The organism is Leptospira congkakensis, from assembly GCF_004770265.1.
Taxonomy (GTDB): domain Bacteria; phylum Spirochaetota; class Leptospiria; order Leptospirales; family Leptospiraceae; genus Leptospira_A; species Leptospira_A congkakensis.
In genome coordinates this window covers 1-57671 of the sequence record NZ_RQGQ01000013.1, presented here as the reverse complement: position 1 = coordinate 57671, position 57671 = coordinate 1, and the positions used below count along the sequence as shown (strand labels likewise).

The 57671-nt window shown below is 38.4% G+C and carries 57 protein-coding genes and 1 riboswitch (1 of these 58 running past the window's edge); of the genes, 26 read left to right on the top strand and 31 right to left on the bottom strand.

Going from position 1 to position 57671, the window contains the following annotated elements; genetic code table 11:
* The 3 genes from EHQ70_RS09060 to EHQ70_RS09050 form a co-directional block, all read right to left on the bottom strand.
* A protein-coding gene (locus EHQ70_RS09060; protein WP_135585627.1) for a cation:proton antiporter crosses the window boundary here: on the bottom strand, nucleotides 1–300 show its 5' end (the start). Its footprint begins 1743 nt before the window's first position; only the first 300 of its 2043 coding nucleotides appear in the window; it begins with the start codon at nucleotides 298–300; the stop codon falls past the left edge of the window.
* A gap of 39 nt (nucleotides 301–339) precedes the next feature.
* A riboswitch (cyclic di-AMP (ydaO/yuaA leader) is annotated at nucleotides 340–463 on the bottom strand.
* A gap of 117 nt (nucleotides 464–580) precedes the next feature.
* A complete protein-coding gene (gene fumC, locus EHQ70_RS09055; protein ID WP_135585655.1) occupies nucleotides 581–1972 on the bottom strand; it encodes a class II fumarate hydratase in 1392 nt (463 codons plus the stop codon).
* A gap of 144 nt (nucleotides 1973–2116) precedes the next feature.
* Nucleotides 2117–2449 carry a hypothetical protein gene (locus tag EHQ70_RS09050; protein WP_208729526.1) on the bottom strand — a complete coding sequence of 111 codons (333 nt, stop codon included), beginning with the start codon at nucleotides 2447–2449 and terminating at the stop codon, nucleotides 2117–2119.
* A 136-nt stretch (nucleotides 2450–2585) separates the two neighbouring features.
* Here EHQ70_RS09050 and EHQ70_RS09045 point away from each other — a divergent pair, with 136 nt between their 5' ends.
* The gene (locus EHQ70_RS09045; protein WP_135585623.1) at nucleotides 2586–3038 is read left to right on the top strand and encodes an ATP-binding protein; all 453 of its coding nucleotides are present in this window, start codon (nucleotides 2586–2588) and stop codon (nucleotides 3036–3038) included.
* A gap of 141 nt (nucleotides 3039–3179) precedes the next feature.
* Here EHQ70_RS09045 and EHQ70_RS09040 read toward each other — a convergent pair whose 3' ends face one another.
* Both EHQ70_RS09040 and EHQ70_RS09035 read right to left on the bottom strand, forming a co-directional pair.
* Nucleotides 3180–3443 carry an RNA recognition motif domain-containing protein gene (locus tag EHQ70_RS09040; RefSeq protein WP_035983131.1) on the bottom strand — a complete coding sequence of 88 codons (264 nt, stop codon included), beginning with the start codon at nucleotides 3441–3443 and terminating at the stop codon, nucleotides 3180–3182.
* 257 nt (nucleotides 3444–3700) lie between these two features.
* A complete protein-coding gene (locus tag EHQ70_RS09035) occupies nucleotides 3701–4186 on the bottom strand; it encodes an FKBP-type peptidyl-prolyl cis-trans isomerase (protein ID WP_135579545.1) in 486 nt (161 codons plus the stop codon).
* A gap of 99 nt (nucleotides 4187–4285) precedes the next feature.
* On the opposite strand from EHQ70_RS09035, the gene EHQ70_RS09030 reads away from it, so the two are divergent.
* Nucleotides 4286–5962, top strand: coding sequence for a Na/Pi cotransporter family protein (locus EHQ70_RS09030; RefSeq protein WP_135585621.1), 1677 nt, complete (start codon nucleotides 4286–4288; stop codon nucleotides 5960–5962).
* Nucleotides 5963–5975: 13 nt separating this feature from the next.
* Here the strand turns inward: EHQ70_RS09030 and EHQ70_RS09025 are convergent, their stop codons facing one another.
* Together EHQ70_RS09025 and EHQ70_RS09020 are read right to left on the bottom strand one after the other, a co-directional pair.
* Nucleotides 5976–7952 (bottom strand): 7TM diverse intracellular signaling domain-containing protein, encoded by a 1977-nt coding sequence (locus EHQ70_RS09025; RefSeq protein WP_135585619.1) that lies wholly within the window; start codon nucleotides 7950–7952, stop codon nucleotides 5976–5978.
* A gap of 68 nt (nucleotides 7953–8020) precedes the next feature.
* The gene (locus tag EHQ70_RS09020; RefSeq protein ID WP_135585617.1) at nucleotides 8021–8347 is read right to left on the bottom strand and encodes an LB_289 family protein; all 327 of its coding nucleotides are present in this window, start codon (nucleotides 8345–8347) and stop codon (nucleotides 8021–8023) included.
* A gap of 113 nt (nucleotides 8348–8460) precedes the next feature.
* Between EHQ70_RS09020 and EHQ70_RS09015 the strand changes: the two genes are divergently transcribed.
* From EHQ70_RS09015 to EHQ70_RS08975, 9 genes are all read left to right on the top strand, one after another.
* Nucleotides 8461–8937 (top strand): LIC_11090 family protein, encoded by a 477-nt coding sequence (locus tag EHQ70_RS09015; protein WP_425270028.1) that lies wholly within the window; start codon nucleotides 8461–8463, stop codon nucleotides 8935–8937.
* Nucleotides 8938–9004: 67 nt separating this feature from the next.
* On the top strand, nucleotides 9005–9922 hold the full coding sequence (locus tag EHQ70_RS09010; RefSeq protein ID WP_135585613.1) for an MbnP family copper-binding protein: 918 nt from the start codon (nucleotides 9005–9007) through the stop codon (nucleotides 9920–9922).
* A 42-nt stretch (nucleotides 9923–9964) separates the two neighbouring features.
* Nucleotides 9965–11164 (top strand): MbnH family di-heme enzyme, encoded by a 1200-nt coding sequence (locus EHQ70_RS09005; RefSeq protein WP_135585611.1) that lies wholly within the window; start codon nucleotides 9965–9967, stop codon nucleotides 11162–11164.
* A complete protein-coding gene (locus EHQ70_RS09000) occupies nucleotides 11164–12057 on the top strand; it encodes a hypothetical protein (protein WP_135585609.1) in 894 nt (297 codons plus the stop codon). Before EHQ70_RS09005 ends, EHQ70_RS09000 begins: the two co-directional genes overlap by 1 nt.
* The gene (locus EHQ70_RS08995; RefSeq protein WP_135585607.1) at nucleotides 12054–12965 is read left to right on the top strand and encodes an LIC11086 family outer membrane transporter; all 912 of its coding nucleotides are present in this window, start codon (nucleotides 12054–12056) and stop codon (nucleotides 12963–12965) included. The genes EHQ70_RS09000 and EHQ70_RS08995 overlap by 4 nt, the downstream gene beginning before the upstream one ends.
* 65 nt (nucleotides 12966–13030) lie before the next feature.
* On the top strand, nucleotides 13031–14278 hold the full coding sequence (ccrA, locus tag EHQ70_RS08990) for a crotonyl-CoA carboxylase/reductase (RefSeq protein WP_135585605.1): 1248 nt from the start codon (nucleotides 13031–13033) through the stop codon (nucleotides 14276–14278).
* Nucleotides 14279–14454: 176 nt separating this feature from the next.
* Nucleotides 14455–14886, top strand: coding sequence for a VOC family protein (locus tag EHQ70_RS08985; RefSeq protein WP_135585603.1), 432 nt, complete (start codon nucleotides 14455–14457; stop codon nucleotides 14884–14886).
* Between the two features lie 52 nt (nucleotides 14887–14938).
* Nucleotides 14939–15949, top strand: a complete 1011-nt coding sequence (locus tag EHQ70_RS08980; RefSeq protein ID WP_135585601.1) for a zinc-dependent alcohol dehydrogenase family protein — start codon at nucleotides 14939–14941, stop codon at nucleotides 15947–15949.
* 204 nt (nucleotides 15950–16153) lie between these two features.
* Nucleotides 16154–17077 (top strand): hypothetical protein, encoded by a 924-nt coding sequence (locus EHQ70_RS08975; protein WP_135585599.1) that lies wholly within the window; start codon nucleotides 16154–16156, stop codon nucleotides 17075–17077.
* Between the two features lie 147 nt (nucleotides 17078–17224).
* Here the strand turns inward: EHQ70_RS08975 and EHQ70_RS08970 are convergent, their stop codons facing one another.
* From EHQ70_RS08970 to EHQ70_RS08960, 3 genes are all read right to left on the bottom strand, one after another.
* Nucleotides 17225–17626 carry a DUF2721 domain-containing protein gene (locus tag EHQ70_RS08970; RefSeq protein WP_135585597.1) on the bottom strand — a complete coding sequence of 134 codons (402 nt, stop codon included), beginning with the start codon at nucleotides 17624–17626 and terminating at the stop codon, nucleotides 17225–17227.
* Between the two features lie 5 nt (nucleotides 17627–17631).
* The gene (locus EHQ70_RS08965; RefSeq protein WP_135585595.1) at nucleotides 17632–18588 is read right to left on the bottom strand and encodes a fumarylacetoacetate hydrolase family protein; all 957 of its coding nucleotides are present in this window, start codon (nucleotides 18586–18588) and stop codon (nucleotides 17632–17634) included.
* Between the two features lie 82 nt (nucleotides 18589–18670).
* Nucleotides 18671–18892, bottom strand: coding sequence for a DUF1858 domain-containing protein (locus EHQ70_RS08960; protein ID WP_100789227.1), 222 nt, complete (start codon nucleotides 18890–18892; stop codon nucleotides 18671–18673).
* Between the two features lie 64 nt (nucleotides 18893–18956).
* Here EHQ70_RS08960 and EHQ70_RS08955 point away from each other — a divergent pair, with 64 nt between their 5' ends.
* Entirely contained in the window at nucleotides 18957–19355 is a 399-nt protein-coding gene (locus EHQ70_RS08955; RefSeq protein WP_135585653.1) for a 6-carboxytetrahydropterin synthase, read from the top strand.
* 382 nt (nucleotides 19356–19737) lie between these two features.
* Nucleotides 19738–21546, top strand: a complete 1809-nt coding sequence (locus EHQ70_RS08950) for a histidine kinase dimerization/phosphoacceptor domain -containing protein (RefSeq protein WP_135585593.1) — start codon at nucleotides 19738–19740, stop codon at nucleotides 21544–21546.
* 60 nt (nucleotides 21547–21606) lie between these two features.
* Here the strand turns inward: EHQ70_RS08950 and EHQ70_RS08945 are convergent, their stop codons facing one another.
* Nucleotides 21607–22224: a TetR family transcriptional regulator gene (locus EHQ70_RS08945; RefSeq protein ID WP_135585651.1), complete on the bottom strand. Its 618-nt coding sequence runs from the start codon at nucleotides 22222–22224 to the stop codon at nucleotides 21607–21609.
* Nucleotides 22225–22373: 149 nt separating this feature from the next.
* On the opposite strand from EHQ70_RS08945, the gene EHQ70_RS08940 reads away from it, so the two are divergent.
* Both EHQ70_RS08940 and EHQ70_RS08935 read left to right on the top strand, forming a co-directional pair.
* Nucleotides 22374–23459, top strand: coding sequence for a ferredoxin reductase (locus EHQ70_RS08940; RefSeq protein ID WP_135585591.1), 1086 nt, complete (start codon nucleotides 22374–22376; stop codon nucleotides 23457–23459).
* Nucleotides 23460–23526: 67 nt separating this feature from the next.
* Entirely contained in the window at nucleotides 23527–24708 is a 1182-nt protein-coding gene (locus tag EHQ70_RS08935; protein WP_135585589.1) for a fatty acid desaturase family protein, read from the top strand.
* An 87-nt stretch (nucleotides 24709–24795) separates the two neighbouring features.
* Here EHQ70_RS08935 and EHQ70_RS08930 read toward each other — a convergent pair whose 3' ends face one another.
* A complete protein-coding gene (locus tag EHQ70_RS08930) occupies nucleotides 24796–26514 on the bottom strand; it encodes an acyl-CoA dehydrogenase family protein (protein ID WP_135585587.1) in 1719 nt (572 codons plus the stop codon).
* Nucleotides 26515–26805: 291 nt separating this feature from the next.
* Between EHQ70_RS08930 and EHQ70_RS08925 the strand changes: the two genes are divergently transcribed.
* Nucleotides 26806–27612, top strand: coding sequence for a dienelactone hydrolase family protein (locus tag EHQ70_RS08925; protein ID WP_135585585.1), 807 nt, complete (start codon nucleotides 26806–26808; stop codon nucleotides 27610–27612).
* On the opposite strand, the gene EHQ70_RS08920 is transcribed toward EHQ70_RS08925, so the two are convergent.
* From EHQ70_RS08920 to EHQ70_RS08895, 6 genes are read right to left on the bottom strand one after another with little or no spacing between them, the layout of a single operon-like run.
* Entirely contained in the window at nucleotides 27561–30671 is a 3111-nt protein-coding gene (locus EHQ70_RS08920) for an efflux RND transporter permease subunit (protein WP_135585583.1), read from the bottom strand. The two genes, EHQ70_RS08925 and EHQ70_RS08920, sit on opposite strands and share 52 nt — an antisense overlap.
* A gap of 2 nt (nucleotides 30672–30673) precedes the next feature.
* Nucleotides 30674–31813 (bottom strand): efflux RND transporter periplasmic adaptor subunit, encoded by a 1140-nt coding sequence (locus EHQ70_RS08915; RefSeq protein ID WP_135585581.1) that lies wholly within the window; start codon nucleotides 31811–31813, stop codon nucleotides 30674–30676.
* Nucleotides 31810–33141 (bottom strand): TolC family protein, encoded by a 1332-nt coding sequence (locus tag EHQ70_RS08910; RefSeq protein WP_135585579.1) that lies wholly within the window; start codon nucleotides 33139–33141, stop codon nucleotides 31810–31812. The genes EHQ70_RS08915 and EHQ70_RS08910 overlap by 4 nt, the downstream gene beginning before the upstream one ends.
* 40 nt (nucleotides 33142–33181) lie before the next feature.
* Nucleotides 33182–33565, bottom strand: a complete 384-nt coding sequence (locus EHQ70_RS08905; RefSeq protein WP_244288276.1) for a hypothetical protein — start codon at nucleotides 33563–33565, stop codon at nucleotides 33182–33184.
* Nucleotides 33566–33581: 16 nt separating this feature from the next.
* Nucleotides 33582–34670, bottom strand: coding sequence for a DUF1574 family protein (locus EHQ70_RS08900; protein ID WP_135585575.1), 1089 nt, complete (start codon nucleotides 34668–34670; stop codon nucleotides 33582–33584).
* Nucleotides 34671–34679: 9 nt separating this feature from the next.
* Nucleotides 34680–36050: an MBOAT family O-acyltransferase gene (locus EHQ70_RS08895; protein WP_135585573.1), complete on the bottom strand. Its 1371-nt coding sequence runs from the start codon at nucleotides 36048–36050 to the stop codon at nucleotides 34680–34682.
* Between the two features lie 91 nt (nucleotides 36051–36141).
* Here EHQ70_RS08895 and EHQ70_RS08890 point away from each other — a divergent pair, with 91 nt between their 5' ends.
* On the top strand, nucleotides 36142–38106 hold the full coding sequence (locus tag EHQ70_RS08890; RefSeq protein WP_135585571.1) for an acetoacetate--CoA ligase: 1965 nt from the start codon (nucleotides 36142–36144) through the stop codon (nucleotides 38104–38106).
* Nucleotides 38103–38864: a hypothetical protein gene (locus tag EHQ70_RS08885; RefSeq protein WP_135585569.1), complete on the top strand. Its 762-nt coding sequence runs from the start codon at nucleotides 38103–38105 to the stop codon at nucleotides 38862–38864. The genes EHQ70_RS08890 and EHQ70_RS08885 overlap by 4 nt, the downstream gene beginning before the upstream one ends.
* A 68-nt stretch (nucleotides 38865–38932) precedes the next feature.
* Here EHQ70_RS08885 and EHQ70_RS08880 read toward each other — a convergent pair whose 3' ends face one another.
* Nucleotides 38933–39907, bottom strand: a complete 975-nt coding sequence (locus tag EHQ70_RS08880) for a cysteine synthase A (protein WP_135585567.1) — start codon at nucleotides 39905–39907, stop codon at nucleotides 38933–38935.
* A gap of 47 nt (nucleotides 39908–39954) precedes the next feature.
* Between EHQ70_RS08880 and EHQ70_RS08875 the strand changes: the two genes are divergently transcribed.
* From EHQ70_RS08875 to EHQ70_RS08860, 4 genes are read left to right on the top strand one after another with little or no spacing between them, the layout of a single operon-like run.
* The gene (locus EHQ70_RS08875; RefSeq protein ID WP_135585565.1) at nucleotides 39955–41274 is read left to right on the top strand and encodes an MFS transporter; all 1320 of its coding nucleotides are present in this window, start codon (nucleotides 39955–39957) and stop codon (nucleotides 41272–41274) included.
* 43 nt (nucleotides 41275–41317) lie between these two features.
* Nucleotides 41318–41860 (top strand): SRPBCC family protein, encoded by a 543-nt coding sequence (locus EHQ70_RS08870; protein WP_135585563.1) that lies wholly within the window; start codon nucleotides 41318–41320, stop codon nucleotides 41858–41860.
* A gap of 15 nt (nucleotides 41861–41875) precedes the next feature.
* Nucleotides 41876–42940: a glycoside hydrolase family protein gene (locus EHQ70_RS08865; protein WP_135585561.1), complete on the top strand. Its 1065-nt coding sequence runs from the start codon at nucleotides 41876–41878 to the stop codon at nucleotides 42938–42940.
* A complete protein-coding gene (locus EHQ70_RS08860; protein WP_135585559.1) occupies nucleotides 42937–43797 on the top strand; it encodes a pirin family protein in 861 nt (286 codons plus the stop codon). The genes EHQ70_RS08865 and EHQ70_RS08860 overlap by 4 nt, the downstream gene beginning before the upstream one ends.
* Before the next feature lie 17 nt (nucleotides 43798–43814).
* On the opposite strand, the gene EHQ70_RS08855 is transcribed toward EHQ70_RS08860, so the two are convergent.
* From EHQ70_RS08855 to EHQ70_RS08840, 4 genes are read right to left on the bottom strand one after another with little or no spacing between them, the layout of a single operon-like run.
* On the bottom strand, nucleotides 43815–44117 hold the full coding sequence (locus tag EHQ70_RS08855; RefSeq protein ID WP_244288275.1) for an LIC_10421 family protein: 303 nt from the start codon (nucleotides 44115–44117) through the stop codon (nucleotides 43815–43817).
* Between the two features lie 55 nt (nucleotides 44118–44172).
* A complete protein-coding gene (locus tag EHQ70_RS08850; protein ID WP_135585557.1) occupies nucleotides 44173–45189 on the bottom strand; it encodes a type I phosphomannose isomerase catalytic subunit in 1017 nt (338 codons plus the stop codon).
* A gap of 11 nt (nucleotides 45190–45200) precedes the next feature.
* Nucleotides 45201–45908, bottom strand: coding sequence for a DnaJ domain-containing protein (locus EHQ70_RS08845; protein ID WP_135585554.1), 708 nt, complete (start codon nucleotides 45906–45908; stop codon nucleotides 45201–45203).
* 16 nt (nucleotides 45909–45924) lie between these two features.
* Nucleotides 45925–46644, bottom strand: a complete 720-nt coding sequence (locus EHQ70_RS08840; RefSeq protein WP_135585552.1) for an LIC_12936 family protein — start codon at nucleotides 46642–46644, stop codon at nucleotides 45925–45927.
* 118 nt (nucleotides 46645–46762) lie between these two features.
* On the opposite strand from EHQ70_RS08840, the gene EHQ70_RS08835 reads away from it, so the two are divergent.
* Nucleotides 46763–47107: an STAS domain-containing protein gene (locus EHQ70_RS08835; protein ID WP_135585550.1), complete on the top strand. Its 345-nt coding sequence runs from the start codon at nucleotides 46763–46765 to the stop codon at nucleotides 47105–47107.
* On the opposite strand, the gene EHQ70_RS08830 is transcribed toward EHQ70_RS08835, so the two are convergent.
* Complete coding sequence (locus EHQ70_RS08830; RefSeq protein WP_244288274.1) at nucleotides 47108–47677, bottom strand: LIC10729 family protein; 570 nt, start codon at nucleotides 47675–47677, stop codon at nucleotides 47108–47110.
* 36 nt (nucleotides 47678–47713) lie between these two features.
* Between EHQ70_RS08830 and EHQ70_RS08825 the strand changes: the two genes are divergently transcribed.
* The gene (locus tag EHQ70_RS08825) at nucleotides 47714–48646 is read left to right on the top strand and encodes a bifunctional riboflavin kinase/FAD synthetase (RefSeq protein ID WP_135585545.1); all 933 of its coding nucleotides are present in this window, start codon (nucleotides 47714–47716) and stop codon (nucleotides 48644–48646) included.
* Here EHQ70_RS08825 and EHQ70_RS08820 read toward each other — a convergent pair.
* Genes EHQ70_RS08820 through EHQ70_RS08795 form a run of 6 tightly spaced genes read right to left on the bottom strand, consistent with a single transcriptional unit; the run spans nucleotide 48632 to nucleotide 55240 of the window.
* Complete coding sequence (locus EHQ70_RS08820; protein ID WP_135585543.1) at nucleotides 48632–49396, bottom strand: hypothetical protein; 765 nt, start codon at nucleotides 49394–49396, stop codon at nucleotides 48632–48634. The genes EHQ70_RS08825 and EHQ70_RS08820 overlap by 15 nt on opposite strands.
* A gap of 8 nt (nucleotides 49397–49404) precedes the next feature.
* Complete coding sequence (rodA, locus tag EHQ70_RS08815; protein ID WP_135585541.1) at nucleotides 49405–50919, bottom strand: rod shape-determining protein RodA; 1515 nt, start codon at nucleotides 50917–50919, stop codon at nucleotides 49405–49407.
* Nucleotides 50919–52856, bottom strand: a complete 1938-nt coding sequence (mrdA, locus tag EHQ70_RS08810; protein ID WP_135585539.1) for a penicillin-binding protein 2 — start codon at nucleotides 52854–52856, stop codon at nucleotides 50919–50921. The genes rodA and mrdA overlap by 1 nt, the downstream gene beginning before the upstream one ends.
* Nucleotides 52853–53368: a rod shape-determining protein MreD gene (mreD, locus tag EHQ70_RS08805; protein ID WP_135585537.1), complete on the bottom strand. Its 516-nt coding sequence runs from the start codon at nucleotides 53366–53368 to the stop codon at nucleotides 52853–52855. The genes mrdA and mreD overlap by 4 nt, the downstream gene beginning before the upstream one ends.
* A complete protein-coding gene (gene mreC, locus EHQ70_RS08800) occupies nucleotides 53365–54546 on the bottom strand; it encodes a rod shape-determining protein MreC (RefSeq protein ID WP_135585535.1) in 1182 nt (393 codons plus the stop codon). The genes mreD and mreC overlap by 4 nt, the downstream gene beginning before the upstream one ends.
* Nucleotides 54547–54604: 58 nt before the next feature.
* A complete protein-coding gene (locus EHQ70_RS08795; RefSeq protein WP_135585533.1) occupies nucleotides 54605–55240 on the bottom strand; it encodes a hypothetical protein in 636 nt (211 codons plus the stop codon).
* 120 nt (nucleotides 55241–55360) lie between these two features.
* Here EHQ70_RS08795 and EHQ70_RS08790 point away from each other — a divergent pair, with 120 nt between their 5' ends.
* Complete coding sequence (locus EHQ70_RS08790) at nucleotides 55361–55759, top strand: hypothetical protein (RefSeq protein ID WP_244288273.1); 399 nt, start codon at nucleotides 55361–55363, stop codon at nucleotides 55757–55759.
* 26 nt (nucleotides 55760–55785) lie between these two features.
* Nucleotides 55786–56475 (top strand): VOC family protein, encoded by a 690-nt coding sequence (locus tag EHQ70_RS08785; protein ID WP_135585530.1) that lies wholly within the window; start codon nucleotides 55786–55788, stop codon nucleotides 56473–56475.
* A gap of 142 nt (nucleotides 56476–56617) precedes the next feature.
* Here EHQ70_RS08785 and EHQ70_RS08780 read toward each other — a convergent pair whose 3' ends face one another.
* Nucleotides 56618–57355: an MORN repeat-containing protein gene (locus EHQ70_RS08780; RefSeq protein ID WP_135585528.1), complete on the bottom strand. Its 738-nt coding sequence runs from the start codon at nucleotides 57353–57355 to the stop codon at nucleotides 56618–56620.
* Nucleotides 57356–57671 lie beyond the last annotated feature (316 nt).

Sequence of the window (57671 nt, the reverse complement as noted above, 5' to 3'; positions counted from 1 at the left end):
AGGGCCGAGTACCAAACCTCCCGTGATTTCTCCGATTACGCTCGGAATCCTGATTAACGAAAACAAAAACGAAAAGATTTTGCATGTAACAAGGATTAGTAGGATTTGCAGAAGCAATCGCCCGAAGGGAGATTTTAAATGAGCCACAAAGCCAACTAAGAAGTGAGAAAAATTGATTTCTAGGCTCAAAGGATTCAAACCGTGATTGAGTGGGAAATACAACTTACCGAGGTAAAAAACGAAAGCGAGTGCGCCGAAAAAAATGGCTACCGCTAGGGTATAAAATAGTGAGGACTTCATAAACTTCCTTCCTTACAAAAAATAGTTTGTGGAAGGTTGTTTACCTTCCCTCAAAGTCTCCGAGGTTAGCTGTCGGGCTAGGATTGAGAGATATCCTCTGCAATAGCAGTACGCCCCAAAATTTGGTTCCCCCGTCTCTATAAGAGCTAGACAAGGCCAAATAAAAAGAATTGGTTAAAAAAGTCAATCACTTTATTATGGAAGATATGTATCATTTATTGTAAGTCATTATATTATGATATACTAATTTATTGTTTTATTTGATCTTTAAGGGCAAAAACTACTCTTGAGGAGAGATCATCTCTTCCGGTTTCACCCATTCGTCAAATTCTTCTCCAGTGAGGATTCCTAGTTTGATTCCTGCTTCTTTCAAAGTAGAATTTTCTTTATGAGCTGTTTTCGCAATCTTTGCTGCCTTGTCATAACCAATATATGGATTGAGTGCGGTCACAAGCATCAGCGAACGATTCAAATTTTGGTTTATGGTTTCGAGGTTCGGTTCAATTCCTCTTACGCAATGTTCTTCAAAAGAGACGCTTGCATCCGCTAACAGTCGTATGGAATTTAAGACATTAAAAATAATCAGTGGTTTGAACACATTCAGTTCAAAATTGCCGGAAGATCCTCCTAGATTCACGGCCACATCATTTCCAATGACCTGAGCGGCAACCATAGTCATGGCTTCCGATTGTGTGGGATTGACCTTTCCTGGCATAATGGAAGAGCCTGGTTCATTTTCGGGAATGGAGATTTCTCCAATCCCAGAGCGTGGGCCAGAGGCCAACCAACGAATGTCGTTTGCAATTTTCATCAGAGAACAGGCAATAGTTTTTAAAACTCCACTGACTTCGACTAACGAATCATGGGCAGCAAGTGCTTCAAACTTGTTCTCTGCAGTGATAAAAGAAAGTCCTGTTTCTTTAGCAATTGCCGCCGCTGCTCCCGCTGCAAAATCAGGATGGGTATTGAGTCCTGTTCCCACAGCCGTTCCGCCAAGTGCCAATCGGTAAACAGATGGTAACACCCGTTTGATTCTATCTATGGAATAGGAGAGTTGTTGTACATAACCTGAAAATTCCTGACCGAGAGTGAGTGGTGTGGCATCTTGTAAATGGGTTCGGCCAATTTTAATGATCTTGCCAAACTCTTTTGATTTTTTTTCGAAGGTATCGTGAAGTGTTTGTAAGGCGGGAATGAGTTTGTGAACCAATTGTTCGGCACAGGCAATGTGCATGGCTGTCGGAAAGGTATCGTTGGAACTTTGGGCTTTGTTAACATCATCATTGGGATGGATGGGTTTTTTGGAACCCATAACTCCATCTGCCATTTCGATGGCACGATTGGAAATGACTTCATTCACATTCATATTGGTTTGTGTTCCCGATCCGGTTTGCCATATGGCAAGAGGAAAGTGATCATCTAAAGTTCCGACAATGACTTCTTCTGCCGCTTTGACGATGAGTTCCGTTTTTTCTAGAGATAAGATACCTAACTCTTTGTTTGTTAATGCTGCGCACTTTTTTAAAATTCCAAGAGCTCGAATCATTTCTCTTGGAAATCTATCATTGCCGATATGGAAGTGGTGGAGGGAACGTTCTGTTTGTGCACCCCAATAACGAGAGCTTTCTACTTCAATTTCACCCATAGAGTCGGTTTCGATTCGTTTCTCCATCATATTCCGTCCTAGATCCAATTTACATCAATTGTCTTCTTTATGTAGACAGAGTTAGATTTGAGAATAGAAAAAGAAAAAGGTAAGAATGAAAAATTGAGACCCTCCCGTGTTAGAATCTACGGGAGGGTGTGGTTTAGAAAATTAAAACGGTTGGTAGAAAGCGAGGTAAGCCGCAGCTAAACCTAAAAGAGGAAATACAAACCAAAGGATTTTGGCAAATTTTTCTTTTTTGGAAGCCATTGCTAAAAGTCCACCAAACGCAAGCCAGATGACGATTTTTAAAATCACCCAAACTGGAAGTGCGGAATGAGAAATTCCTCGAAACTTCATAAGGCCAAATCCGGCAACGATGATGAGTAGGAGGGCTACTCCATGAGTGATGGCCGCCACAGTTTTGAATTTGTTCTCCGATTTTTTTCCCCCATTGACTGTGTAGAGAGTGATTCCCCCGAGAGATAAAAATAAAAGATACATTCCGAAAATATGGATGAGTTTATAAGCTTCGTATGACACAAAAGTCTCCTTGTTTCTGTTCTATTCTTTCAGATAGAATCATTCCAGGCGAGATTTTTCTCTTTCCCTAAGGTGAAAAAGAACTAGGATTTAGAAAATGGAATCTAAGAAATCAGAAGATTTGAGAACCGATCTCAGTAACATCGATACAAACAAAACATTACTTGCTTTAAGAGGAATTCCTGGTTCCGGAAAAACCAGTTTGGCAAAAGCCCTTTCTCTTACGAATGGAGCCCCTATCTTTTCGATTGATTCTTATTTTGAAAATGAAGTTGGTGATTATCATTTTGATTATCAAAAAAATCATTTAGCGTACAAAGACTGCGAATCCAAAACAAAACAAGCTCTCGAACATGGTGTTCCTTTTGTGATTGTAGACAATACATTTACTTTAGATTGGGAACTTTCACCTTACACTCAATTGGCGAAAGAATTTGGATATAGACTTCATGTTGTGACTGTGGAGAATCGGCATGGCGGAAAAAATATACATCAAATTCCAGAAGAACAAATCGAGAAGATGAAAGCGAAATACCAGTTGGTTTTGTAGAGGGTAAGTGAAAGAGTGAAAGGAAAAGGGATTTATTTAAAAAAGGATTTGTATTAGTTCTTTTTATTTTTCAAAAACGAATTGGGCAAAAAAACCGCCGCATAACCTTTAGTTAAGCGACGGCCTTTCAGCAAACTTGGATTATCTCCAGTTGTTTGTTTTAGGTTTTGCGATGTTTACTTTCATCTCACGGTTAAGAATGTTCTTTCCGTTAAGTTCTTTAATTGCGTTATCAGCTTCTTTTCCATCTTTCATTTCGATGAATCCGAAACCTTTAGAACGGCCAGAATACTGGTCAGTGATGATTTTTGCAGAAGTTACTGCTCCGTGTGCTCCGAAAAGCTCACTGAGTTTACCTTCAGTCATATCGTAAGAGAGGTTGCCAACGTAAATGTTTACTGACATAGTTTTTGTCCTGTTTGTTAAAGTTGACTCGGGAATTCTAGATTTACAATCGTCGGAACCCTAAATAGGGATTTTGGGTAAGAACTCCAGAAAAATGCAGGGAAAAACTTAGGAAAGCTACCAGCGTGCAAGCTTGAAAGGACTACTTCGGCGGTGAAAATCAACAATACTCTGAATCTTCTGTCAGTGTAATTACCCTTTCTAAAAAAAGCAATCTGAAAGAAGACCCAGAGAGAAAATTACGAAAAAAGAGAATTCTAGTGGTGGTGGTGTCCGCCTGGACCGTGCACGTGACCGTGTTGCAATTCTTCTTCCGTTGCTTCGCGAATGGACTTAATTGTAACCGCAAAGTGGAGTGTTTCTCCAGCTAACGGGTGATTGCCGTTCAAAATGACATCTGCATCACGAACTTCTTGTAAGTATAGAACCATTCTACCTTCGGGAGTGTCCGTTTGGAATTCCATTCCCACTTCTAACTCTGCTTCCGCAGGAAGTTCCGTTTTGGGAACTTGAAAGATCAGAGCTTCGTTATATGTCCCATAACCATCTTCAGGTGGTACAGTTACATTTTTAGAATCTCCGTTCACTAATCCTTCTAGTTCTTTTTCCAAACCGGGAATGATATTTTGCCAGCCGTGGAGGTATAATAGTGGTTCGTCTGATTGGTCCAGAGTTTCTCCCTGGGCGTTCTTTAGGTGATAGGAAAATCCTACAACCATTCCTTTGCTGATGGTTTTTGACATATTGGTTACAAAGTACCAACGGAAAAAAATACTGCAACCGAATAAAAGGTTGGTACCAAATTGTAATCAAAGAAATTAAACCTTGGAAATATTACATCTATGAATTGGTCACTACTTATTCAAGTTTTAGGTGGGCTCGGGATTTTCATCTACGGGATGAAATTACTAAGTGAGTCCTTACAACGCGTGGCGGGAGATCGGCTTCGTTCCTTTCTTTCGTCTATGACGAGAAACAGAGTCTCTGCTGTTTTCAGCGGACTATTTATTACATCTACAATACAATCCAGTTCGGCAACCACCGTTCTAGTGGTTGGATTTGTCAATGCTGGTTTAATTTCACTCGCACAAGCCATCGGTGTCATCATGGGGGCCAATATTGGAACCACCATCACTGCATGGATTGTATCTTTTTTAGGATTTAAGTTCAACATTGCATCGTTTGCTTTACCGGCAGTTGCTCTTGGAGTGATCTTAAATTTTTCTAGAAAGGAAAGTAGATCCGGTTGGGGAAGTTTCCTCATTGGGTTTGGATTTTTGTTTTTAGGATTGGATTATTTAAAAAGTTCCGTTCCCGATAGTGCAAAAGATCCGGATAGTTTTTTCTTTTTGCAACAGTATACAAATATGGGATTCAACACCATATTGTTGTTTGTTCTCATTGGAGCTTTGTTAACAATTGTTATCCAATCTTCTTCTGCTTCCACAACGATCACCATCACTCTTGCATTCTCAGGTTACATCCCAATCGATGCAGCATACGGTATGATCCTTGGTGAAAACATTGGAACTACCATCACTGCAAACCTTGCGGCCATCCCGGGGAATCGAAATGCTAAAAAAGCAGCGCTTGCCCACACATTATTCAATGTGTTTGGGGTGATATGGGCACTTATATTCTTTAAACTTTTCACAGGAATTGTAGATGACTTAGTTCCTGGTGACCCACTCACAGATAAAGAATCAACTAGATTCCATATCTCTTTATTCCACACAATGTTCAACATCACGAACACTTTAATCCTTATTTGGTTTGTGAATACAATCTCCAAAGTGGTGAGTGCGATTGTGGATGGACTTGCATCCAAAACAGGAAAAGACAAAGATTCCATTCGACTTTTGCAAGCTGGTGCTGTGAAAACAACAGAACTTGCGATGGTGGAACTTGTTGAGTTCACAAAAAAAATCATTCGCGATACATACGATTTCCTTCGTTTGACAGAACAGATTTTATTACAACCTTACGATGCCACTCGTGTCCTTCAGGTACTAAAAAAAGAAGAAGAGTTAGACCAAGTTCGAACAGAAGTTTTGACTTACCTAAACCAAATCCAAGAGACCGGTGTGACTGGTAACTATGCGAAAGATGTTTTGGGTATTATGGAACGAGTGAAGGCTGTGGAAGAAATGGGTGATAACTTTGCATCCATTGCTAGAAAAATGAGAAAATCACACCGTCAAAAAGTATCCCTGGACAAAACGTTCGGTCATACTGTAAAAGACCAAATTGATTTACTCAAACACCACTACGACATTCTACTTGTGAACTTGGACCAAAGTGAAACTTTCGATATCCTTGGTAACCCGCAGATTCGTAACCAAAGTCGTGAATACCGATTCCAAATGATTCGTTCTGTGAAAAAGAATGATTCTAAAGTGAAGAAGAAAAAGTATCAGAAAAAAGACAATCTGTTACCAGCTCTTCTTTATCGTGATATTTCTCGTAATTTGGACAATATTTCCCGACTATTGAATGCGGCAATTTATGCGGACGTTTAGTCCGCATTTTCTGTTAAGTAATTTCAAATAGAATAAATGTTATATCATCGTCTGCGGGACCTTCTTTGTTCCGTAGGCGAATGTGTTCATCTATCCCACCATACAAAGATTCTACGGATTCAGCTTTTCTAACCAGTAACCAACGCAGTAATTCCTCTTCTCCCGAGTCGCCGTTTTCCCACAAATCCCAAATTCCATCGGTAAATAATAAAATTTTATCACCTGTTGTTAGTTTGTGAGTTTCTTCTGGATATTGGACATCTTTTGAAAATCCAATGAGTTTTCCTTTGGGTCGGATCACTTCAATGGATGTAGAACTTTCGTTAAACTTGTATAAGGCGGGATGTCCTGCATTTGAGACCTTCAACAATTTCAAATCCAAGTCGATAAAAAGGGCACTCGCAGTGAGAAATTGATTTTTATAATTACCAACAAGGGAAACATTGATACTTTCCAAAACCTTTCCAGGTTTGTTGGCAAAAGCCAAGGTTTGCATATAGGCAATTTTTAACATGGCGGCTTCGATCGCAGCTGGTACACCGTGACCGGTTACATCCGCAATCAAACAACAGATTTGATGTTTGCCAAATACGGTGAGATCATAAAAATCCCCACCCACCAAAGAAGCCGGAAAATATCCAGTTTTGATCACAAGGCCAGGAAATTTGGGTAGGATTTGGGGGAGTGTGGACTCTTGTAGTTTTTGGGCTAATTTGAGTTCTTTGCCATAAGCAATTAACTTTTGTTTGTTGATTTCTGCTTTGAGTTGGATTTTGTCTTTTTCTTTGCGAACCACGGAGATTCTGTCGCCAAGTCCAAAGGCCATCAGTAAAACTTCGATCGCCATACCTACTTGGAATGAATTTTCTGTGAAGGTATTTACCGGAAAAATTCCCATATATTTGAGAACCGTTGCGAGGCCACCCACTATCACCATCAAGTATCCATAAAAATAAAATCTAGCCGGTGGAAATTTTTTGATAAAAGCAACGTAATAAGAAACAAATAAAGCAAAGAATGCGAGTAAAAAAGAAAAAATATCTCCTGTTTGGTTCATAAGTCGGTAAGGTAAAAAAGGCAAAAGGCATAAACAAACAAGAGGAAGGATCATTAACCCCAAATACCATTTGCGAATGAGTGGAGCATTGGTTTTTAAGTTCATAAAAGTGATACTTAGAGGAAAACAGGTGAGTAAAAATAAAATGTATAAAAGGTTGTGTGTATCATATACAAATTCAGGAGAATTTGGGAAAAATAAAACAGGCAACAATCCTTGTAAAGAAAGTTGAAATAAGATTGTCGAAATAAACAAATACAATACATAAAAGATATATGCTTTATCGCGAACCATAAAATATACAAATAGATTGTATATGGTCATAACACCAACGATTCCGAAATAAATTCCTTGCAGTAAGGTATCTAAAGAAGCAAAACTGTTGAATTTTTTTTCCTCAGCAATCATAAGAGGAACGGACATCGAACTATCTGTTTTTACACCGATAAAAAAAGTTACTGTTTCACTAGGTAACAAATCGTTAACAAAACTAAAACCTCGGTAATCCCTATCTCTATACCCAAAAGGAAATAACCTTCCTTGTTGGTTTTTTGTAACTTCGCCTGATTCTCGTAATGCGAAAAATTTAACATCATCTAATAGTGGGTATTTGATATAGGTGACGACTCGTTTGTAATCATTTTCATCATTGTGAATGACAAAACAAAACCAATACTGTTTGTCTGTGTTTCCAAAATTCGGGATCACCCCTTTAGAATTTTGCAAAGGTAAAGTCTGAAATAAGTTCGAAACTTCGCTAACAGAATGGATGGAAGTGTTCTGTGTGAAATAAACTAAATGATCAGAAAGATCATAAGGATTGCCCTTGGTGGAAGAAAAAGGAACCGGACTTATTTGAGGACAAGTTTTTGGGTCAGCGGATAGGTTCGTATAGAAGAGACATAACAGAATGAAGGTGAATGTCTGTTTCATACAGGAAGGTCACAGTATAAGACGAAGACCTTCCCTTGTAAATCTGTTTGTCTGAGAAAAAAAAGGAATTAAGCTGTGACTGCAGGAATTCCTGCTAGGATGCGAAGGGAGTCGTAAGCCTTTTCTTTTTGTTCTACTTTTGTTTTGTTCACAGCCTTGCGGATGATCACGTCCCATTGTTTTTCTGGGTGTTCCATTTTCATGTTTTCCAGAAGTTCTAGAATGTTTTCATCATCGGATGCATTGAAAATTTCATCCGAATCATAACGAAACATTCCAAAAAGGGAGTCGATATAATCACCTACGCTCATGGCTTCTTTTTCGCCAGGTTGGATTTTTTTCTTTTCTGCTTTTCGCAGTTCTCTTTCCCTGCGTTCTAGTTCCGTGCGTTTCATCTGATGGCCTCTAGCTCGTTTGCGTTGGTTCCAAGACCATGTTTTCAAAGGGCAGGAGAGGGGACACTAAATTTGTCCAAAAATGGCTCGATTTTTGGGTTGGGTGGCCAATCATGGGGTGGATGCTCTGCAAACGGTGGATTGCCGGTAGTCTGGCCTTGTTCCTTTGCACCCAATTCTTATTTTTAGGGAGTGGGTTACTGGGGTATTGTGTCGAATCCGCATCAAAAATCTGCCAATGCAACCATGGATCCAAGAAGGAAAAACATGGGAATGCAGAAGATAAACTTTTTTCTGACGATCGTGTAACATCCATTTCTTTAACTCATTCTCATGAACACCAAAAGGGCTCCGAAGAGACACTCAAACCGAGTTGCCATGATGCAAAATCTGGTGAGGCACATCTTTGTTCTTGCAAAAAACAAAAAAAAGATGCCCTTACTTTACGTTCACACCACCAAACCATGGATAAACCAAGTTTAACATTTGGTTTAGAGACACCTTCTGTTTTTTCTTATACAATTAATGAACCCGCATCAACTCTTCTCGATGGAAGGGTTCCTTCTCTATTACGTCCACCTCGTATCTAAGATTCTAATTTAAAATGCCAATCTTTCGGCAATTATGAAAGATAGATTAGAAAAATAGGATATTATAATGAATTCATATAAATTGATAGTTTTGATTCTCTTCGCATTCCTTTCGGTTTTTGGATGTGAGATTTTGACTGGGAAAAAGGAAGAAAATACCAACTTACTCGCCGGGTTGGTTGTGTTAAGTTCTCTAAATACAGAAATTCCTTTTGAAATCGTCGCAGCAGGTAAACCTGGGGTGAAGTGTGGGGCAGAAGTTAGTTCTGTCGCAGGTGTTAGTGTTTCTGGGAGTGATGGTCTATATATTAAAGATGCAAGATTTTACGTCCATGATGTAAAATATGTACTAAGTGATGGCACTACTGTCGATGCAACTTTAGTTCCCGATGGGAAATGGCAAACTTCTTCTGTGGTCTTACTTGACTTCGAAGATGGAACAAGTGACTGTTCGGCGGAAGGCACGGCAGAAACAAATAAAATCATCCGCACAACAAGAGCTCCTGGAAATGTAATAGGACTCGAGTTTAAGGTTGGAGTTCCCTATAGTTTAAACCATATGACGGAAACAACTGTATCGGCTCCGTTCAATGTAACGAAGATGCAGTGGAGTTGGCTCAGTGGGTTTATCTTCATGAAATTTGATTGGAAGACAACAGATTCTGGTTCTACGGTAGCATCTACATTCCATTTAGGGAGTGCCAGTTGTACGGGAACTGCTCCTGCGGTTACCTGCTCACTTCCCAATAGGTCTACAATTCGCGTGACTTCCGCCCAAGGGGGAGGTTGGATTCCGTCAGCAAATCCAGTTTATTTCGACGTCCAAAAATTGTTAGATACCACCAACACCAAATCTGCTGCGATTGGAATGTGTATGCCTGGAAATGCCAATGCAGAGTGTGCTAAGGTTATGACTCGGACTGGACTTATTTCTGCATCGGGTGCGAGTTCTGGAACTCACGCTGCTTTCTATTTAAAACCGTAACAGGATGATTCTTTGGGGGTATGATCCCCCAAAGGAGGGATTATGAATCGAATTTATATATTTTTACTTTTTGTTTTTCAATTCCATTGCGCATTCTTACTGGATGGATTGAATCCTGATAAAAATGACAACAATAAGAATCTATTGCTCTTATTGTTTGTCTCTCCCGCTGGCTATAATTGGAATTTACCTCCAGGATTTCCAACACCTATTGTTCCCAGCGTCAATCCAATGAGTGAAGCGAAGGTGGAACTTGGTAAGTTTTTGTTTTATGACCGCGCTCTTTCTCGAGATCAATCCATGTCTTGTTCGAGTTGCCATATTCAAGAATTTGCATTTGCTGATGCAAAGGATTTTCCGGCTGGGATCACAGGGGAAATTCATCCAAGAAATTCCCAGCATCTTTCCAATGTGGCTTACCACACTCGTCTGACATGGAGTAATCCTTTGATGACTAATTTGGAAATACAATCTCGAGTGCCAATGTTCGGTGCAACACCAGTGGAACTTGGATTACAGAATAATGATTTTGTGAATCGATTGAATGCAAATCCGATTTATCCTCCTATGTTTCAACGTGCTTTTGGTGAGGCATCAGCAAACGAACAAAATGTACGATTTGCTCTAGCAAGTTTTCAGAGGACAATGATTTCTGGAAATTCAAAGTTTGATCAATATAATTTTCGAAATAATCGAGCTGCTCTCAATGCATCGGAAGTTCTTGGTATGAACTTATTTAACGGGGAAAAGGCTGAATGTTTTCATTGCCATGGTGGGTTTAATTTCACTGATACCGCTTTTCATGGAAATTCCGGTTCTCAAGAATTCTTCTATCATAGTAATGGCCTCCACTCGGATACATACTATGCTCCTCTTTCGAATGATAAAAAAGGATTATTCGATGTTACGGGGAATACGGCAGATATTGGAAAGTTTCGAGCACCTTCTTTGCGAAACATAGGTGTTACTTATCCTTATATGCATGATGGAACTTTTATGTGTGACAATGCAGAAAATCCAAATATCACTATTGGCAAAACAAAGAGAGATTGTGCAAAAAATGCATTAACGAAAGTTATACAACACTACGAATCAGGTGGACAAACTCCTAGTGCAAAGGATCCGAATCTGATTCGTGTTTTTGTGCTTACCGCTACGGAAAGAGAAAACATGGTTAACTTTCTATTGGCCCTAACGGATGAAGAGTTTTTAACCAATCCTAAGTTTGCGAGTCCCTTTTGATGAAAGAACGAATCTATCGGCTAGGTTTCTTTCCAATTTTCTCCCTATTCATCACTCACTGCACCTTTGGTTCGGTGGGTGACAGTAATAAAGAAAAATTGACGATCCTTCAGAACCTAATCTTTTTTAACAACAACCAAACTTTGGCCGTGGGAACCAATCTTCGCAGTTATGATGACCAAGCGGATGATAACATAAACCAATTTAGTTTAACCAGTAATGCTGTGGTTTACAATATGACGATTCAAAGTACCACTTATATCAATTGGGAAACTGGTAGTTATCGAATCAATCCACCAAACCAAGTATTAGGTGTATCGACCACTAGTTCGGAAAGAAGTTCCACAGCAACCGCCAAAACACATACCCCATATACTGTGCCCTTGGATTTGCCAGCCGATGATTTGTATGGAAAAACTTATCCTTTTTTATCTGCCTCCACTGTGTCCAACATCACTCAGTACAACAGCACAATGGAAACGGGTGCTAGTTTTCTTTATCCGAATACAAGGATTTCGAATATGCCATTGGGAGTTGTGGCAGTTGCGAATGTAAGTTGGGAAGAAATTTACATTCGGATGGATGTGGGAGGAAAAGATGTGACGATTCTACTTCCGCAAGGAAATAAATCCATCACTCCTAAATGTAAGATCCCGATTAAACTGGGTCGGTCTGGCAATATAGAAATTCTAATTTCGTTATCTTCACTTTTCCAAGATCGGACAGTGTCTGGATCACCACTCCGATTTTTACAACAATTGTCACTTGTGGCCGGGCCCGTGGTCATTTCCAAAGTTTCCAATGTTAATTTATACAATATCCTTCTTCAGAATCTCCAAGCAGAAGATATCGTTTTTAGTTTTCCTGGTTGTTTCCCTGGAGTGGAACGATGAAACAAAGTTTTTTAGTATTTATATTTTTTCTGTTTTCCTTTTCTTCAATTCATTCGCATCACACTGGTTCGTCGGATAGTCCGAATGCAACTGCAAGATTTGTGGATCCATTTACCGGAAAGAGGGAAAAACCAACCAATTATCTGGTAATGACTCAGGATTATTACCAATCCACACGTGAGAACAGTCACCTTTTCACAACCACTGCCTTTGCGGAGATGAATTTTTTTGATGGAAGGTTTGCGCTCAATGCTTCTGTTCCTTGGAACTATTACCAACAACGAGGGAGAGAGGATGCGGCAAGAATTGGAAAAACTTATCTTGGTTTTAAATACCAACCATTCTTTGATTTGGACAAACCGTACTTTTTTGTGATTGAAGGTTCGGTTGGATTTCCTAGTGGACCTGATACCGATCGGTTTACTGGTGGAAATTATTATACAGGTTCTGGATTTATCAAACTAGGATATTTGTATGAGAAGTGGTCCTTTGTGACGAAGATCGGTGGATTAAATCCTCTTTCTCGTCCACAACCAAACAACTTACAAGACAATGATGGGATTCCTTATTATGCTCGTAAACCTTCTGCTTCTCCACCGGAACCAGAATATGAATTCAAAAAAACCACTCTCATTTCTGCTTATGTGACGTATTATTTGATGCCAGAGATTTCCCTTTTTACAGGACTCTTGTATCGTAATCCGTACAATGGTGTGGACTATTCCAAAGAAAAAGACAAAGCAAATCCTTCTTATTTTACGGAAGCAAGCACTGGATTTTCTTGGAATTTTTCTGAAAAATACAATATGAGTGTGGCTTATCGTTATCCATTACAAAGGGATCGTGAGTATCGACTCTATCAATCTGCCTGGACATTTGCCTTCTCTATGGAGTGGGGAAGCGATTGACAATTGATGCCTTTTTTAAAACGTTCTAAGAAACTCTATAAATTTTTAATCGTAAAAGGTAATCTATGAGCAACGTAGAAATCGTACCAGTAGGGGAACTCCCTCCTATTGGAGTTGTGCCCAAAAAAATGCACGCGCAGGTCATTCGCCCGGAACGTTACGGCGAACCGAAAACTTCTTTCCAATCAGAAGTCATTGATGTTCCGGAGATCGGTCCGAACGAAGTTCTCGTAGCCACTATGGCTGCTGGAGTCAACTATAACAACGTTTGGGCAGCCCTTGGATATCCAGTTGATGTGATCGCAGCTCGTAATAAAAAAGGCGAACCAGAAAAATTCCACATTGGTGGATCTGATGCTTCCGGTATTGTTTACAAAGTCGGAGCTGAAGTTAAAAATGTGAAAGTGGGTGACGAAGTTGTTGTCCATTGTGCGATGTGGGATCCAAAAGATCCGTGGGTTCTTTCTGGAAAAGATCCAATGTATGCACCTTCTCAAATCATTTGGGGATATGAATCCAATTGGGGTTCCTTTGCACAATTCTGCAAAGTTCAAGACCATCAGTGTCTTCCTCGTCCACAACACCTAACATGGGAAGCATCCGCTGCTTATATGTTAGTTGCTGCAACCGCATACAGAATGTTACACCACTGGAAACCAAACGATGTAAAACCAGGTGATGTTGCTTTGATTTGGGGTGGAGCCGGTGGACTTGGTGCTATGGCGATCCAAATTGTAAAAGCAGCTGGTGGGGTTCCAATCGCAGTTGTTTCTTCTGATGACAAAATTGATTTTTGTAAAAACTTAGGTGCTGCTGGCGTGATCAACCGTAACAAGTTTAAACATTGGGGTGGACTCACTTCTGATATCAACAAACCAGAAGCTTTTGTTGAGTGGACCAAACAAGCTCGTGAATTTGGAAAAGCGATTTGGGACATTGCTGGTAAAGGTAAAAACCCTCAAATCGTATTTGAACATCCAGGTGAGACTACACTTCCTACTTCCGTATTTGTTTGTGAAACAGGTGGTATGGTTGTGATTTGTGCAGGAACTACTGGTTTCAATGCAACAGCTGACTTACGTTATCTGTGGATGAGACAAAAACGTCTGCAAGGTTCTCACTTCGCAAACGACGACAACTGTCGTGACCTGAACCAACTCGTGATCGATAAAAAAGTGGATCCAGTTTTGGCAGAAACATACAGTTTCGAACAAACTGGTGAGTGCCACCAATTGATGCGCGAAAACAAACACCCATCAGGAAACATGTCAATCCTCGTTGGTGCAAAAACTACAGGTCTTGGAAAGAAGTAATTCTTTTCAGGTGAGTATTTAGAGTACATGTCCCCGCCCTATTTAGACTGGGTGGGGTTATCCACCCGCCACCCAATGGCTCCATCTACCATGAAACCTTCGTTTTGTGAATTCAATTTCCAATATCATAATTTTTATTTTTCCAAAGTTCATATTTTTACCAAAGGAGTTCGTTTATGTATCCACGAATCAATTTAATCACCTTAGGTGTTTCCGATTTACAACGTTCAATCGACTTCTATGAAAAGGGACTCGGCTGGAAACGTTCAGAAGAAAGTAATGATAGTGTTGCTTTTTTTCAAATTGGTGCACTCGTTTTTGGTTTGTTTGGTGAAGAGGCTTTGGCGGAAGATATCGGTATTCCTTTTCAAAAACGCCAAAAGTTTTCTGGAATTACACTCGCTCAAAACCAAATAAGTGAGGCTGAAGTTGACGCAGTAATTGAGAAAGTACGTGCGTTAGGTGCAGAAATACTCAAAGAACCTACAAAAGTTTTTTGGGGTGGATACAGTGCTTATTTTAAGGATTTCGATGGCCATATTTTTGAAGTGGCATACAATCCATTTTTTCCATTGAATGAGAATGGAGAAATTGTTCTAAGTAAATAGTTCATTTTACGGTTGTTATGTTTTTGAATCTGAAAAGGAATTAAGAGAAAGTATGAAACAAGCACAAATCCAAAGTTTTGGTTTGGATCATTTAGAAATTGTAAACATTCCTGAGCCAGCGAGTCCAGGTCCACTTGAAGTGCTCGTTCGGCTGCGTGCGGCTTCTTTAAACTACCGTGATTCTTTGGTTGTGGAAGGAAAATACAATCCAAAATTTCCACTTCCACTCGTTCCTTGCAGTGATGGCGCTGGCGAAGTCATCAGTATTGGCTCTGGAGTCACTGAATGGAAAGTGGGAGATCGCGTTCTTCTTACTTTTGCTCCTAAGTGGATTGCGAAAGAAGCGACTCATGCAGAAATGCGGCATACCATTGGAGGCCCTTTACCAGGCACCTTACGAGAGTTCGCTTTAGTGCCAGAGACTGGCCTTGTTCGGATTCCAACACATTTGTCTTATGAAGAAGCAGCCACCTTACCTTGTGCAGCCCTCACCGCCTGGTCTGGTTTATTTCAATTTAGCCAATTAAAACCAGGTGAATTTGTTGTTGTCCAAGGAACAGGTGGTGTTTCTATTTTTGCCTTACAGTTTGCGAAATTGGTTGGTGCTAAAGTCATTCTTACTTCATCTAATGATGAAAAGTTAGAACGAGGAAAAACTTTAGGGGCTGATTACCTAATCAATTATAAAGAAACACCTGAATGGGGAAAAGAAGTCCGTCGGATCACAGAAAAAGTAGGAGCCGATCATATCATTGAAGTGGGAGGAGCTGGAACCTTGGAACAATCCATTGCAGCCTGTCGTCCGTTTGGTGTGATTCATTTGATTGGAATCCTTGCTGGTAAATCAGGGGAACTGAACTTACTCGCTGCTGTTATGAACAACTTAAAAATCCAAGGTCTTGTTGTCGGCGGAAGAAAAGCCTTCATCGAAATGAACGGGGCCATCGAAGCTTCTGGCTTACGACCTGTGGTTGATAAAGTTTTTACCTTAGAAGAATCGGCCGAGGCAATCCGATACTTACGTTCGGGATCTCATTTTGGAAAAATTGTAATTCGAATTTAGTGGCAATTCTACTGAATCAAGACTGATTTTTTTAGCCTAACCAACGGAACTCACGATTGGGCCTTTCCCTTAAAACAGGGATTTTGTGCTAAACTATGAACTTATAACGAAAATTATGCTATAATCGTTAGTTCCATTAAAAAAGTTTAACAAATTCTCATTGACGATAAACTAACGTTTGGTGCATCTTGCGTTAGGTTTTATATGAAAAATTTGATTCAGTTTGCTGTATTTTTTGTTTTTATTCTAAATTGTTCTTCTAAGTCTGAAAATTCTTCAGAAGACTCCTTGTTGCTGCTGTTACTTGCCGCCCCTAAGTCTACCTCAACTGGCACAGGCACTGATGGCGCTGCCTGTACTTCCGATGCAAATTGTGCGTCAGGTTTTTTATGTGTAAGTGCCTTTAATTTAAATCAATCAACAACAACGAACCGGTGTAAAGCGATCCCAACTAGTAGTGGCAGTATTACAATTAATGGCACTGCTTCCAATGGAACAATCGTAACAAATAGTCCCCTAGTTGATTTTGACCTAAATATTACATCTACCGCAGATCATATCATCACTGCATTTACAACTACTAGTTCTGTCGATTTGGTTTTGGAAATAACAAACGCAGCTGGGACAGTTGTTCGAAACTCCTCAGATACAAATACATCAGGTACTAGTAGGGAACGTTTAAAAGAAAATTTGGCAATTGGCACATACCGTGTTAGGGTAAAAAGTTATTATGTATCGGGAGCGTTTGGAGGAACCGTAAAGGTACAAGTTGTGAATAATCCATCGGCGGTAAATAGTGGAGGTAGTTGCAATTTTCTAACAAATGCGGGTGGAAGTTCTTGTTTTGACTTTTCGGCCGGAAATACATTTTCTTCCGCACTCTGTGGTCCAGGAGGAACTTACAATGCCACAAGTAGCTGTGCCACAGTCAACGCAGCTGCAGCACCAACAATTAGTGGTAGATGTTCCTATTCTATCAATTCTACCACTGCCAATGGACAAGGTATTGTTACGAGAGTATATTATAGTGCTGGAACCGGCGTTGTCAGTCCAGTGAATAATACCGTAGCTTCCAGTGATTGTAATGGTAATACTTTAGATAATTTGGCAAGAGTGATTTTTCAATAATTTCAAAAATCTTTTTTGGGGCGCACAAAACTAATATAAATGGTTATATTGTTTTTCTTTGAATCATATTTTTGATTAGAACATCATGGTATGATTCAAAGAGTTATTTCAAAAAAGTTAGTTCCTTTCTTTCTATAAGAAAACAATTTATTTAGAGATAGAATTCAATATCGAATTTCTTTCAATGTCTAATGCAATCACCGATAAGTGTATTTCAATCAGTGCCAAGACAAGAGAGATTACCATAAACAAAAGCGATGAAGCAAATAAAATCCAAGCAATGATATTATAAAATGGGATCATACCCATTGAACAAGTGCAAAGAATCAAACTAAAGATGCCCGCACTTTGAGAATATAAAATAAGAGAAATGCGAAAACGTAGATTGTAGATTTGTTTTTCCAAAATTTCTGATTTGGATGTTTCATATTCACTGAGGAGTTGTCTCGAAAGTTTGGCCAAACCAAAAAATCGATTGGTATAAGCGAGCATCAGTAAGGAAATCGCCGGAAATAAAAGCCCTGGTATACTATATGTTAGGTAGTCCAATGAAATTAACCTTGTTTGACCAAAAGAATTTGTTCCCCTAAATCCAACTTTCCATCGGAAGTGCGGATTGCAGCTTTGATTTCATCACCTGGTTGTAAATACTGAGATCGTTGTTTTTGGCCTTTGATAAAAACTTCCCATTTTTTATGTTCGGGTAGAAAACCTGCTAATATCTGTTTTAGTTTTCCTGGAGCTTTGAGTGCACATCCCGAAGGTGTTCCCGTGAGCAAAACATCTCCTACTTGTATCCTAGCGAACTCGGAAAGTTCGGCGATACTTTCTTTCGGTGGATAAATCATTTGGTTTGCTTTTGCCGATTGTCGTATCTTTCCATTGACTCTAAGGTTTAATTCTAAGGAATCAATCAGCTGGTAGTCGTCCTGTTCTAAAACGGAAAGGATTGGACCTGCTGGAAAAAAAGTTCGATAAGATTTTCCTTTATACCATTGTAGTTGTGGAAGTTGGATGTCTCTTGCTGAGATATCATTGGCTACGAAGAGAGCTGCTATGTAATCATTTGGATTGTAGGTATTAACATCAAGTGGGGCATCAATTGGTTTACCAAATACAACTCCCAGTTCAATTTCATAATCTAAAAGTTCTACGTGGTTTGGTCGGATCACATCACCAATAGCAGTCGTGAGAGCAACATCCGATTTGGTAAAAAACAAATTGTATGTTTTTGATTTGGGATTTAGTCCAGATTCCAATGTATGTTTGTGATAATTGGCACCTTGGCAAATGATTTGGCAGGGAGCAGTGATGGGAGAAAGAATTACCACATCTTCTTTCTTCAGTGTTTTCTTAGATTTGGTATTTAGCTTGATTCTTTTTTTTTGAAGATCAACTAGCAAATCTTTGGTGGTTTTATCACCCGTTTGTAGTGGAAGGATTTTTTCATAGCTAACAAGCCCCCAATCAATTTTATTTTTATATTGGAAACGTACAAATTGTTTTGCCATCGTAAACCTACGAAACTATAGCTGGGGTGATAGAGAAAACGCTAGGGCCACTAGGACCCATGGTGACGGAAAAGTTTTTAGTCTATTCTTCTGCGAAAAGATTGTTTAGGGAATCAATAAGGGTGTCTACTTCGACTCCGTAACCCATACAAACTTGTTCAATAGTTTCTACTTCATTGATGGAGCAGTGTGAACATCCACCTAAATGGTAGCTGGAGAAAACTAGACCTGCTTCCGGGTGGATGGCAATTGCCTCTCCCACAGTCATTTCTTTAAAAAAGCGCGGTTTTGTTGTTTCGGTCATCTTAAGAACCCTCAGGAAGGAAATTACTATACAAATATTGGACTATGCTCTATTCGTCAATGGAATGTTTACCCAAGAAAACGGGAAATTTTACGTCCGCATCGAGGGAAGGTTTGAATCGGCCCATTTCCTCTACCAGTACTTTGCCGATGGCTCCGATGAACCCATCCACGGCCATTCCTGGAAGGTAGAGGTATTTTTAGAGGGAAATACGAACATTCGCCCAGACGGTATTTCCTACGATTTCCTAACGGCTCGAACGAAACTCATGGAACTGGTGCATTCCATCGACCATATCCTCATCAACGACCATCCTGACTTTAAGGGGATCAATCCCACATCTGAAAATGTAGCGCGTTGGTTTTATTCCGGTTTGAAAGCGGATGTAAAATCTTCTGAAGGCAAAATCCGGCGGATCGTGATTCATGAAGGGCCTGAAAATCTCGCTTTCTTTGAGCCATAGATTTCTTTTACCAAATATTTTTTAACAACAGTTAGGTACTAGTCCTTAGGAACTCAATGATTTACAAAGAATCAATTCTAAACGAAATCATCGAAAGGAAATGGAGGATGGTTGACTTTTCTTTCTCGAAAAAAGAACAGATGGTATAAAAAAAATACGTAGTTTGGTTTCTTACGTAATTTTTACTGCAACGAACTTTCGTTTGTGATAAAAAATCGACATAATCTTTTATCAATACTCGAGTCTAATGATTGAGGACTATAAACGTTCAACATATGTATTTTGTTTTTATTGCATAGGAACCAGTTTTTTTTCATATAAAATTTGTATCTTAATCGATTGCATTTCTATCGGCTAATTGTGAAAATCGATAGAACACTCCATGCCACTAACGGAACTCAAACATAGTTTAGGTCATATTCTACTTGTGGAAGATGAAGCCATCTTGGCCATCTCACAATCAGAATTTTTGAAAAACAAAGGGTATTCCGTCACTTATGTATCAAATTCAAATGATGCTTACGATTATATCACATCAGGCGAACGAGTTGATTTGATTCTAATGGATATCAATCTATCGGATGGAATGGATGGAATCCAACTTGCAGAAAAGATTCTATCCTATCGCGAAATACCTGTTCTATTTGTAAGTGGTTATTCTGATAATAAAATCTTAGATCGTGTATGTAAGATAAAACATTACGGTTATGTTCCTAAAATTTCAAGTCCTGATATAGTGGAATGTATGATTAAGTCCGCTCTCCAGCTATACCAAGCAGAACAAACATTAGCTTTCAGAGAAAAAGAACTTCGGATCACTTTTGAAGCAATGGGTGATGGAGTGATTGTTCTGACTCCAGAAGGTTTGATCCGAGAAATCAATCACAAAGCTTTAGATATGTTAGGGTATCAAAAAGTGGATGTATTAGAAAAAGAGATTACATCCTTTTTGTATTTGGTACAAGCCGATGCCCGAACCCGAGTATCCTATCCTTTTTTGAACTCATCAAATACACTTGTTTATACGGAAAGAAAGAACGATTTAATTATTGTTTCTCGTAGTGGTCGTGAAACGCATGTTACAGAAACCATCTCGCCCATTTTGGATGATGAAAAAAAACTGAATGGAATTGTAATTGTTTTTAGAGAAACACCATCTGCATCTATTTTGGTTCCGCCAAAAGATAGCGAAAGTTTATATGCGAAAGTATTCCAGTTGAGTCCGATTCCTATGGCAATCTCCACAGTGAAAGATGGAACTTATTTGGATGTAAACTCTTCGATGGAAACTCTTTTCGAATTAGAAAAATCAAAAGTCATTGGTAGAAAAACCGAAGAATTTAAGGCTTGGAGTAATCCCACAGACATTGAACGTCTCAATAAAGCTTACCAGGAAAATGGAAAGATGTCTGGTGAAAGGATGTCAGTAGAACATTCCGATGGAAAAAAGTTTGATGTTTTAGTTTTCAGCCAAGCCTTTGAGATCGCCGGGGAACGTTTTATTTTATGGATCAATCTAGATGTGACAAAAATTCTAGATATGGAAGGACGACTTGCTAAGTCAGTAGAAGAAAAAGATGTTCTACTGAAAGAGTTACAACACCGAGTCAAAAATACCCTCGCCATCATATCGGGACTTCTCAATCTCGAGTCTTTCAAAGTTGAAAATGATGTCGCCAAACAGTCGTTCTTGAACGCTCAGTCGAGAATCATGTCTATGTCAAAGGTTTATGAAAATCTTTATCAATCAGAAGATTTAGAATCTGTAGACCTTCGTAAGTACATAGAAGATTTAGTATTTAGCCTTCATGATATTTTTGTTCTCAATCCTACAAAAATTAGATTCGATGTAAAGTTAGAAGAAATTCGTTTGGATTTAAAACGAACTCTACCATTGGGTTTGATTTTGAACGAACTACTCACTAATGCTTTGAAGTATGCTTATCCTAGCGAAAAGGGTGGGGATGTTAGGATTCATCTTTCTCGTTCTAACGAAAATATCATTTTATCGGTTGGAGATGATGGAGAAGGATTACCTGATTCGGTGAATATTGAAAAAGGAAATCATTTTGGGTATGAGTTGATTCGTAGTTTGACTTCTCAATTAAAAGGTGTATTTTCTTCTGTCTCTAAAAAAGGAGGAGGGCTTAACATTATGATTTCCTTTCCTGTGAAATCGAATGATAAATGAGTGAGTTACGTACTTACTAGTCACTGAATCATTCAACTTCATTTCCTTTCAAAATGCCTGTTATCGTTTTTTCCTTCCCCTGATTGTTCCGATAAATACCAAACGAACTTGTTTGATGGTTTGTAATTTTAGTTTTCGCATCTCAGAATGAGCATCCGTGGCAAGATCTAAAAAGTCTGAAGCCATAAGAAAACAAATACTAACAATTAACTCAGAAGCAAACTGAATGTCTAGTTGTGGAATCATCTTGGGCATTCGCATGTCTTTTGCGAGTTCGGCAGCAATGGCATTCATCGATTCGCGAATTTTTTCACGGATCTTTCGGTTTCCCCCCGTACGTTCTCTGGAGATAAAGCGAAAGAGTGAGCGGTTATGCGTCACATAGTCAAAAAAGAAGCCGATGGTCAGTTGTAAGGCCGACTTATAAGCTCCTTTGTTTCTGGCATCCCCAACGATGGTTTGGATCCTCCCACCGCATTCGTCCACAAGTGACAGTCCCAGTTCTTCCATATTCTTAAAATGCCGGTAGAAGGCAGCAGGGACAATCCCAGCCTCTCCAGCCACTTCCCGAAGGCTAAGATCCCCTAATCCTTTCTCCTCTCCCATCAATTGTAAGGCACTTTCGAGCAAATTGTCGTGAGTGCGAAGCTTTTGGGCATATCGTTTGTTGAGTTTCATGGCTGAATTCAGTAAACGGTCGTTCACTTTTTTTAAAAAAGCAAGGACAAAAAGACCAATTCGGAGTTGACATACTTAACAACGTAAATTAACACTATTAAATATCTCTGTGAACGAGTGTTCACTTAAATGCGAAATACGAGGCGAAAATGAAAACATTTCCTTTTATCTACAACGAACCAAAGCAATTCCTGAGTTCCCTCCAGGGCAAACAATGGGCCGATTTTCTTTTAGGGGAAATCAACCCTAGATTTTCTGTCACAACCATCAAAGCGAAAGTTGTGGCTGTTCGGGAAGAAACTGCTGATGCAAAGACAATCGTGTTAAAGCCCAACTGGTTATGGAAGGGTTTTCGTTCAGGCCAACATGTTCCTGTCACTGTAGAAATTGCAGGGAGGAGAGTGACTCGGTTTTATTCTTTGTCTTCACGGCCAAATGATAAACATTTAAGTATCACCGTGAAACGCCAAAAAGGCGGACTTGTATCCAATTTTATCAATACTAACATTAAAAAGGGCGATGTATTAGAGTTAGGTGAGGCAACGGGTGAGTTTGTCCTTCCCAAAACTTTACCTTCTAAGTTTTTATTTTTAGCAGGTGGAAGTGGAATCACTCCCATCCACTCCATTCTAAAACAACTAGAGGCAAATCAATTTAAAGGAAAAGCCACTCTTCTTTACTTTGTTCGATCATTCGAAGATATCATTTTACATTCTTCTTTAGAAGAAATCGCAAAATCAACTGGATGGTTAGAAATCAAATATATCTTTTCAGATGTTCCTAAAGAGGGATATGATTCAGGATTTTTAACCAAAGAGATTTTGCAAAAGTATGCAGAAGATTTAAAATCCTATTCTGTTTATGTATGTGGGCCTGCCCCCATGCAAACCAAAGCTCTTTCACTTTTAGAAGGTAACGAAATCAAATCGGAACTTTTTTTGTTACCCGGTCAAACTTCTTTGAAGGTAAAAAAAACGGGAACGGTAGATGTCTTTTTATCTTTAAGTCACAAAACCATTCAAGTCAAAGGGGAACGTTCTTTACTAGAAGAACTCGAAGACCAAGGAATTTACCCACAAAGCGGATGCCGTATGGGGATTTGCCATACTTGTGTTTGTAAAAAAGCAGTAGGTTCTGTCACGGATTTATCTAACGGCGAAGTATCTGAGTTAGGTGAAGAGAATATCCAAATCTGTGTTTCTCGTGCCGAATCAAATTTGGAATTAGAACTCTAATTTTGGTAAATCAGGAAATTCATCACTAGGATCTCGAAAATTAAAGTATTCATTATAGGAAAATAAAATGAGAACAATTAGCAAAACATTAAACCACGAAGAAATTGAAGCCTTTGGAAAAGAAGTGGATTCACTCCGCGAAGAAGTAATGGCAAAGGTCGGTAAAGAAGATGCAGATCATATCCGATCCATCTATAAGATCTATCGTTACACAGAAATTTTAGGTCGTGGTCTCATCCACTTTAGTTTTGAACCTATTTCCTTTGTGCTTGGTTCACTCATTCTTGGTGGATCCAAAATCATAAACAATATGGAACTTGGTCATAACGTACTTCATGGACAATATGATTGGATGAACGATCCTCGATTTAACTCTCGTACTTTTGAATGGGACATTGTAAGTGATGCTCACCAATGGAAGTTCTATCATAATTATATGCACCATACCTATACAAATGTTCTTAATAAAGATCATGATTATGGATATAATTTTACTCGATTGACCGAAGGCCAAAAGTGGAAGCCTGTACACCTAACACAACCTTTTACGAATATGTTTTTGGCGATGAACTTCCAGTGGGGTGTAGGTGCTCACGGTTACCGAGTGGAATATATGGAGATTCCTAAAAAACAAAGAAAGAAAAAATCTCTGAAAGATTATAAGGCAGTGTTCTTCAAAAAAATTGAACTACAACTTGTAAAAGATTATCTTTTCTTTCCACTCCTTGCTGGTTTGAATTTTCCAAAAATCATTTTAGGAAATTTGATCGCCAATTTGATTCGAAATCTTTGGACTTATGCTGTGATCTTCTGTGGTCATTTTACTGAAAATGCAGAATCTTTTTCCGTAGATGATATTGTCGGAGAAACAAAAGCGCAGTGGTATCTAAGACAACTCAAAGGTTCTTCTAACTTAGATGGTAGTAACTTTTTTTATACGATGACTGGGCATTTGAGTCACCAAATCGAACACCATATGTTCCCTGATATGCCGGCAAAACGTTATCGTGAAGTGGCACCTCGTTTGAAAGAAATTTGTGCTAAGTATGGCCAACACTACAATACAGGAAGTTTCGTGAAACAGTTTGCTTCCGTTTGGAAACGAATCGTCGCTTATTCTTTTCCTGATTCCATTGCCGGAAAGTTAATGGGAAATAAAAAGAAATACTTAGAACCAACTGCGTTACTTTCGCAACCCAGTTTTCAGATCTCCCTTCCTAGTGAAGAGAAGTCAGCGACTCTCACATAACCTGAACTTGACGAATTCCCCACTCGCGCATTGTGGGGAGTTCATCCCTTTCCTTTCTTTGGGTCCTCATGACGAGGGCCCTTTTTTTTAATCCTTCAAATGTTTCAGTCTGATTTGATTTGCAGATAGGATGGCCAAACTATCCAAATGAAATCCTTTACACCAAGTACTACGTAGTTCTTTTCTGCTAGTGGATTTGTTTTTGGCTCTTTCCATCAAGTATCCTACCACAACTCTTGCTGCCGATTCCACCACTTCAAAACTATGGGCTTCTTTTGTTTCTTGTTTTTCGATGGATTTATATGTATCAACAATGGATTCGAATAGAGTTCGGATCTCTAGGAGTTTGGAATTGGATTCTGATCCTTTTGCCAAATGATCTAGATAACTACGGAAAGTTCCTGTCGGGCTCATTCCAGAGGTAATGCCACCAATGGCTGCGTTCACTTGGATTTGTGTGGTTCCATCATAAATATTGGTGATTCTTGCATCACGATAGAGTCTAGAAAGATCATAATCTTCTGTATACCCAGCACCACCTAATACTTGTAATCCATCATAAACTAAATCATTACACATTTCTGAATTGTAGTATTTGGATATTGGTGTGAGTGTGTTTGCCACTTTTTCCCAGAATTTTCCAATTTTGGATTCTTCCGGGGAAACGGTTCGCCCATCCTCATACCAATAGTATTTATCTACAGAAAAGGCCGCTTCCACCATAAGGCAGCGCATACCCGCAAGTTCGCGTTCCATTCGATTCAACATACGACGGACAGCAGGAATTTCATAAATCGGTTTTCCAAATTGGATTCTTTCTTTTGCGTATTTAAGAGCTTCTTCGTACGCAGCAGTGACAATGCCTGTACCTTGGGAGGAAACACTCAGGCGGGCACCGTTTAACATACCCATTACATACTTTACAAGTCCAAATCCTTCTTTACCAACAAGATAACCTTCACTGTTTTCGAAGACAGTTTCACAAGTGGCTGAAGCTTTGATTCCTAATTTTTTTTCGATTCCTTGCACCGCATAATCTTTGTTTTCAACAATAAAAAAAGAAAGCCCTCTGGCTCCACTTTCTTGGGTTCCTGTTCTTGCTAACGTGAGAGTGATACCCGGGATACCATTCACTCCACAGGCTACAGTTTGAAATCTTTTGGTTCCGTTGAGATACCACTTATCATCTTTCTTTGTTGCTTTAGTGGTAATGTTTGGCAAATCAGATCCAAAATCTGGTTCTGATAATCCCATGGTGACTGTATAATTGCCTGAGATTAATTTTGGGATCCATTCTTCTTTCATCTCATCAGAGGCACAGACTTCCAAAATAGCGGCAAGGCCCATACTTCCCACCGCGATGGTAATAGAACTATCGGACCTATACATCAGTTCTGCAATCATCGCCTTTACAATGCTAGGTGCACCTAGTCCACCATATCTTCTTTTAAAAGCAACAGGACCAAGTCCTGCATCATGATACATTTTAATTACATCCACCATCTCTTGTGGATGGATCACGTTTCCATTATCAAATTTTAGACCTTTGGAATCCACAGTTGCAGCAACTTGGGAAACATACATCCCACTGATTTCTCCGCAGGATTTTAGGATTTCGTCATAAAACAATTTCGCCTCATCGATATTAGATGGTGCATATTCTAACCTAGGGTTATTGTTTTCGGAATAAAGTTTGGAATCAGAATAATTATTTTCATAAATAGGAACAATTTCATTCCAATCAATTAATTCGTAAAAATGTTCTTTTAGGTCTTCGTTGGTTTGAAAGTAGTTACTTTGGATCATAAAAATTCCTTTTGAGTTAGAAGATAAATTTTAGGAATGTGAGGCGATTAAAAAAAATCGTATAACAAAAAAATTTGGAAAAAATAAATGTATGGTGAACCGATCGGTTTCCTTTTCTGTAGCTGAATTAGGTCAACAAAAACGAACAAAGGTATTGTTTTCAGATAACTCCAAATCTTCCTCTATTTGGTAGAAATTAAGGTTTCTTTTTTTACGATTCCCAAGTAGAATTCAAAGTCTATCTCTACCGAAAAAATTAGTGCCCGATTTTTTTGGCGGATCAGGAGACGTATGAAACAACTCATTTCTATTTTTGCACTCGTTTTTGCCGTTAAGTGTGCGAGTGTGCCAACTGCACAACTTCCTATAAAGTCTTCCGTTTCTGGAACTCCACTGGAATACAAATTAGATGGGAAAACCTATGAGGGATTTCTCGCCGTTGATTCTTCCATTTCAGGAAAACGTCCTGGTGTCCTCGTGATTCACGAATGGTGGGGAGTGAACGATTATCCCAAACAAAGAGCCAAACAACTGGCTGATTTAGGTTATGTTGCCTTTGTGATGGATCTTTATGGAAAGGGTATTCTTGCGAAAGACCATGTAGAAGCAGGCAAACTTTCCGCTGCCAACGGAGAACCGAAAGTAATGCTCAAAAAAATCTATAAGGCTCTCGAGATTCTAAAAGCAAACCCAAATGTGGATACTAGTAAAATTGGAGCCATTGGATATTGTTTTGGTGGTGGTGGAGTCATCGAACTAGCATTAGATGGCTCTGACTTAAAAGGAGGAGTTGTTTCTTTTCATGGTATGCTTGGTAGCAAAAACTTAGCTTCTGGTGCAAAGAAAATAAAATCAAAAGTTTTAGTGCATCATGGTGCTGATGATCCTTTTATTCCGAAAACTGCAGTAGATACGTTTATCAAAACAGTAACTGATGCAAAAGCTCCTGTTACTTTTATCTCTCACCCAGGAGCCGTTCATGGATTTACAAGACCTGGAGCTGAAGATCGTGGACTTCCAGGCCTTGCTTATAATGAAAAAGCTGACTACGCATCTTTTGATAGTATGAAAGCCTTTTTTGCAGCAAACTTTAAATAGACGAGAGGAAGAACAAACAGCGTCAGGGCACTCGCTGAAACCAATCCTCCAATCACTACGGTAGCTAGAGGTCTTTGGACTTCGGCACCCGGTGAGGAACTAATCGCCATAGGGATAAATCCAATGGATGCCAGAAGGGCTGTGGTGAGTACAGGACGAAGTCTTGACAACGCTGCTTCTTTCACAGCCTCTTCTTTTCTTTTTCCTTCCTGTTCCAAACTCCGAATGAAACTGATGAGTACAAGCCCATTCAAAACGGCAATTCCAAACAAAGCAATAAATCCCACTCCCGCTGAAATACTAAATGGCAAATTTCGAATATAAAGAGCAAAAATCCCACCAGTGATGGCAAACGGAACATTGAGAAAGATGATGATTGCCGCAGATATCTCGTTAAATGCAAAGTATAGGATTAGAAAAATAATGAGAAGAGTGATCGGCACAACAATATACAAAGTTTTTGTTGCGGATTCAAATTTTTCAAATTCACCACCAGTTGTATAATGATAACCAGACGGAAACTTAATTTCTTTTTCTAAAACTGATTGGACTAATTTTACAGTACTCACCATATCACTTCCGCGAATGTTGAATTGTACTAATGCGTAACGATTTTGGTTTTGGTGGTAAATTTGTACAGGCCCATCTTCGATATAAATTTCTGATAGCTCATGTAAGGGAGCAAAACTATTTTTTCCCACCTTAACTGGTATGTTTTTAATTTGTTCTGGGTTTCCACCTACATCTGTTTTTACAACGATATCGAATCGTTTCATTCCTTCATAAACAATTCCGGAAGGAACTCCTGAAGAAATAGATCCGGTAACACGACCTATATCGATGATTGATTGGTCGTATCTTGCCAATTTTTCTCTGTTAGGTTTGATTCGTAAGTATTCTAACCCATATAATTGTTCGATCCTTAGGTCAACGACACCGGGAATGTTTTTGATTTTTTTAGAAATTTCTTCTGCTAAAGATTTTAGTTTTGATAAATCATCTCCAAAAATTTTGATTCCCACATCGGCTCGGATCCCAGCCATAATTTCATTGTTACGCATTTCAATGGGTTGAGACAAACCGTAAGCTACTTGTGGAGCAACTCTTTCAATGATCTCCTGTAACTTGAGTTCAAGTTCCGCTTTACTTAGTTTCCATTCGGATCTTGGTTTCATATCCATATACATATCTGTTTTTTCTACACCCATCGGTTCAATGGCAAGTTCTGGTGATCCAGTTCTCGAAACTACTTCTGTAATTTCTGGAATTTCCTTTAGAATGGCTTTTTCTATTTTCATAGATGATTGTAAGGCTTCCGTTAAAGTTGTGGATGGATACCGACTAATTTCGATTAGGAGATTTCCTTCGTCTAATTTTGGTAAAAATTCTCCTCCCAATCGAAAGAATAATATGATCGAAAGAACAAGAACTCCAATACTGGAATAAGTGACTTTTTTAGATTCCTTTAGACAATATTCTAATTTTGGAGTATACCATTCGTGGATTTTTTGAAAAAACTTTGTTTCTCCTTCGGCGATATGACCTCCTTTTAAAAAATACGAAGCAAGCACCGGTATGAGTGTGAGTGTTAAGAAGAATGCACCAAGTAAAGCAAACAAAACAGTAGTTGCCATTGGGATAAACATTTTGCCTTCAGTTCCGCTTAATGTAAGAATCGGAATATAAACAATTCCTATGATGATTTCTCCAAAGATTGTTGCTTTTCGAACTTCTATCGTTGCACTTAAGATGGTTTCTTTTTGTTCTTTGTCGGTAAGGTCTCTTTTTAATTCTTTTCGTTTTAATCCCAATCGTCTGTGTGAGTTTTCAATCAGGATGACTGCACCATCCACAATGAGTCCAAAATCAATCGCACCCATAGACATTAAGTTTGCCGGAAGGTCTCGTAAAAACATAAGTGAAATAGCAAACAACATCGCAAGTGGAATTACAGAGGCAATGACAAGACCTGATCGGAAATCACCAATCATCAGAAACAGTATGATGATGACAAGAATGGCTCCTTCTGATAAATTCCAAACGATCGTGTTTAAGGTGTTTTTCACCATGATCGAACGATCATAATACGGTTTGATTTTCATTCCTGTGGGAAGAGTTTTTTCTATCTGGGTAATTTTTTCTTTTACGGCTGTGGTGACCTCTAGTGAATTTTCACCAAGTAACATGAGTGTTACGGCGCCTACCACTTCTGATTTTCCTGTAGCAGTGGCCGCTCCTTTTCGTAATCTCGATCCTTCTACAATTTTTGCGATACTACTTAAATATATAGGAAACCCATCTCCCATTTTCCCTACTTGGATTTTTTCGAAGTCAGTTGTGTCTTTTAAAAGACCATCACTACCAACTATCAATTGTTCACCGGATCGCTCAATATATCCACTTCCTATCGATAGATTATTTGATTCTACTGCGGTTACAATTTGATTCAGAGAAACTCCGAGTGAAGCTGCTTTAAAGGGATCTACAATGACCTGGTATTGTTTTGTTTTTCCTCCAAAACTATTCACTTCCACAATTCCTGGAACTGTTTTGAGCGTTGGATTGATGTACCAATTCAAATATGTAGTGAGTTCCATTTGAGTATGAAATTCGCTTTCTAAGGTGAATTGAAATACTTCTCCAAGACCTGTTGTGATAGGGCCAATGACTGGTTTTCCAAAAATGGCGGGAATGTTTTCTGATGCTTCTGTTAATCTTTCACTGACAAGTTGTCTACTTTTCCATAAATCAGTTCCATCTGCAAATACTGCAGTCACAAGGGAAAATCCATATCGAGAAACAGACCTTACTTCTATTAAGTTTGGAATTCCAGTGATGGCTCTTTCTACTGGTAAGGTAATGTACTGTTCGATTTCTAAAGTCGAGAGAGAAGGGGAAGTTGTGATCACTTGTACTTGAACATTGGTAATATCAGGGACTGCATCTACTTTTAAGTGATTTAATGAATACACTCCACCAAACACAAGTAAGATTGTGAAAACAATGACTAAAAATCGATTCTGTAAAGAGATCTGAACAATTTTTGTTAAAAATTCCATATTTATTCTCCACCAAATGTTGATTTGAATAAAATGGCTTTGAGTTCGAAGGCAGATTTAGTGACGATTTTTTCTCCCGGTGTGATTCCCGAAAGAATTTCTACGTTTCCATCATTCACATTTCCAATTTTAACTTCTACCCACTGGAACTCGTTTGGTTTGGATTCTATAAATAGAAATTTTCGATCTTGGTAAGATTGAACCGCTTCTTCTGAAACTTGGATTCCCTTTCTTTGATTCACCATGAGGATGGCTTTTCCAAATAGTCCGATCTTTGCTTTGCGATTTTTATTTTTAAAAACAACTCTTGCATGAACAGTTCGAGATTCAGGATCCACCTTTTCTCCGATATGTTCTAAAACGCCGTCAAATTCTAAATCAGGATAAGCATTCAAAATAATTTTTCCGAAATCACCTTCAGAAAGATATTTTAAATCGTTTTCAAATATTTTGGCTTGGAACCAAAGAGAAGAAAGTTCTGCAATGGTTGTTAGGATTTGGTTTCCTAAAACCATAGAACCAGGAATGGCATTTCTAGAAAGAGCAAGTCCTGACCGAGGTGCAAACACTGTATACACACCAGATGCAGAATTATCAATAGATAGACCATTGGCTCTCAGATTTTCTACAGCAGCATTTTTTTCTGATTCCACTACTTTTAGATTTGATTCAGCATCAATGTATTCTTGTTTTGCGGCTAAATTCATTTTAACCAAAGATTCAATTCGAATTAGATTTTGTTCTGCTGCGGTAAATTTTGATTTTGCTACTAAATAAGTTGATCTTAGTTTTGCGAGTTCTGGTGAATCAATCGCAGCTAGTTTTTGGCCTTTTTTAATGGTATCCCCTTCAACAAAAAAAACAGAAGTAATTCGTCCTGAAATTCTTGTTGGTACATCAATAATTGCATCGGGTACAGCTTCTGTTTCTCCAATCAGTTCTATTTTTGTTTGGATGGATTCTGTTTGAATGATTTCGGTTTCGATCCCCAAACTTTTTCGATTTTCTAAAGATAGTTTTACTATGTCATTGGTTTCTTTTTTGGATTCCAAATCATTGTTTGTTTTTCCAAACTTCCAAAAGTATAGAGAAGCAGAAATTAATAGAATGGATACGATTAAGATAAGTGTTTGTTTTTTCATGGTTTGATCCCTAATGAGTCGCTAGGTAATCCGAGAACACGAATGAGTTCAATTTGAGATAATTCAAATTCAGCTTTTGTGTTCAGGTAGTTGAGTTTTGTTTGTAATAGGATTCTTTGTTGGTTGATTGCATCTATGATTTTAATTTTTCCAAATCGAATTGCTTCTTGGAGATTGTTTAGATCTGATTCCGCACGATCCATTTTTTGAGTATCATAGAATTTCATTTCTTCTGACAGAGTTAGGTAATTAGTTAGTGCGAATAAAACTTCTTGTTTGATATTTCTAGAAACAGATTCTTTTAGTTCTTTGGAATTATCAATTTTTGCAGAAGCGATGATGGATTCTCCTTCATAGTCTCTCCAAATTGTCATTGGGAAACTGACCATCCCTCCAACTACTTTTTCATTGAAACCATCATTTTGAGCAAAAGCTCCTAAACTGACATTTGGAATTTTTTGTCGTCTTACTTCGTTTTGGCGTAGTAAAGCTAATTCAATTTCTTTTTCTGAGAGCATAAGCTCTGGACGTGTTTCCATTGCTAATTGGATTAACTCATTTTTTTCTTTTGGTAAATCTTTTGGCAAAATCCAATTTTGGGTTTGGATTGTTTCTTTTTCTAAAGGAAATCCAAGTAACACTTCTAATTCGGAGCTTGCATTTTCATACAATCGATGAGATTGGTTCCAGATTTTGAAAATTCGAATTTCTTCCGATTCGGATAAGGTTTCGTCTATACCCGGTGAAAGTCCTTCGTTCACTCTCGCTTTTGATATCCTTTTTAAATCTTTAACAAGACTTAAATTGTTAAAACTATTTTCTTTTTCCAAATAAAGATAACGATATTTAGTTAATTTTTTGACAGCTTCAAATTCTAAAGATCGTTTTACTGACTCTAAACGGAAAACTTGTGCTTTAAATTCTTCATCAGCAATTTGGACTGCAATTTCACGTTTGCCGTTTGTGAAAATCTCTTGGTTGACCATAACTTGAAAGTTATTCGCAGCATTTGGTCCTGATAAAGATACTGGCCCAGAAGATTCTCCTTTTCGTGTAGCAACGTAACTATTAAAAACTGGGTTTGAAGGAAAATGGTAAGAGGCAATTTTTTTCCTGCCTGAAATTTCCCTTAGTTTGATTTCTTCCATCCGATAGTCAGGATGTCTACTGACAACACAACGACTGAGTTCCGTTATCGAATTTTGATTCCGACAACTTTGTATCGAAAATTCATTAGCTTCAGCATGAATAGGTAAAACATGGAAACTGATATATCCCAAACAATATAGAAATACATTCCACTGTTTGGGGTTAAAAAAATAATTCATAAAACCTCCAGAGTATTTGCGCAATACAATTGCGAATCAACTAAGTAAGGTTATGTTTTGGTGGACGGAAGAATGTGTTTACTGTAACGAGTTTTGGAATTAAAAGTTCGGGTTGGTGGATATAAACTTTATGGAGTTGGATGAGTATATGGGAGAGGTATAGATCCCAAGAACAAGATACAATTAAATTACATGGGCAAGAAAAACAAACATGGTCTGTATGATCCCCATCTTCGGAAAGTTCGTGGCCTGGATTGACACCTAAGGCGTGGTCTAAAAAGGCATAGGGACAAGCACTTTCAGGAGAACCAATCAGTCCACAATTGACCTCATTGTCAACAATGCGTTGGTACATAAAATTGGCAGAAAATAACAAGATAAAGCTAAATAGGAAAAATTGCCTCCAGGATCTGAGTTTTTTCATATTTGACTTCATATGGTTACTTGTAGTTTGGAATCTCCTTTGCAGTTTGCAATAACTTATCTGCAATTTCTGGAACACAAATCGGAGAAACATGACTACAATCTACATACGTTTTACATTTAGTATTTCCTTCATTTAAACTTATATAGCGGATATTTTTTGAATTTGGATCGACAAATTGACTTATGTATCTTTTAAAAATACCACCATTAGTGATTTGATACCGAATGTCCTGGTAATATGGATGAATTTGTGGTTCCCAAATTACCATGGGAATATTGTGTTTTTCTGCGTGATTGACTATTTTTTTGAAGAAGTTTGTTTCTGTTTCTGAAATTTGAAAACGACTTAAAAAATGTTCTTTGCGTGATTGCGCATAATCAATGATTCTTTCTTGGAATTCGTTAGGCGGAAATTGATCTGTTTCGAATCCGATTTTGTCTGGTGTGAATGGTCTTTTAACATTCATGTAAGACGAAATTCCAATAAAATATGTGTCATTGGTAATTCGATTTCCAGTTAAAAGGTTTTTTATTGCTCCCACTGGTTTGAAATGATAATTATAACCTAAAAACAAAAGACGTGTTAATATATCTCTTTGCATTTCTGAATTCATTGAATCATAGATATCAATTAATTCATTTTCATGTAACATTAACTCTGCCCATTTTGTTTTGTATGTATAAATATTGTTTTCGTTCAACATTTCATCAGAAAACTCTAAGAACAATACATCAGGTTTAAAACCTGCATCGGTCATTGATTTGATTAATAAATAATATAATAAAAACTCTGAAGCCTTTACTGCTGTGCGAGTTTCGAAATACACTGGTTGACTAATTGTAGATTTGTTTACAGGAATTTCTGCCCATTCGTGAAAAGGTTCTGAACGTGATGTTCCTGTAACAACTGCTACTTTTTTGCCACTACTTTGGATTTTTTTATTCTCTTCCCAGATGGTAGGCATTCCGAGTAAAATATTTTGACCAGCTTTGTAATTCCTACGGCCACTTTCTCGAACATCAGGAATACATATTAATTTATCTACTACGATGATGCTAATTAGAATGAAAAAAGGATAAAAATAGATTCGGTTAAATTTCATAGGTTCCCGTTAAAATTGAAAATATATAAAAGTTTCTACTGGAGCTTCAATTCTGATAAGGGCTAAATATACAAAGAAACTTAGGATAAAAATAATCCAGTTTGTATATGGTTTGAGCCGATCCGAAAAATAATTTTTGAATTCTAAAATTTGAATCGCGTAACTTGCGAGGATAAGTCCCCAGAAGTCTGGACGATAGATAATTTTACCAGTAAGGTTGATACTCGCTGCCCAAAACGTTCCAATTTTCTTTAAAGTATCAATACGAAAAAAAGTAGCAAGTATACAGAAAATAAAAAAGACCCATATTGCGGCGAACACTTGTTTTATAAATGACATGGACTTTCGATCAGGTTTTCCGAATATTATACGTTCGGTGGAAAGAAAAATTCCATGGAAAAATCCCCAGAGAAAAAAGGTATATGTATTCCCATGCCAAAGTCCAGATAGTGACATCACGATAATCGTGTTGATATTGTATCTAATTTCTGAAACTCGATTTCCACCTAATGGAATGTATAAGTAGTCTCGAATCCAAGTGGAAAGAGTATAATGCCATCGGCTCCATAATTCTGAGAAACTGACAGATAAAAAAGGGGAACGAAAGTTTTCTGGAATTTCGTAACCAAGTAGGAATGCGGAACCTCTCGCAAGATCTGTATAACCGGAAAAGTCTCCATAAACTTGAAACGAAAAAGCAACAGTAGATAATAAGATAGAAATCCCATCGTATTCGCCAGGGTTCATATAAACCGGATTGATGATTTTAGCAAGTTGGTCTGCGATGAGAACTTTTTTCACCAAACCAGAAAGGATATGTAATATTCCTCTTTGTACAAAATCTAAGGACAATTTGGAATGATCGATTTGATCGTAAAAATCGTCATGCCTCATAATGGGCCCAGCAATGAGTTGTGGAAAAAATAAAATGAATAATAAAAAGTTTAGGAAAGGTGATTCGGTAAACTTACCTCTCCAAGCATCGACTACGTAAGCAATCATTTGGAAGGTATAAAAACTGATCGCTAGAGGTAATATAATTTCGGATAAAGATTGGAAGAAGGGGATGGTTAATTCACCCTCTAATGTTAAATATTTTATATAAGTGAGGAAGTATTTGAAAAAACATAAGTTGATCAAATTGATTCCAACACCCAAAATTAGAAAAATTCTGTTTTTTGTTTTGAGTATTCCCAGCACACAGAGATGAGTGAGGAAGATAAAAAATACAAAATGTATTAAAAAAGAGCCACTCCAATACCCGTAAAAAATAAGGGAAAAGATAATGAGGATATATTTGCGGAATCGAGAAGGTAAAATCCAATAGATAATATAACAGGCGATAAAAAAGAAAAGATAATCAATCGAATTGAACAGCATTTTCCCTAGAATTTCCTCGATATTTTTTTCTACCAGTCATTTTACACAATCATACTTGCCTCAAAAATCAAACCAGGAAAGATCAGTCTTCATGGCGACTCAAAATATACTATGGACTCCACATTCAGAAGATACGAATCTCTCCCGTTTCCAGAGCCATCTGGAATCTAAGTTTCAAAAATCATTTTCTGATTATGTTTCTTTTCATAAATTTTCCGTAGAAGAATACCAACTGTTTTGGATGGAATGGTTGTCTTATTCTGGATTCAAATTACATAAGAAACCGGAGAAAACGATCGAACGAGGTGGGCATTTTTCAAAATCACAATGGTTCCCGGGAGCTTACTTTAATTTTGCAGAGAATTTATTAGTAGGAGGGGACCCTGATAACTTGGCTTTGGTGTTCTACTCTGAAGACGGCAAAATCCAAAGATTAAAATATTCGGATCTTAAAAATGAAGTATTAAAGTTACAAAAACATTTGATTGGCCTTGGAGTCAAAAAAGGAGATCGTATTGCCGGACTTGTACCAAATGCACCAATCTCCACCATTGGAATGCTCGCGACTACTTCGTTAGGTGCTATATGGTCAAGTGCATCACCCGACTTTGGCGTAAGGGGAATCCTTGACCGTTTCGAACAAATCCAACCTAAGGTTTTGATTTCTGTTGAGTCTTATTTGTTTAAAGGTAAAAAAATCTCCATTACAGATAAATTAGAAGAAGTATCCCTTCAGTTGACAAAAACAAAAAATTCTGAATTCAAACAAACTTTGATTTATGATTTTGTGGAACCTTTGAAAGATTTTGGTAAGATCCAATATCCTTGTCGCTATAATGAGATTGCTCCATTAAATTCAAATGACAAACTAACATACACTTCTATCAGTTTTTCCGATCCAGTTTACATTATGTTTTCCTCAGGGACAACTGGCCTTCCTAAATGTATTGTTCAAGGAGGTGGGGTTTTACTCAATCATACAAAAGAACTTATCCTGCATTGTAATGTATCCAAACAAAATCGATTTTTTTATTATACAACTTGTGGTTGGATGATGTGGAACTGGTCTCAATCAGTATTAGCGTTAGGTGCTACTCTTTACCAATTTGATGGAAATCCTTTCCATCCTTCTTGGGAAACTTTATGGTCGATGGCGGAAAAGGAATCTATCCAAGTATTTGGAACCAGTGCTAAATACCTATCTGTTTTAGAAGAAGAAAAGATTGGGGTCCAATCAAAGTATCCTCTACCTGATTTGAAAGTAATCCTTTCTACAGGTTCACCATTACCTAATTCTGGGTTTCGTTATGTGTATGAAAATATTAAAAAAGATGTACAACTGTCTTCTATTTCTGGCGGAACAGACTTAAATGGATGTTTTGCATTGGGAAATCCCAACTTACCTGTGTTTGAAGGTCAAATTCAGTGTAAGGGATTAGGTATGGATGTACAAGTATTTAATGATATGGGTAAGTCTGTAGAAAATGAAAAGGGGGAACTCGTTTGTCCGACACCGTTTCCATCCATGCCACTTTCGTTTTGGAATGATGAATCGGGTGCCAAATACAAATCCGCTTATTTTGAAACTTATGATAATATTTGGTGTCATGGTGATTTTGCATCGATCACTCAAGAGAATGGTTTGGTGATTTATGGACGTTCTGACGCCACTTTAAATCCCGGTGGTGTAAGAATTGGAACTGCTGATATTTATTCTGTAGTTTCGACAATTCCTGAAGTGGTCGATAGTGTGATCATTGGCCAAGAGTATAAAGATGATGTGAGAGTGGTTTTGTTTGTTGTCACTGCACCTGGTGTGTCTCTAAATGATTCATTAATCAAAAAAATCAAAGAACAAATTAAATTAGAAACATCTCCAAGACATGTACCGGCTTTGGTTCTTTCTGTTCCAGAAATTCCTTATACTGTAAATGGGAAAAAGGTAGAAATCGCCGTCAAACAAACAGTAGCTGGACTTGAAGTGAAAAATAAAAACGCGTTAGCAAACCCACTTTCATTGGATTTTTTTAAAAATAGAAAGGAACTCGCCGAATGAATTTTTTTCGGATCGTTTTTTCGTTTTTAATTTATATTTTTTTAGGTTTAACAAATCTACTTGCGGGTTCAAATGTTGTTCGTTGGCAATCTTGTTTTCAAACTAATTGTATTTCCTTTGATCTTCCTTCCAAGTGGTATCTTTCCGAACGGCGATCCAATGGAACATCCACTAAGTTTGATCATTTCAAAACTTCCCCGCTGAAAGATGAATTGGGTCGAGAAATCACTCCGGCCGTCGTGATTCTTTTTAAGGAATCGGAAACCAAATATCCGTTACATCCAACCATTTTTCATACAGAGTCTAAACGGTTCAGTGCGATCACAAATGTTCGTAAGTCTTATTCCTTACAAAAAAAATCTAATTCAGAAAACACGTATCAGTTTGTAGGAGTGTTCGGAAGTTTTAAAGATAAGGAAGATATAGTTCTTCAACATTATATTACCACAACAGAAGATCGTTTTGGAATGACAATTCTCGTAACATGTTACGAATCGGTATATCCTCAAATAGAAAAGGATCTTAACTTATTTTTAGACAGTATGTCCTTTGGAAAAAGAACGATACCTTGGTCTTTTCAAAATCCAGAAGAACAGATTTTTAAAGCAAAAGAATTGGAAACATCTGCCCTTGCTCGATTAAAAACAAAAAAATCAGAAGAAATCGAGATTGCTTTGGATGAGTTGAGTGACTCTTGTGATCTAGGTTCTGTATCCGCTTGTGAAATGTTTACCACTTTGCTGAATTTAGGCAGGTAAAAAATTCAAAAAGAATTTTCTACCTGCCTTGCTTGTTGTAAATTTCATCTTCTTTCAATTGTTTTTGGTTATACAAGTCCTTTCGAAGCTAAAAATTCCTGATTGAAAATTTTAGATTGGTATTTGGCTCCACTGTCGCATAACACTGTGACTATGGTGTGGCCTGGACCTAAATCTTTGGCAATTTGGTAAGCCGCGGCCAGATTGATTCCCACACTTCCTCCCATAAACAATCCATCTTGTTTTAAAACTAAATTTAAAATACGTAGGGCTTCTTTGTCATGGATACGAATGGCGTCATCCGCCGGCATCCCTTCCATATTTTTTGTGATTCTACCTTGCCCAATTCCTTCGGTGATAGAAGATCCTTCGATGGTGATTTGTCCTGTTTTGACAAAAGAATAAATTCCCGATCCATAAGGATCAGCCACGATACATTTGATATTAGGATTTTTGGATTTGAAATAAAGTCCAGTTCCCGCATAGGTTCCGCCGGTTCCAAGGGAAGCCGTCCAAACATCAATTTTACCTTGGGTTTGTTCCCAAATTTCAGGACCAGTTGTTTCGAAATGAGCATTCCTGTTGGCTAAGTTATCAAACTGGTTTGCCCAAACGGAGTTTGGCGTTTCTAATGCAATTCGTTCCGACACTCGTACGTAATTTCCTGGATCGGCATAAGGAACCGCAGGGACAAGGGTCACATCGGCACCTAACGTGCGTAGCATTTCAATTTTTTCTTTGGATTGTGTTTCTGGAATGACAATTACCGATTTGTAACCTTTGGCATTACAAATATGAGTGAGTCCAATTCCGGTATTTCCAGCTGTTCCTTCTACAACAGTGCCGCCTGGTTTTAAGAGTCCTTTTTTTTCTGCATCCTCTATGATGTACAAAGCAGCTCTATCTTTGACTGACCCACCTGGATTTAAAAACTCAGCCTTACCTAAAATTTCACATCCAGTTTCTTCGCTAAGTGAGTGGATGCGTATGAGTGGGGTATTCCCAACAGTATCAATAAATCCGTTTCTTATATTTGTTTTCATGAGAATCGACTTGACTCCTTCTCTTTAGACTTACATCTTCCTAGTCTATGTTACAAACCATTCGCCGGTGGTTCGCTCCTGCTCCGTCCATACCCCAAAAATCCGAAAAAGAAATCCAATCTCTTTATCCGAAATTTCGGTTTCGAGTTTTGGAATCAACTTTTCTTGGTTATACGACCTATTACCTAACTCGGAATAACTTCTCTCCTGTTTCCAAAGAAATTGGTGAAGCGTTATCTTATTCGAAAGCTGATATAGGTGACATCCTCGCAGTTACGGCCATCACTTACGGGATTGGAAAATTTTTAATGGGAGCACTCTCCGATCGTTCCAATCCGCGAAAGTTTATGGCTGTTGGTTTGTTTCTTACCGCCATTTTGAATTTTTCATTTGGATTTGCGAATCATTATTGGATTCATCTGTTTTTATGGGGAGCCAATGGTTTAGTGCAAGGGATGGGTTGGCCACCATGTGGACGTTCTCTTGGGCACTGGTATTCCGTAAGAGAACGAGGTACTACGTTTGCATTTTGGAATATTGCACATAATATTGGAGGCGGGCTTGTGGGTGTGGTCGCTTCTCACTCGGCAGCTCAGTTTGGATGGCAATTTGCTTTTTTTGTTCCAGGAGTTATTGCTTTAATTGGATCTGTATATTTATACATTCGACTTGTAGACACACCACAATCAGAAGGCCTTCCTCCTGTGGAAGTATATCGAAACGATTTTCCACCAGAAGAAAAAGAAAATCATGAAGCCGAACTTACCACCAAACAATTGATTGTTGATCAAGTTCTTAAGAACAAATACATTTGGTTGTTTGCTATTATTAACTTTTTTGTTTATATCATTCGATATAGTTTGATCGATTGGGGTCCTACTTACTTAAAAGAAACAAAAGGAGCCGATCTTTTGGGAGGAGGATATTCGACACTCATTTTAGAATTTGGAGGAATTGGTTCCACCATCCTTATGGGATGGGTTTCCGATAAATTCGACGGAAGAAGGGGAATGGTAAGTTTACTTTGTATCATTCCAATTTTCTTTGCCTTTCTTGGAATTTTATGGAACCCTCCTGGATCCATTTGGATTGATTATTTACTTTTTGGTTTGATTGGACTTTTCATCTATCCACCTGTTATGTTGTTAGGTGTGGCTGGAATGGATTTTACATCGAAAAAGGCGGTGGGTACTGCGGCTGGTTTTATCGGACTTTTTGGGTCTCTCGGACGAACGGCTCAGGGAAAGGGGCTAGCCATCCTTGCCACAAACTATTCTTGGGATGTCGCTCTTTACGCCATTCTTGTTTCCACTTTGATTGCGATTTTCCTTCTGGTTTTCAGTTGGAATTTAAAACCACGCGGGTAAATAAATTGACTAAATCAAAAGATAACAGTAGGATATTTAACTTATGACACTCGGCAGAAAAATTTCCATAGGAATCATTGGCATTATCGCCATCCCATTAATTGTTGCTCTCTTTCTACCTACCCATTACCAGGTGGAACGTACCATCGACATTAACAAACCGGCTTCGGATGTATTTGATTATATTCGAATGTTGAAAAACCAAGACTATTACAGTGTATGGGCCAAAAAAGATCCAGGTATGAAGAAAATTTACACTGGTCAAGATGGGATGGTTGGTTTCATTTCTCGTTGGGAAAGTTTGGATAAAGAAGTGGGAACTGGCGAACAAGAAATCAAAATGATTAATTTGGATGCTCTAGAGATGGAGACAGAACTTCGTTTCATCGAACCAATGGAAGCCACCGAAAGAAGTTATATGAAAGTTTCTTCTTTGGACCAAAAAAAATCGAAAGTCATTTGGGGATTTGATGGTTCTGTACCTTATCCTTCCAATATCATTTGTCTTTTTATGGATTTTCAAGAATTGATAGGAAAAGACTTTGAAGAGGGACTATCCAACCTCAAAGTTGTCTTAGAAAAATAAGGAAATTCATTTCGATTGAACAAACAAAATATCTATTGGCAACTCTACCAAGATGATCCCATTCTAAAACCCGGATTCCCATCCCCAATTTTGGCGGATCCGAGTTTTTTATTTCCTGAAAACTGTCCTGACGGTCTTTGGCACCTCTTCGCACACAATATATTTGGAATCAAGGAATTCCTTTCGGAAGATGGGATTCAATGGAAAACAAAAAAGACCGTGGTTTGGAATGCCATGCGTCCCTTTTTCTTTTTTGAAGAGGGAACGTATTATCTCTATTACGAAAAATATAAATTCCTTCATTTGTTATTCAGTTGGTTTCCTTATCGGAAGTGGAAGTCGCAGATCGAAGTCCGAACTAGCAAAGATTTAAAATCTTGGTCGTCTCCGAAAACAGTCATCGAACCAAAATTTCCTTTTCATAAAGATCCAAAACTTGGAGACTCAGTCGGTAATCCATGTTTGGTGAAGTTTGGAAAAAAGTACAGAATGTACTTTTCTTCCTCTCTTACATTCATTCCTGATTGTGGATTTTGTGAACCAAAATACATCACCGTAGCCGAATCGAATTCCCCTCTTGGACCATTTTCTTACTTTTCAGATCCCATCCTTTCTCCAAATGATATGGATCCATTTTGTAATTTGGCTGCAGGTTCCTTAAAAGTCATTGAATGGAAAGGGCGATACCTCGGATTTCAAAATGGAATTTTCTGGAATCCCGTAAGGAAAGAGTCCTGTTCGGCCATTCTCTTTTTACAAAGTGAAGATGGTATCAACTTTGAACGGATCAATCAAACACCAATCCTTGGACCGACAGGAAGAGGATGGAAGGCAAGCCATGTTTATGCTTGTGATGTGAAGTATTCGGAAGCTGAAAAAATCTTTATCCTTTATTTTAATGCAAGGGATAAAGCACATTGGACCAAAGGGAAAGAAGCCATCGGCCTTTTTGTGGGTAAGGTAGAAGAATCAAATCCTTCTCCAAAAAGAACCACCAAACAAGCGCAAAAAAAGAAGGCCAGTCCGAAAAAGAAAATATCACAACCAAAAGCCAAACAAAGTAAGTCTAAACGTAAATGACACGTTCACTCATAGGACATTCCAAAGATTTAGGAGACAATTTTGTCATCCGCCGCGTTCTTCCTGCTATGGAAAAACGTTCGGTGGGACCTTTTGTTTTTTTTGACCATTTTGGCCCAGTGCCTGTTGTTACGGGAGAAGAACTCGTCGTTCGCGCCCATCCGCATATTGGACTTGCTACCATCACATTTTTATACGATGGAGTGATCACCCATCGCGATAGTTTAAAGGTAGAAATGGACATTCGTCCTAATGAAACCAATTGGATGGTTGCGGGTTCTGGAATCGTACACAGTGAACGGTCCAAATTTGATCCCAAATATGAAATATTAGAAGGGATACAAACATGGATTGCTCTTCCAAAAGAAAAAGAAGAAATAAATCCTAGTTTTGAACATTTTTCGGAAAAAGAAATGCCTGTTTTATCTAAAGACGGTTTGGTATTTCGATTGTTAGGCGGAAATTTTCTTGGATTACATTCCCCAGCCACGGTGCATTCTCCTTTGTTTTACGCAGACATTGAAATGAAACCAGAGGCAGATGCAGTCAATTGGATTCTTTCTGACAAAGAAGAAGCAGGACTTTACGTTTCTCGTGGTTCTATTGAATCCAATGGAGAATCCTATGCAGTAGGATCAATGGTTTTGTTTGAGAAGGGGACAGCTGTTTCTTTTAAAGCAAAACAAAACAGTCGTTTGATGTTACTTGGTGGAGAACCACTCACTGAAAAAAGAAATATATTTTGGAATTTTGTTTCTACAAGGCAAGACGCCATCGAAAAAGCAAAGGAAAGATGGGCAAAAGATGAATTTCCAAAAGTTCCCGGGGAAACAGATCGAATTCCTTTGCCCAAGTAATAGGTAAAGATCGAATTTTATTTCAAATCATCAGCAGCTTTTTTATATTCTTCTGCTTCTGTTCGAAATTCTTTTGCTAAAGTCAGGCAATGTTCTTTAAACTTTGCTTGGCTGACAGCCTTTCCACCGTTATTCACCGCCATTTTTTCGTGTCGCACAGCATTTGCTTCCTTCTCTTTTGCCATTGCGGATAGATAGGAACGTGCCGCTTGTTTACTTTCTGGTGAATTTGCCTCTTTAATCATCAGGTTCTCCAGTTCAGACAAAGCAAACACGGATGTAGATGCTAACACGAGTAATAGGGAAATAATTTTTTTCATAGTATCCTCTCTCGTGACTATTATACCAATTCTATTGAATTGTCAATAGGTGAGGTTATTGATATTTTACCGAATCGGAACCGGCAGACATAAAGGCTAACTTAGTACCCGTTTCCGCGAAGGCAGAAATGGTCTCTGAAAATCCTGCAGCTGTGATCATAAACGATTGGTTTGGTCCCACCAACTTTTGTAATTCTGGAAAGTAAACAGAACCAGAGATTGTATAAAAAATTCCAAAACTAACAGGGTCACCTAACTTTGAAAAAGTGAAGTTTTGTGCTTGGTTAAATTCCCAAGATTCCAATCTGAATTTATCATTGGATGTGAATAAGTAACGTGGGAACGGATGGTAAGTGAGTAGCTCTTTGGTTTTTTTTTCAGAACCATCAGAGTTTTGGAAGTTCAATACTGCTAGGGCTTTTTCTAAATGAAGTTCTCTTGGATTTCCATCATCACCCAATCTTCCGTAATCGTACACTCTGTATGTGGAATCAGAAGATTGTTGGACTTCTAAAAGGAGAACTCCCGCTCCGATGGCGTGAATGGTTCCAGGATTTAACAAAAAAACGTCACCTGGCTTGACCTTCCATTTTCGTAGAACCGTTTCCCCGAGATTTTTTCTCACAAGTGATTCGTATTCTTCACGGGTTGTGTTTATATCAAATCCAACAACGAGTTCTGCTCCTGGATCTGCGGACAAAACGTACCAACATTCTTTTTTGCCATTGGATTTTGGATCGTATTTAAGTGCGTATTCATCATCTGGATGTACTTGGACGGATAGTTTTTCTTTGGCGTCAATGACTTTGACAAGTAAAGGTAAACCTGAGGAAAGAAATGGTTTCCCTAGAACTGCTTCTGGAGATTTTCGTATAAGATCTGTTAAGGGAATATTTTGAAATTCTGGATTTTGGACAGGAGAAATATCCGTTCCATAAACAGAAACTTCCCAAGACTCACCAATCTGTCCTTCTGGAATGTTCCGACCAAGTTTTGTTTCGAACTTCCGACCTCCCCAAATTTTTTCCTTATAAAGTGGGTCAAAAAATACAACTTTGGGAGTCTTTTCCATCGATTTCCTTTTTAGACGGTACTCTTTACTCGTAAAGGGATATTTTTGTGAACCAAGAGTTTCACCCGTAGGTATTTTTTCTTAAAATGGGTAAAGGAATCTGGTCGGAATTTGGAGAGATCAAATTCAAAAACCTTTCCGTGAACAAGAGCCGACCTCGGAAATTCTACTTTTAGATTTTTGTATCCTTTGTAACTTCCTCTTCCACTGCAGGCAGGACAATGTGGGTCACCACCCATACAATCTCGACAAACAATTCGCACTGTCAAAGGAATGACTGCAATCACCGGTCGTATGATTTCGGATTCTTTTAAATCAATGATCAAATCATAATCAATCCCTGTTACTTTGCGTCTGTCTTTGTTGCGGAAACCTTTCCGCATGAGCCCACGTTTGGCGAGCTCCAAAATACCTGTTGTGAACCGAACACGAGATACAGGGAGTACGACTGGGTGTTCTTCGAGTTTGCGTTTTAAAAATTCGCGAGCGTAGTTCTTTTTGAATTCTTCATCATACAACTTCCGCCCTTCGCCGGTTAGGGTTTGGTAGGCAAAGTAAAGGCTTTGGAATTTAGAATAGGAGCCTGTGAACGGGTTATCTGGATGGAATTGTTTCACCAGATGACGGAAAGAGGATTTAATCTCTTCCGTCGTGGCACCAAAAGGAATCTCTAGGACTTCGTAAAGATTGGTAAGTTGTGGTGGTATGGTAAAACTCATTCCACCCTCATATACATTATGGTTCTTGGAAATCCCCGCTGACCGAAACTTCCATTATGGATTCAGAAACCATTCTGGTTTCTAAACTACCTTTAGCTTGGATGTATCTATCAATGGTTCTTGCAACTTCACGGAGTCTGTCACGATACGCAGTCGCTAAACGTAATCTTTCCCATGGGCTTTGGATTTTTTCTAACTCAAAGCTCAGAGTGTTGTCGTCTGCATTGGTCACTGTACGAACTGAAAGAGTTAGTCCCTTCACTCCACCAGTTGTATTGTTTTTTAATTCACGGTAAGTGGTAACAGGGTCTTTGCCTTTTTCGGTAAGTGATTTTCTGGACCAAAAAGAGATTTCATCTAATGAAAATCCGCCACCTTCCGCACCGCCACCGCCTTTCAATTTCATAACGAAACGACTGTGTAATACATAGCGTGGTTCAAATGGTAGGTGGATTTCCCTTGCGTTGGTTACTTGGCCATAACGACTGTCTTTGATTTTCTTTTCGAAACTTAGGAATTTCACCTTATCGTTGATGACAGCATGGTAATCATCGACTTCTTTTCCGATTCTTTCAATCTTCTGCTGTTGTTTGGCGTTATAAGGGATGAGAGCAATGCTTCCATCCGGATTTAACTTTTTAGAATCTGCTTGGCTTACAGGTTCATTTTTTTCATCCGCGGCAATTAGACCAACGGTGAGTAGAAAGGATAAAATTAGGACAAACGAGATACGCATACGAACTCCCAGATAGTAGACTCTATATATATTTTCGACTTTTGAAATGAAATCATTAATTTGTTAAAAATAAGGTTGATAAAAAACGCAAAAACCCGATCCTTGCGGAAGGTCTCCCATGGAAATAAATCTAAAAAAAAATGCAGACGCCTATGTGATCAGCATTTCTGGAAGTTTGGATATTTACACTTCCCTGGATTTCAAGAACTTCCTGGAAACCAATGTTCCTACAGAGCCCTCTGAAAATCTACATGTCATCATCAATTTAGAGAAACTCAATTATATTGATTCCTCTGGAATTGGAATGCTCATCAAACAACTGAATTATGTCCAAGAGTTGAAAGGAAAGTTCTCCATTGCCAATATGAAACCGGCGATTGAGAAAGTTTTTAAAGTGGCAGGTCTTACTAGTTATTTCCAAACCATTGGGGAAGACGAATACCGCGAAAAATACGCAGTTTAGTCATTCTCTCGCACCCAAACGATTTTCTAATACAAACGCATCCCAAACTCCCCAAAACCGTCCCAGTGAGTTGTTACTAGGAACAAGATCTACATAAATCTTTCCATCAGGATATTCGGAAGGTTCCAAGGGGATTTCCACCGGATTCGGAAAACTTTGGTTTCTGTCGGCATAAATAGAAATTTTGGGTCTTCCGTTCACAAGGATGTTTAGTTTCCTTGGTTTGAATTTGGATCCTTTGAGGGGTCTATACCGAGTTATGTCTAAATAGAGATAAACTGTAGATTTGGAGACTATGGATTTTTCTAAAAGGAAACGAAGCCCTGTTTCTGGAACCATGCGGCAAATGTAATCTTGGAGGCCGAGGTGAGGAGCATCCGGTTCCAATTCGTAAGACTGGTAAATCGCCCATGTTTTTAATTCAGGAAAGGTAGATATATCCTCGGGGAGCAAACCTTCTTCCAATCCAAATTCTTGTTTGGGAATGACAGAGTCGGATGCGAACACAGAAACCAAGTTTGATAAAAAGATTGCCGTAAGGAGAAGGATTCGTAGTTTCAATGGAAGCACCTAGTACAAGTATCGGATTGCGAGACAAGTCCCCCTTTGAAAATTATTCGCTCTTTAGAATTGATCCAAAACGAGTTTCGAAATGGCTCCTCTTTGACTCTCGGTAACTTTGATGGAATCCATGTAGGTCACCAGACTCTACTCCTTCGTACTGTAGAAAAGGCAAAGGAACTGGGAATTCCTTCGGTTGTAGTGACTTACTTTCCGAACCCATCTGTGGTTCTCGGTAAAAAGCCCAATTTTAAATATCTATCTTCGGAAAAGGAAAAAGAAGAACTCATCAGTGGGTTTGGGATCGACTATTTACTTGTTTTGGATTTTACCTTGGAACTTTCTAAAATGTCAGCAGAAGACTTTTTAGAAAAAATTATGATCCAAACTTTGAATGCCAAACATATTGTGATTGGTTATAATCATTTTTTTGGAGCCGAACGTCGTGGTGACTATACTCTTTTGGATTCTAATAAAGCTAAGTATGGTTATGCGGTTGAATTAAAAGAAGCAGTTCTCAAAAAAGAAAGCAAAATTTCATCTTCTCTCATTCGTGGGTTTTTGGAAAAAGGGGAAATGGAAGATGCCAAAATCCTTTTAGGAAGAAATTATCATATTACTGGGATTGTCAAACAAGGTGCCAAACGAGGAAGAACCATTGGATTTCCAACAGCAAATATCAATGTTCCAGAAGATAAACTTCTTCCCTCAATTGGCGTTTACGCTTGTTTTGCGAAGTTCGATGGGAAAGATCATAAAGGGATGGTGAATATTGGCCACAATCCTACCTTTGATGGTTTGGGACTTCATGTTGAAGTGAATATTTTTGATTTCGATGGTGATTTGTATGGGAAAGAAGTCGAATTAGAAATTGTTCATAGAATCCGAGAGGAAAAAAAGTTTAGTGGTTTGGAAGAATTGAAAGACCAGCTAACAAAAGATAAAACTACTGCTATTGAAATTTTAGATTTTCACTAAGTGGTATAATTTTCCTTTTCGTTTGATTTTTCCAATGATCTGTCCGTTTGTAGAGTCTTTTTCCAACAATCCTTCTAGAGAGGTTTTGGAAACTGCCCAATCTTCTTTCAGTTCATCAAAATAAAAACCGTATTCTTTTTTAGCACTGTCCTTCATTAAAATTACATTCTTTTGTTTTTTTTCACCTTCTTCCATCAAAACAAATCCAGGCCCAGGAAACAGGGGAACAGACTTATCTTTTATCCGTAATTGTTTTTTAAAGGCAGGGATATCTCTTAGGATACGATAACTCTTTTTAGGAATTAAAAAGTTTACACCTTCTAACACATAACAGATAAAAACCAGTTTTCCATTTAGATTTTTGGGAACTATCGGTGTTTGTTTTTTGTCAGAGATGCGGTTTGCAATCCGAGTGATTCGGTTTTTTAAGGCAGAATCTAAAAATTCAATTTTGTCTTCTGATTTGATTTTATCTAAAATATGAAAGAGTGAATCAAACTCTTTCTGCTTGTATTCGTTTCTGATTTGGAACTTATGAAGTTCTGTACTGAGGCGTCGACTTCTTTGTAAAAAATAGGGAGATTCGTTGGATTCGGAAAGTTGGATCAATTTTTCGGAATAACCTAAAATGTTTGTGAGGTGGTCTTTCGATTCTCTTTCGAGTTCTTCCAGACGAATCAATTCATTTTCCAATTTGATTTTGATCTGAAAGAACTCTTCTGCCCCCAATACTTTTTTGGTTGGTTTCATGGTGGTGTTTAGTTTGCAAACTTACGTTTTTTAATAGAAAGAATGATTCCCACAGCCGTCATTGCCATCACCAAATGCGATCCACCGTAACTCATAAATGTAAGTGGAACACCTGTTACTGGGAGAAGCCCAATCACAATCCCTACGTTGATGGCAATATGGAAAAATATCATAGCCACAATCCCCGCTGCAAGAAGTGATCCAAACCTGTCCTTACTTTCAAAACTAATTTGTAGGCCTCGGAGTGGGATTGACATCAAGAAAAACAAAAGAAGTACACTTCCAAAAAATCCTGTTTGTTCGGCCCAGGATGCAAAAATAAAGTCTGTTCCCGATTCGGGAACATGCGGAACACGTCCTTCTGTCATCTCTCCATGAAAAAGTCCTTTTCCAAAAACCTTTCCCGATCCAACAGCAGGTTTGGAGGCTCGGAGTTGGTATCCCGCACCTTGTTTGAATTGGTCAGGATTTAAAAAAGCAGTGAGACGAATGACTTGGTTTTCACGAAACGGAATGGATTTATGAACAGCAATGGCCGAGAGGATGGAAAGTCCTAAAATTCCAATCGTGATGTAGTAGTTTCTTAGATGTTTAGAACCACGTGCAATTCGGATAAAAATCATCACAAGACTAATCAGAGCCAGCGTTCCACCAAGACCAAACATAAAGGCTTCGTTCGAGAGAATTTTATATCCGACACTCGCATATTCATCTTTGACTATTTCTGCAGCTTCGCGAATCATCTGTAGATTTTTTGGATTTTCAATTCCAGGTAAGGTGAGACCAGAAACTTTTTTACCATCCAAAATCAGCCAAATTTTACCTTGGAGTTGGTTCACAAGCGAAACTAATTCTACTTTGTTATCTTTGCGAAGTAAATCGATGAGCGGTTGGATGAGCGTCAGTTGGGAATAAGCAAGATACATGGGAACCATGAGCGATATTCCACCGAAGGTAAGTAAAGATCCAACATGCAAAATATCAGCTCCACCTAAATACAACATGGTGAATAACATTGGTAAAAATGATACTGCAGTTCCAAAGTCTGGTTGTAAGATGATGAATAACATCGGCACCAAACAAATGATAAATGGTATGATGAGTACCGTAATTTTGTGCATTTCTTTTTCTTTCAAAACCAAATATTGACCGAGCAGGATCACTGTGGCTAGTTTTGAAAATTCAGATGCTTGGAGAGTGATGGGTCCAAGTTTTAACCAAGATCTTGCTCCGCGACCGGAAGGAAGGTATCCAATTCCTGGAATTAAAGTAAGGACAAGTAAAACAATAGAGAAGATATAAATGAAGAGGGCATAAGAACCTATCAGCTGATAGTTGATTCTCGACATAAACCACATAGAAATCAGTCCCACAAAAACAAAAGTGAATTGTTTATACCATCGACCTAGTCCGTCTGCAGTATTGGCTTCTTGGGTGTATAAAGTGAGAACTCCTGCCATTGCCACAAGGACAACAGAGATGATGAGAAAAAAATCGAGTTTTTCTGTATTGCGATCAGCCATTAAAATGCCTCTTGTTCTACTGGTGCTTCTTCTTCCATGGTTTTAGCACGTGATCTATCTGTTCTTGGGAAAGATCCTGGTGGAAAAGCCGCTTTAAATACTTCACGGGCCGCAGGAGCCGCAGAGGCCGCACCACCAACACCATATTCTACGAAAGCAGCAACTAATATCTGTTTTTCGGGAGGTGCATTGACCGGTGCATAACCAATGAACCAAGCGTGGTTGGATGAGGACGCGCCCCTCCTTCTGGTTTGTGCAGTTCCGGTTTTCCCTGCAATTTCTGGTAATGTTGGTGAGTTGAGAACACCAGATGCTGTTCCAGAATAACCTACTAAATACAATCCCTCTTTGAGGGCTTCCACAGTAGATTTTTTGAGAGGAATGTCTCGTAGAATTGTTGGTTCCGTTTTTTGGATGAGTGAGTTGTCAAGAGGGCTTCTAATTTCGGAAACCACATAAGGTTTGTAAATTTTTCCATTGTTGACAACAGCCATATAAAAGAGTGCCATCTCAATGGGAGTCACCGAGATAAAACCCTGTCCGATGGAAAGGTTTACTGTATCTCCATCAAACCATTTGTTTCCATAAGTTCTTTTTTTCCAATCAGAACTTGGAATAAACCCAGTTGCTTCTCCAGGAAGATCAATTCCTGATTTTTTATCTAATCCAAATAACCGAGAGTAGGCGAGAATAGGTTCCGCACCTAATTTATATCCCAATTGGTAAAAGTATACAGAGTTAGATTTTTCTAAAGCTTGCGCAAGATTGAGTTCGCCATGATTTTTTTTGTCCCAGTTATAAAACACTTGGTCTGGAACACCTTTGAAGGTTGACTTCAGAGTGAAATTGGCCGGACAAGAAAAAGTTTGTTTGGGATCAAAATTGATTTTATGTTCGCTTTCCATGGCCGCAAGACCCACAAGTGTTTTGAACGTAGATGCGGGTGGGAACCTGGATTGGATCGCTAAATTTAAAAAACCACCATTGTTTGTTACACGAGTGAAGTGGTTGGAACGATCTAATTTATTTTTTCCAGAAAGGATATTGGGATCGTAAGAAGGGTTGGAAGCCATCGCCAAAACTTCACCCGTTGTTGCTTTGATCGCAAGAACCGTTCCTCTAACACCTTTTAGCGCACGATAGGCGGCAATCTGCATATCACGATCGATAGTTAAAATTAAATTGTTTCCAGGGACAGAATGTTCGATGACACGTTCTTCTTCGATATTTCCTTCCGTGTTTCTTTTTTGGATACGAAATCCATCTTGGCCACGAAGGGTTGTGTCATAAAGAGATTCAATTCCACCTTTACCGATGAGTTGGTAGGTTTTAATTTCTTTTTCTTGTAGATCACTGGTTGTTGGTTTTCCCACATAACCAGTCACATGTGAAAGCGCAGGACCCATGTGGTAAACCCGTGCTGGTGAAGAAACTAAATACACATACCGATTGATATTATCCAAAACAAGGATTCTTTCTTGTTGTTCGCGTGAAATTCCCTCTAAAAGTACGAAGGGTTCTCTCGATCGGATTTTTTTGATCATCCGAGAGTCTTGAAGTTCTTTTTCGTAATAAACAATGGGGATCGAAAGGGCTTCACAGAATTTGTAAATAAAATCCTTCACCTTTCTTGGATCGTTCTTGAGTAAACTGGTATTCAGAATCACATCGAGAGATGCAGAGTTGGAAACCAATGGTTGGCTTGTTTCAGGAGTGAGAAAGTTTCGATCAAAAATATTCCCACGGTCTGCTGGAATGGACTCACTTCTTCGGACAAAACGTTCGGCCTTTAATGAGTTCTCACTTCCTTGAACAATTTGTAGATTGAACAATTGAAGGATATAAGCAGTGAGGGTGAATACCACCATTCCCGTAAAAAAATACAATCGTTTACGGAAACTTGTTTCTAATCGAAACTCCGATGCCGACTGGCTCATTGCCTTACCTCATCTGAATCCAATCGGAATGCCCAAGAGAATAAAAAGAATAACGCAGGCCCAATGAATGCATTGTACAAAGACACATACAAAAAGGAATAACTTTGGTTGGAATGAAAGAACATCAAAAATAATAAATAAGTGATGATCCTTGAAACAAGAGTGAATCCAAGTATATAAATGGTGATGGAAATATAATTCTCTGTATAAGAACTTCGCATCACTTTTCCAACAATGTATCCAATGATGGCATAAGAAAAGGAATGGAGACCAATTTTATAATAAACAATATTGTCTCCGCCAATTTCACCACCTAGCGCAGTATCGGTGAGTAGTCCGCCAAAAAATCCAAGCCATAGTCCATAAAGTGGGCCTTTTCTTAGGGCAAAAAAGACAACGAAGATCACCATAAAGTCAGGTCGGATTGCATTTCCTAATTCAAATACATTGGATCCATTCAAAAAATGGGAGAGTAATAATCCGATGATGATAAATAGTTTATCTAAAATCATGGTGCCACCTCCTTAGGCCCTTCTTGTGTGGAAGGAGTGGATGGGGTAGTCGGTGTAGAATCAGGTACATTTGTGTTCACGGATGGTTTTGTGTATTGAGGAGTTCCGAAAGTAGAAGGAAAGTTACCTTGTCTTTTCTCTTGTTCTTTTCCTTTTTTATTATAATCTTTTTCTTTAGGGAAATCAATTTCACCAAAATAAGGGCCATCAATTTGAATTGTTTTTTCGGCAGGCCATTCTTCTCGCCATTTTTCAGGTTGTTTCTTTAAAACAATTACATGTAAAAGTTTGTCAAACTCAACAAACGGACGTAAGATGGCAGTTTTAAAAGATCCGTTTCTTGGACCTTCTTCAATGATGGTTCCCACTGGAATTCCCGATGGAAAAACTCCTGATCCACCAGAACTAAATACAGCCTTCCCGATTTTGCTAAATCCTTCTGTAAACATTGTGCTCGCGGAGGTTGGTGGTGGATTTGGGCCCATAGGAAAATTGCCAATGGCTTTCGGATCAATCACAATCCCTGCATCAATATAATCTAACAAAACATCTGTTCCGCGACCACTGTTTCCGTTGAGAGAAGCCCAAAGGTTTGTTCCCGGAATGGAAACTCCCATTGAGAAGTTGGAGTTGATGATGGGTTGAACCACAGCTGATCCTTTGGAAACGGCGATGATTTTACCAACGAGTGCTTCTGTAAATTTACCTTTTTCGTCCAGAGATCGCGCTACAACTGGCATATAAGGTTTGATTCCTTCTTCGGAACCTTTGTTGATGATGATGGTTCTATAGATAGCATTCAAGCGAACACTTAACACTTCTGCTCTGACAGAAGGATAATCGATATGCAAAGGAAAGTTTAACTCTTGTCTGAGGATGGCATTTTCCGCCTTCAACCTTTCCACATCTTTAGAAAGCTGGCGGTATTCTTCCATAACGTTCAAACAAGAATCGCGCTCTTCTCTTACCCGCTCGAAGGATTCGAGTTTGTTATAACTACTTTTGATTAGGGATCCAAAAGAATCAAAGGACCCAGAAAAAAAGTCGCCTACACCCTGAAAGCTGGCAATCCCTCTTACCATGAAGTTGCCGTTCCAAATTAGGGAAGTAAAGGAAAACAGGAATACGAAGAGTAGGGAGAACAATTCGTCATTTTGATTGATGCGATTCCACTTCATGGACTTATGTCACATTAATTTTATTGGAAAGAATCTTTCAAGCGCGAATCGAATTTGGTCAATTTTTGAGATCAGTCCTGTCTGGGAGGAAATAAACTGAGGTTGGGGGCTCCCATCTTGCATCCCCCCGAATGGTTTGGAGTCCCTTGGGGTTTCGGAATACGGTAATCCGAATGTTTGCCGCTGCTTGTCGACCACTTCCTGGAAGCCCCAATTTCAGCCGGACTTCCCCAGCACCAGGATCAACCACTTGTGCGAAATAAGTTTTTGTTCCCAATTGGACAATGGCAAATTCGCGGAGGCTAAATATTGGCCTTGGGTCATTTGCCGTCCCCAAAAATTTCGAAACCAAGGAAAGGAAGGCCGGGAAATCTTTCTCATCTAAGGTAGATATATAACTCAATAAATGTTGGCGGAGGTATTCTTTTGCGTGATTGTGTGCGAGTAACACGCGGTGGCGTCTGTCCAGTTGAGAGTAGAAGGATTGGAGGAGGTTTCGTTCCTCTCTACTACAGCCTGCCCGGAATGCCAACCGGTCTAAACGTTTGCTATGCATTTGGATCAGTTCAAACCTATGTGTGAGGTAAACACTGACCCGAAAGGAAATGTAAAAGAAAAGAACGAGAAGGACAAGTTGTAACAGGGCAAATTCGGGATCACCCTTCCAAATCCAAACAGGTCTTTCTGGAAACATTTCTGATTAGACGGATAAGTTTGCATTTTTTGCTTTCTATGTGGAGAAGAGTTGATGTAACTTGGAGTTAGATGAGTGGCGAATTATAAATCATTTCTATATTTCTTGGAAATTAAATCAGTGAAAGAAGAAATCAACAAGTATCACCTTACGATCATCATAATCTATTCTATCGGATTTTCCATTGGAACTATATCGCATGCCATAGATATCACCAAAATGGGTTTTCTTGGTTATTCTTTCGCTCCCTTCTTACTCAATGTTTTTTGGACTTCTTTAGTTGTTCTGGATCCACTTGTGATTCTATTATTCTTTCTGCGATACCGATTTGCAATTCTACTTGCTGTCATCATTATGATTTTTGATATTTTCATTAACTTTGTTTATGGTTTACTTACTGAAAGTAATCCAATTTTACTAGGATTGATCACACAAATTCCGTTTGGATGTTTTGTATTTATGACAGCAAAACATTTATCTAAGTATCAATCGATTGAAGACCTGTTATATTCAAAATGAATGAGATGGAAAATTAGGATTAATGAATGTTAAATGCTAAATTCGATCATTTTCTTCTGTATTCTTCAAAACCAGAAGAAACATATCAGTTTCTGAAAGACCACCTACAGTTAACTTCTCTCACACCTCTAACAAACTATGGATCCTTTCAAAGTGGAATGTTTGCTTTCAAAAATGGAATTTTGGAAATTCTTTGGTACGAAGGTAAAACAAAAGAAGAGAGAGCGAATCTTCCGATCAATCAATTTGTTGGTTTTGCTTTACAATCCGATTTAGATATAATTAAAACAAAAGATGAGTTAGAAAGTTTAGGGATTAATACATCTGAACTCTTGGAACAAAAAGTTTATAATGAAAAGAATGAAGAGGTAATAATCTCAGAGATTGTGATGTTGGATCATTTTTTTGATGATTTCCAAACTTTTTTTATCGAATATAAAAATAATTATTTACGAAAGAGATTTGAAGAACTTTCCAAAGAGTCAGAATGGGAAATTGATTTTCTGATTATAGAAGTACTCAATCAAAAAGAAATTTCGAATCATTTTTTGCGTTTAGGTTTTAAGAAGGAAAATGATTTTGCATTTTCAGATTTAAATAATATCAAAATAAGAATTCAGGAAGTCACTTCCGAAAATTCCATTCCATCTTTTGTAGTAAAATCCAAGGATAAGAAAATAGATATTGTGAAGGTATTGGATTCTTGTTTTGCATAAAAATCCAATATTTCTATATGATGAAATACGAATTGTATATTCTAACTATTGAATATACACGAATTTCTTGGAGTTAGAATCTCGAATTCATTTTTGGTAGACTGACAATTTGCTAATAAACAAGTAGATTCTAGAAAGAAATTTAATCCTTATAAATAATCTTAATTTGATTAGAGCTAAATTTGTTGGTATTGAAAGAGTAAAATTTTATATATCTTACGCATGTGTCCTTATTGCTTGTACACGTAATAGTTCCTGACGAAAGTTGGTTCTGGCTAAATTTTCCCTCTTCAACGAAATAGGGGGTGTATTTCAGACCCTCTGAGAGATTACCTTCAACAAATTTTCCTTTAGAATACCATTCACCCATATCTGCAGTTTTGATCCCAGTTCCATTGGTACAATCGCCACTACAAAGATAACTTTTTTTATCCCAAATTCCTGTAATGACGGTCCCATCGGGAAACTTTCTTTTGCCCAAAGACCCAGCTAAAGCACTATCGTCATACCACTCGGCCTCTGTTATAGTTCCGTTTTTCCAAGTGTAGGTTCCCTTCCCATAGAATCTCGGAAATTTAAATTGATTCCAATCCCAAAATCCTTCATACACTTCACCTTCTTCACGAATTCTATAAGTTCCAGGGCTTTGTGGTCCATAGGTCATTTTACCGAATCCATGAGGTAGTAGACGATCAATTTCAAAATTAAAACCTGGTGGAACCGCTAATTGACCTTCGTAGATATCCTTATGTCCATCTCTTGAAATATATTTTCCTTTGTTGTTTGGGCATCCATCTTCGCTTATACATTTATAGGAGAGAGATCTGCAGGATGCTAAAAAGCTTATTAGTAAAACAAAAATAAATAATATTGATTTCATATTTAATTCCTTCGAAAAGCTAATATTAGGTGATTTATATATCATGTCTATCTTAAAAGAGCCATGATATTTGTATAACAATGGTAAGAGTAAAAATTTGGTGAAATCGTTTTTTTAAAGAGGGGAGATCAAAAATAGAATCTATTTCAAGTTTCTTGTTAGACAGCTAAGGTCAGTTGATCTTTACTTTGAATCCAAAGTTTTCCCCGCGCCAGCGATTGCAGCGGAAATCCTTTCCGGATGGTATTCCCCGTTTATTTCGGACAATAAATTAAGCACATCGCTTTTCATATAACTTTCTAAATACAATAGGAGA

Bases quoted from the DNA above. Each gene is read 5' to 3' on its own strand.
- EHQ70_RS08910 (WP_135585579.1), bottom strand. From the start codon at position 33,141: ATGAATTATTTTTTTAACCCCAAACAGTGGAATGTATTTCTATATTGT.
- EHQ70_RS08955 (WP_135585653.1), top strand. From the start codon at position 18,957: ATGTTTACCCAAGAAAACGGGAAATTTTACGTCCGCATCGAGGGAAGG.
- EHQ70_RS08855 (WP_244288275.1), bottom strand. From the start codon at position 44,117: ATGAAAAAAATTATTTCCCTATTACTCGTGTTAGCATCTACATCCGTG.
- EHQ70_RS08975 (WP_135585599.1), top strand. From the start codon at position 16,154: ATGAAAAATTTGATTCAGTTTGCTGTATTTTTTGTTTTTATTCTAAAT.
- EHQ70_RS09025 (WP_135585619.1), bottom strand. From the start codon at position 7,952: ATGAAACAGACATTCACCTTCATTCTGTTATGTCTCTTCTATACGAAC.
- EHQ70_RS09045 (WP_135585623.1), top strand. From the start codon at position 2,586: ATGGAATCTAAGAAATCAGAAGATTTGAGAACCGATCTCAGTAACATC.
- EHQ70_RS08795 (WP_135585533.1), bottom strand. From the start codon at position 55,240: ATGTTTCCAGAAAGACCTGTTTGGATTTGGAAGGGTGATCCCGAATTT.
- EHQ70_RS08965 (WP_135585595.1), bottom strand. From the start codon at position 18,588: ATGGCAAAACAATTTGTACGTTTCCAATATAAAAATAAAATTGATTGG.
- EHQ70_RS08930 (WP_135585587.1), bottom strand. From the start codon at position 26,514: ATGATCCAAAGTAACTACTTTCAAACCAACGAAGACCTAAAAGAACAT.
- EHQ70_RS09040 (WP_035983131.1), bottom strand. From the start codon at position 3,443: ATGTCAGTAAACATTTACGTTGGCAACCTCTCTTACGATATGACTGAA.
- EHQ70_RS08780 (WP_135585528.1), bottom strand. From the start codon at position 57,355: ATGAAATCAATATTATTTATTTTTGTTTTACTAATAAGCTTTTTAGCA.
- ccrA (WP_135585605.1), top strand. From the start codon at position 13,031: ATGAGCAACGTAGAAATCGTACCAGTAGGGGAACTCCCTCCTATTGGA.
- EHQ70_RS09015 (WP_425270028.1), top strand. From the start codon at position 8,461: ATGGGGTGGATGCTCTGCAAACGGTGGATTGCCGGTAGTCTGGCCTTG.
- EHQ70_RS08905 (WP_244288276.1), bottom strand. From the start codon at position 33,565: ATGAAAAAACTCAGATCCTGGAGGCAATTTTTCCTATTTAGCTTTATC.
- EHQ70_RS08920 (WP_135585583.1), bottom strand. From the start codon at position 30,671: ATGGAATTTTTAACAAAAATTGTTCAGATCTCTTTACAGAATCGATTT.
- EHQ70_RS08890 (WP_135585571.1), top strand. From the start codon at position 36,142: ATGGCGACTCAAAATATACTATGGACTCCACATTCAGAAGATACGAAT.
- EHQ70_RS08870 (WP_135585563.1), top strand. From the start codon at position 41,318: ATGACACTCGGCAGAAAAATTTCCATAGGAATCATTGGCATTATCGCC.
- EHQ70_RS08860 (WP_135585559.1), top strand. From the start codon at position 42,937: ATGACACGTTCACTCATAGGACATTCCAAAGATTTAGGAGACAATTTT.
- EHQ70_RS08845 (WP_135585554.1), bottom strand. From the start codon at position 45,908: ATGAGTTTTACCATACCACCACAACTTACCAATCTTTACGAAGTCCTA.
- EHQ70_RS08950 (WP_135585593.1), top strand. From the start codon at position 19,738: ATGCCACTAACGGAACTCAAACATAGTTTAGGTCATATTCTACTTGTG.
- EHQ70_RS08785 (WP_135585530.1), top strand. From the start codon at position 55,786: ATGTTAAATGCTAAATTCGATCATTTTCTTCTGTATTCTTCAAAACCA.
- EHQ70_RS08960 (WP_100789227.1), bottom strand. From the start codon at position 18,892: ATGACCGAAACAACAAAACCGCGCTTTTTTAAAGAAATGACTGTGGGA.
- EHQ70_RS09005 (WP_135585611.1), top strand. From the start codon at position 9,965: ATGAATCGAATTTATATATTTTTACTTTTTGTTTTTCAATTCCATTGC.
- EHQ70_RS08935 (WP_135585589.1), top strand. From the start codon at position 23,527: ATGAGAACAATTAGCAAAACATTAAACCACGAAGAAATTGAAGCCTTT.
- EHQ70_RS08995 (WP_135585607.1), top strand. From the start codon at position 12,054: ATGAAACAAAGTTTTTTAGTATTTATATTTTTTCTGTTTTCCTTTTCT.
- mreC (WP_135585535.1), bottom strand. From the start codon at position 54,546: ATGAAGTGGAATCGCATCAATCAAAATGACGAATTGTTCTCCCTACTC.
- EHQ70_RS08875 (WP_135585565.1), top strand. From the start codon at position 39,955: ATGTTACAAACCATTCGCCGGTGGTTCGCTCCTGCTCCGTCCATACCC.
- fumC (WP_135585655.1), bottom strand. From the start codon at position 1,972: ATGGAGAAACGAATCGAAACCGACTCTATGGGTGAAATTGAAGTAGAA.
- EHQ70_RS09000 (WP_135585609.1), top strand. From the start codon at position 11,164: ATGAAAGAACGAATCTATCGGCTAGGTTTCTTTCCAATTTTCTCCCTA.
- EHQ70_RS08945 (WP_135585651.1), bottom strand. From the start codon at position 22,224: ATGAAACTCAACAAACGATATGCCCAAAAGCTTCGCACTCACGACAAT.
- EHQ70_RS08915 (WP_135585581.1), bottom strand. From the start codon at position 31,813: ATGAAAAAACAAACACTTATCTTAATCGTATCCATTCTATTAATTTCT.
- EHQ70_RS08980 (WP_135585601.1), top strand. From the start codon at position 14,939: ATGAAACAAGCACAAATCCAAAGTTTTGGTTTGGATCATTTAGAAATT.
- EHQ70_RS08940 (WP_135585591.1), top strand. From the start codon at position 22,374: ATGAAAACATTTCCTTTTATCTACAACGAACCAAAGCAATTCCTGAGT.
- EHQ70_RS08900 (WP_135585575.1), bottom strand. From the start codon at position 34,670: ATGAAATTTAACCGAATCTATTTTTATCCTTTTTTCATTCTAATTAGC.
- EHQ70_RS09010 (WP_135585613.1), top strand. From the start codon at position 9,005: ATGAATTCATATAAATTGATAGTTTTGATTCTCTTCGCATTCCTTTCG.
- mreD (WP_135585537.1), bottom strand. From the start codon at position 53,368: ATGATTTTAGATAAACTATTTATCATCATCGGATTATTACTCTCCCAT.
- EHQ70_RS09035 (WP_135579545.1), bottom strand. From the start codon at position 4,186: ATGTCAAAAACCATCAGCAAAGGAATGGTTGTAGGATTTTCCTATCAC.
- EHQ70_RS08835 (WP_135585550.1), top strand. From the start codon at position 46,763: ATGGAAATAAATCTAAAAAAAAATGCAGACGCCTATGTGATCAGCATT.
- EHQ70_RS08840 (WP_135585552.1), bottom strand. From the start codon at position 46,644: ATGCGTATCTCGTTTGTCCTAATTTTATCCTTTCTACTCACCGTTGGT.
- EHQ70_RS09030 (WP_135585621.1), top strand. From the start codon at position 4,286: ATGAATTGGTCACTACTTATTCAAGTTTTAGGTGGGCTCGGGATTTTC.
- mrdA (WP_135585539.1), bottom strand. From the start codon at position 52,856: ATGAGCCAGTCGGCATCGGAGTTTCGATTAGAAACAAGTTTCCGTAAA.
- EHQ70_RS08885 (WP_135585569.1), top strand. From the start codon at position 38,103: ATGAATTTTTTTCGGATCGTTTTTTCGTTTTTAATTTATATTTTTTTA.
- EHQ70_RS09050 (WP_208729526.1), bottom strand. From the start codon at position 2,449: ATGTATCTTTTATTTTTATCTCTCGGGGGAATCACTCTCTACACAGTC.
- EHQ70_RS08820 (WP_135585543.1), bottom strand. From the start codon at position 49,396: ATGAAACCAACCAAAAAAGTATTGGGGGCAGAAGAGTTCTTTCAGATC.
- EHQ70_RS09020 (WP_135585617.1), bottom strand. From the start codon at position 8,347: ATGAAACGCACGGAACTAGAACGCAGGGAAAGAGAACTGCGAAAAGCA.
- EHQ70_RS08880 (WP_135585567.1), bottom strand. From the start codon at position 39,907: ATGAAAACAAATATAAGAAACGGATTTATTGATACTGTTGGGAATACC.
- rodA (WP_135585541.1), bottom strand. From the start codon at position 50,919: ATGGCTGATCGCAATACAGAAAAACTCGATTTTTTTCTCATCATCTCT.
- EHQ70_RS08985 (WP_135585603.1), top strand. From the start codon at position 14,455: ATGTATCCACGAATCAATTTAATCACCTTAGGTGTTTCCGATTTACAA.
- EHQ70_RS08850 (WP_135585557.1), bottom strand. From the start codon at position 45,189: ATGGAAAAGACTCCCAAAGTTGTATTTTTTGACCCACTTTATAAGGAA.
- EHQ70_RS08895 (WP_135585573.1), bottom strand. From the start codon at position 36,050: ATGCTGTTCAATTCGATTGATTATCTTTTCTTTTTTATCGCCTGTTAT.
- EHQ70_RS08925 (WP_135585585.1), top strand. From the start codon at position 26,806: ATGAAACAACTCATTTCTATTTTTGCACTCGTTTTTGCCGTTAAGTGT.